The organism is Flavobacterium zepuense (assembly GCF_007097145.1).
GTDB classification, from domain to species: Bacteria; Bacteroidota; Bacteroidia; order Flavobacteriales; family Flavobacteriaceae; genus Flavobacterium; species Flavobacterium zepuense.
The window spans coordinates 1-57,671 of the sequence record NZ_VJVZ01000007.1; the positions used below are offsets into that span (position 1 = coordinate 1).

The window sequence follows — 57,671 nt, forward strand, 5'->3', positions numbered from 1 at the left end:
CGATAAAAATGGCGACCTGATAACCGCAGGGCCGCCACGTGCGGATGTGGGTGCTACAAATACAAATGCATTTATAGCAATACTCGAATCACATCAGTAGAAATTTACATAGTTGTACTCGAAATATTTTAAACTTAATAAAGTCTGAGGAGGTATTAAATACTTGTTTATGTAGTATCACTATTAGAAAGGACACATCAATTATAAAATCGATGTGTCCTTGTAAAAGCTTCTGGATTGTATTAGAATTATCACTAACAACGGATAGGTATTGCCCTTTCGGTTAAATAGCTATGGTTTCCATGATCCTGATGTCTCCCCCAATGTGGCTCCGGCAGGAATTGCAGTTTCAGAAAATCCTGTAGGTGGATTTGTAGTGGTCACACTAACTGTGCAATTGTAGTCGTCATTTTTACACGAGTAATTAGCAGGTGGAACGGTCTGTACATAATTATTACCTATGTGGTAATACGTTACTGTAACCAATTTCTTTTTGGAAATATCCTCATTGGTTTTAAAGGCACTAAATCCGATTGCAAGAACCGCAACAAGCAGTCCCAAAGCAAATTTGTAAGAATTTTTCATAAGCGTATGCTATAAATTAGTAAAGTTTTTAGCCGGAATGCTCAACCCTTTGTAATATGTATTACGGCGGCATTAGGCGGGTTATTGGTGGATAAACAGGGTATAGACAGGGTGTGATGGTCTATAGGTTACCGTTACTATCCTGGTTAGTAAGTGAATCAGTAGGAATCCCGCAGTCGGGACTTTTATAAGCAGCAGGAATGTATCTTGCCGTTTTCATCATTGTACGGCATCCTCAGATGCCCAACCGATCAGGCGAACCCCGGTACAACTCATGCACGGGCGCACCTTTAAATCTCTGCTTGCTCCATTTAGTCAGGTGGTATTCTTCACAGTAAGGGCATTGGTATACCCGCCGCTGTGCGGCCTTGCCACGCCTGTGTTTGATGCGAAGCCCTGTGACCTTATCCAATATGTGCCTCCTGAAATAAAAGATCATTTGTTTGGCTTCCCGGAGCGAAGGCAAAGAACTTTTCCCTGTTGCTTCACATAGCGGATACATACCACTGCGTTTTCGATATTAGGTTATTTATTCTAAAGGAAATAATAAGGCTGTTGGTGTTCAGGTTCAATGACTTAAACACTGTCAGTTGTCGTTTCATAAAATTAGAAACGAACTTTATCTTTTGCAAACCAGAAATGCCCAAAATGCAAAATTTTGTCTATGTGCTGCAAAACTTTGTCTATAGCATACCTAATCATGTCATAAACGTACACGATTATGTCTTTATCTAACATAAAAAGATGACTTTTAACAACGTAATTTCTTACATTAAATTTGAAAAAAAACTTGGCAGGTACTTTTGGGCTTTAAGGCGTACTTTTCTTAATGCCGACACAGGTTCTAAATATCAGCAAGGCGCTCACGAAAATCATCGGAATATTTCCTGGTTACTACAAACTCATGCGATAAAGATTCGGGAAAAGCAGCCCGATAAGCAGGTTTGATGATGGGGCTATAGCTATCGCGCTTCTCTACATTGATGTAGCCCTTAAGCATATAAAGGTTAACGAGAAAGGATTGGTTGATCTGGCATATTCCCTGTTTTTTATACTGCCGATTAAGCTGTGCAAGGGAATGATTAGTAGTGTATTCGTTACCGTTTACAGTTCGGACTTTGGTAACCCTCACATCCCTGTAGATCAAAAGCACATCCGTCTTAACATGTAGATGAAGGTGCAACCCGTTATGGTCGATGTTCAATATGTCACTGTTGCTATGATTTGAAGTCTGTTCATGCACGTGTTTTCGAGTCAGCAATCGATAGTGAATGTAGTAATAGGCATTTAGAAGTGCGAGAAGAAAAACTACCCGCAAGAGGTCACTACTTAAAAAACCCGTGTGGACAATATTTTTCCTAAGGACTAGGAAATAGGCCGTGAAAACGATAACATCAATCAGGGCAGGTATAAATATCCCCAGAAATACCTGGTATGTTATCCGTTGCCAAAAGTTCTTACGCCAGTCAAAACGACCATCAAGATAAACCGTCATTTCGTGAATAATTTTTACGATAAGCAATGCGACGCAAAAACTGACGATGAAGGCATACCAAAATAACGGTTTACTTAACGCATGGTGGAGGTCAAATGTACGGCCATAGAATAAAATGAACATGGTAGCGCCAAAAGCGGCAAGGATTCGGAAGCTCCTGTTGTGGTATGATATTGTTTCCATAGATAAACAAGGGTTAAGGTTAAACCAGTGTCTTTTCCATAGCGCTTCAAACTACAAAAAGCGTATTTATATTCTTTGCAGCGAGTGAGTTATTCGATAAAGTGTATTGATTTACCTATGAATTTCAGCAGTGTTGCTTTTTATTAGAGTAGAAGTAGCTTGTTCAATACGCAAGAAGGTTTAGGCGAGTACAAAAAAGTTCAATCGCCGTAAGCTAATTTCGATTCGTCATAATTAATAAGGTAATAGTTTGCCTCATCCTTTCTTATAATTAATTCATGTGCAAAAAGGGCAATTACTTCAAACCTTATTCTTTTCAGATCACAGTATACACACCCATCGGCAAAGTAGAATGAGACGGTCACTGAAGTTCCTACAGGTTTCATCGTCGCTTTATTCAATGGAGCCAGCCGATAGGAGATCTTCTTAATTGGTGCATCGGGTTCGGAGCCAGTATCGGACAGTGTATGGCACCAATAAAGTTCCTAATCATAGGTGCATAGCACTTTACCAGCCATGACCTGCCTTAGGAGATATTCACCCTCTTCCATCCCTGAAAATACATTAAAGTAACAGTTAATGGAAAAAACTTTTTAAAAAAGCGACTTACGCGTCCTTGTAAGTGGTGACGGTGCTATGAGTATCGCAAGGAAAGTAAATATATGGGAGTTTTTTATACCTAAACAAGACCCTAATAATTAGTCTTTGCTTTAGTTTAATCATTTGCTTTTCAGTAATTGCTCCAAGTAATTCACTTTTTCTTTTTCCGATTGGAGCAGGCGCTCGTAAAGCTCCACCACTTTATCTAATGGATTAAAGGTACAATTGTGATTGACGGTTGGCCCATTATGAATGATGGAACCATCATAGTTGTTTTGGGTATTATTAAAAACAGCTTCTTCAGAAAAATTCTTTATGGCCTCGGCGGTAACACCCAATGCATTTGCAACCTCTCTAAGTCTGTCGTCCTCTATTTTTTCACTGTTTTCAATAATAGAAACGGCCTGCTGGCTGATGCCTAATGCAGTGGCAAGCGCTTCCTGTTTCATTCCGCGCAATTCCCTGATATAGCTGATTTTACGGCCTATGTGGTTTCGGGTTGGTGTCTCCATAAGATAAGGGCTTAGGTTGTATTGCTAAATTAATTAGTAAAATACAAGCATTTTTTGGTAAAAAACAAGTGATCTCTTGTAAAATACAAGTGGCTACTTGTATTTTACAAGCAAGTATATTTTGGCATTGCTGGCAATCAGCCTTACTTGCAACTACAATTACCAGTCACATTTTAATCGAACCTATTTAACCTGAAATTTGTGGAAGCCATTTACTATAATACCGATCCCCTTGCCATTGCTGTGAGTAGTGCTTGGTGTCCTGCCCGAAGCCCACCTTTCAAATAGAAAAGACTCAATAAAACAAGATTAATTCCTGTTAACAAAAACATAAAAATACCCATTAATGGGTATATACATCTAAAAATTTGGCACTACTTTTCCTGCGATAAAATCGCCTTTTAACCTCAACCGAAATTAATTCCTTACAGTAGTGGCATGCCAGGCCACCCGGCATACTTATGCCAAGACATTACCAACTTGTCTAATTTCTAAAACACTTCAATTTTATGAGTAAACTTATTTTACTATGGATCATGCTATTCATAGTATCCTTTAAATTAAACGCTCAGGACATCCTTTGGGAAAAGTCCTATGGCGGTAAACATGCAGAATACCTGCTGGATGCTCAGCCAACGGCTGATTATGGTTTTATCCTCGCGGGAAGTTCTCTTTCCAAAAAGTCCGGTAATAAGACCGAAGACAATAACGGCGACCTGGATTACTGGGTCTGGAAAATGAATGAGGCCGGTGATGAAGACTGGCAGAAAACAATAGGCGGTTCAGGCTCAGACCTATTATACAGCATAAGAAACACGCCCGATGGCGGCTTTATTCTGGCAGGGTCATCCGATTCCCAGGCTGGTGTTCAAAAGAAAGATTCCTGTCGGGGCAAAGAAGATTTCTGGATCATTAAGCTCAATGCTAAGGGGGGCAATGAATGGGAACGAACTATAGGTGGCCCTGGCCAGGATATTGTTAAAAGCGTTATCCCGACTAAAGATGGCGGCTACATCATCGGAGGGTCTTCATCATCGGATATTAGCGAAAAAGTTTTAAAGGGATTACCTGATCCTTACGGCAAATGGGAAGAATGCCGAGGCAACCTGGACTATTGGGTTATAAAATTGGACTCTAAAGGTATTGTTAAATGGCAGAGGACTTTAGGTGGCAGGTATGCCGATGTACTGGAAAGCATCGAACAAACAAAAGATGGGGGCTATATCATTGGCGGCCATTCCAATTCGCCTTCCTCAACCGATAAGTCAGAGGAAGGTTATGGCGAGGGCGATTACTGGATTATAAAACTCAATAAAGATGGCGCTACCGAGTGGCAAAAAATCTTAGGCGGTGCTGATGATGACCATTTAAGTAGTATCATCCAAACAAAAAACGGAGGTTACATAATTGGTGGCACCTCTGCATCGGCTACTTCTGGCAATAAAAAAAGGTCAAACAAAAAGGGTATAGACTTTTGGGTGATCAAGCTGGATGAAACCGGCGAAATAATTTGGGAAGAAACTTACAACACCGGCAAGGTGGACATCCTTACTTCGCTCGTTGAAAACGCCGACGGCACGCTGCTTTTAGGGGGCTATGCGCAAAGCGAAGTTATCGGCACCACCAAGTCCGACAAAAAAGAGATTAACGACTATATCGCTATTAAAATATCCCCTGAAGATGGGGAAGAACTTTGGAAAACGGCTGTGGGCAGTAAAGGTGAAGATATCCTAAGAAAACTTATTGAAACCCGAGATGGAGGATATTTGCTTGCAGGAACATCTAAAGGGGAAGTTTCAAGGGACAAAAACACAGGTAAAGGAAGTAACGATTTTTGGGTGGTTAAGTTGAAAGACAAAGACAAGAAAAAAGAAAAGCGCGAAACCCTGCTTGAAGCTATCCCTAACCCTGCAAGGCAATTTACGAATGTCATTGTTGGCTTCGAGTTTACCAGCGGAACACTTTCCTTATTTGACCTCTCAGGAAGACAGCTTCAAAGCTTTCCCGTAAACCAGAGAACCATTCCCTTAGACATGGGCAGTTATCCCGAAGGTATCTACCTGGTAGAAGTAAAGACCGACAAAGGCACCGATTCTGTTAAAGTGATGAAATCCAAGAATTAATTTGATAGCAATGAATACTAATAAAAAATATTTTGCACTGATGCTGGCCTGTTTTTTCACGCTTGCCATTAATATGAAAGTGCGTGCGCAGAATGATGAGTATATCCAGGAGTTTGTTCAGAAAATTATCCCTCCATCCCCAACGGCATTTGAAATATCTACCAGCGGAAATTTGCCTTTAAACGGCAGTTCAGGGGCTTTTAGTTACAGCGTTCCCCTATACACGGTAAAATCAGGAGACATCGTTTTGCCGATTGCGATTAACTATTTTAGCAATGGTGTGCAGGTTGACCAACTTGCCGGGATAGTAGGCACAAACTGGTCTTTATCCTGCGGCGGGTTGATTTCAAGGGTCATGAAAGATTTTCCCGATGAAGCCGGAACAAGATATTATCCCGAGGGTATTGACCCAGGTGATCCTTATCACGAAACGATGTTAAAAAACCTTGCCCGAAGATCATCCTTTGATGGTGAACAGGATTGGTTTTCATTCAATGTGAATGGTATTTCGGGAAGTTTCTATTTTGATGAAAGCCTGACTTTACATTTACTTAGTGATGCCAATGTGAATATAACTTATGAACTTGTCACTACGCCGTATATCCGACTTAAGAAATTTACTTTGCTCGATGATAAAGGATACAAATATATTTTTGGCGATAGTGACACTTATATCGAACGTAACACCGGTCTTTCAGAGTGCTCTACAGAAAATTACACCTATGATTCTTCATGGTTACTAAAGGAAATTATTTCCCCAAAGAACAATTCGGTAACATTTACCTATTCAGATAATACCTTTACCTATAATACAAGTTATTCCAGCAGTACTACCTACAAAGGAATCTGTCCACATCCTGATACTGTGCTAGGGAACCCTCAGGTTACTACCTGTCTAAATGGGAATCAAATGCAATCTAAGGTTATATCCGCTATTAATTTCAAAAACAACAGTGTCGTCTTTGATTACAATTTACAACGACAGGATGGCGGCGGGAAGTCTTTAAAAGAAATTAAAGTATTGGCCGGTACTACATTGATTAAAGATATAGATTTCACATATACCACCCCTGGGCCTTTAACAGTTCCTGGCAATCCCTTTTTGGGAGATGGCACCATTTACTACAGGACATTCCTGAAAGATATTATAATGAAGGGAAATGCCCAGTCAAACGAACCAGAAAAGTATGCATTTGAATATTACAATGAGAGCCTTTTGCCCATCCGCTTAAGTTATTCAAAAGATAAATTTGGCTTTCATAATGGAAGCAACAATACCACTGCATACAGTTCAACCTTACTAACGTCCGAGGTAGGTCAATACCTGAACGCCAATATAGCAACAGCTAACAAAGAAGTGAATCCTAACGTTGTACATTATGGGATGATCAAAAAAATCATATACCCAACTAAGGGATATACTGAAGTTACCTATGAGGCCAATGCAGATACCCGATTAGTTTCAACCACCACTACCACGCCTGTAGTGCTCAATATTAATAAATCATGGTGCAACGGTACGGTAGTCACCCAGTCACACCAATGGGTATCAGACGGAACACCGCTTAAGATCCAGGCTGCTATCAATGCCCAGGGAACGACTTGTACTACGGGATCTTACAATATCAAAGTATTAAAAGACAACGTACAGTTTTTCAATGTTGACTCCCCTTACGGAACTGCTTACACTACAAACACAGCTTTATCATGTACTTCAGGATTTAATAACTATGCTCCGATTTGTACAACAGCCGGGAGTACCTACAAGATCATTCTAACACTTACAACAGGAGCAGCATACGGGCAGATGACCATTGATTTCAGCCAGCCGGTAACAACTACCACCGAGCAGGTATTTTATGCAGGAGGTGCAAGGGTTAAAAGTATAGTCGATATGAGTGAAGGCCAAGCATTTAACAAAAGATCATTTTACTATAACAAGCTATCCGACTACCTGACCTATAGCTCTACAGGATCTAAGAATACGGCTATGCTTCATTTCGTCGAACCTCAATTCTATAAGCCAGTAAGTACGTATACTACCACTTGCAATATAGATATGGGTGGCGGAGCCTATGTGGAAACAGCATTTAATAACGCTTTGAGATTTTCAATAAATTCTGGTCAAACGTATTCATTAACAAGGCAGCCTATTGGATATGCTGCAATAACCGAAGTATTAGAAAAAGATGGATTGAATTACGGAGCAATCGAAAAAGTGTTTATAAATAATCCAGACACGCCGGGACAAACAATTATAGGTTCGGACATTTTTGATTCGCCTGCGTCAAATTATGGGGATTACTCAAAAGATAAGTTAGCAGAGGAGACCGTGTATGATGCGCTTAATGTTATAAAAACAAAGAAAACCTACCATTATACACTGTTGTCTGACAACTTTATTATGAGCACTATAGTTAGAAAAAACTTCGCATCGCCCGGTGAACCTGACTTTGTTGGTGGCGTAGGATATCCCGTCCCTCATTTTAGCAATTTCTCTATATGGATTTACAGGAACCACTACGGTGTTATGAAACTTGACGAGATTACAGAACAAAATTATTTTAACGGCGAAGTGGTTCAAAAAACCTCATCCAAATCTTATAGCGGCCAGCCTTATTACAAGCTATTATCCGAAAGTTCAACAAACTCCGTAGGTCAATCTACGCAAACTACTTATAAATATGCGCAGGATTTAGTTGGGACCGAGCAATCACCCTACATGCAACAATTAGTTACTGCCTACAGGATATCAGAGCCGGTAATCGTCAAAACATACGTTAACGGTTCTAAAATTGCAGAAAAGCACTTCAAGTACGAAAGTTCTGCCAATACCGGAAATCTCCTGTTGCCTATAGAAGTGCATACAAACAAGGGGGTATCTGATATTGCGATAAGTAGCGCGACAGACCGAAAACTATCATTTACAAAATATGATACCAATGGCAATTTGCTGGAATACAAAATGGAAGACGGTGTGCCAGTAAGCATAATTTGGGGCTATAATGCGGAATATCCCATAGCTAAGATCGAAAACGCCTTGTATAGCCAGGCTTCTGCTTATGTTTCCGCACTTCAAACCGCTAGTAACAATGGCACCCTTGCTCCCGCGTCTTTCTCAGGACTACGTAACGCGCTGCCAAATGCAATGGTTAATACTTTTACCTATAAGCCTTTACTGGGCATGGCGAGCCAAACCGATATCAAAGGGGATACAACTACATTCCACTACGATGATAACGGTAACCTGAAATTTGTTAAAGATAAGTACAACAATCTTTTAGCTGAAAGCACCTTTCACTTTAAGCCATAAAACATTACAGATGAAAACATTTATATATTCTTATTTTCTGTTGTTGCTGCCTTTAATATGCTTCGGACAGCTGCCTACTGATCAAAACTACACAAGGTCTTTAATTTATAAGGATTCAACACAGGTTAGCGACGGTTCAAAAGCGAATATCGCAGTGGTATATTTTGATGGCTTAGGACGGGCAAAACAAAAAATTTCCGGAAAGATGAGTTCCACAGGAACTGATTTGATCACATTAATAAAATATGATTCACTGGGCAGGCCTGTTAAAGAGTATTTACCGTATGTCTCTTCGACTACAAATCAGGCATTTGACACCGATGCACTCACGAATGTGCTTGAGTTTTATAACGACCCCGCTTTTGAAGAAACACAAAATCCTTACACCGAAAAGTTTTTTGAAAATTCACCTTTAAACAGGATCAAAAAATTAGCGGCAGCGGGAAACGCATGGAAGGGCAACAATAGCAATGACATCGACCATACCGTGAAATATGCCTATTTAACCAATACGGCTACCGAGTTAAAAAAGATTACGGCTACCGCAGCGTGGAGCAGTACCTACAATTTGTATACAACAACTTTTGTAGCTAATGGCAATTATGCGAAAGGTGAACTCTACAAAACAATAAAACAGGATGAAAACAAGGCCGCTGCTGTTTACACAGGAATATCATCTTCCTCTAATATTGGTACGACGCATGAGTTTAAGGATAAAGATGGGCGGCTTATACTTAAAAGATTCTATGATATACTTGTAGTTGATGGTTCGGCTGAAACAGCAATTTATGAAACATATTACGTATATGACCAGTTTGGAAACCTAACCTATGTACTACCCCCGGCAACAGGTGGTACTTTGGTTGAAGAGTTATGCTACCAGTATAAGTATGACAGTTACAACAGGGTTGTCGAAAAGAAGGTGCCTGGTAAACAATGGGAATTCATTGTTTATGATAAAATGGACAGGATCGTTTCTACGGGTCCGGTATTTACGCCATTTGGAGGGTTAGAAACAGGTTGGTTGGAGACGCGTTATGACAAATTCGGACGTGTAGCCTACACCGGTTATCTTGCAGCAACACCCGTAAGTAGTACAACCCGCAAAGCCAAACAAGCGGTATTATATAGTTACGTTAACAAAACATCAACGCCCACAACGATTGATGGGATTGGAGTACATTATGATGCCTTCCCTACTGGCATAAAGATGCTAAGCGTAAATTATTACGACGATTATACATTTCCCAACGCACCAACATCTTTTCCTAGTATAGAGAGTCAGGCTGTTTTAAACAATAGCACTAGAAAACCTAAGGGGCTTGCAACAGGAAGCTGGGTCCGCACCCTACAAACAGGAACTACTATTGGCGAAGCCAGTTACATTTTGTACGATCTTAAAGGAAGGCCTGTAAGCAGTCGTGTCACCAATTATCTGGGAGGTTATACACAATCTGACAGCAAACTTGATTTCGACGGCACCGTAAGTTATATAATTAAAAAGCATAAACGCCTTAGTACCGATTCGAATGAAATTAAAGTAAATGAAAGATTTAGTTATACCCCACAAGACAGACTGTTAGCACATACGCACAAAATTGGCGAACTCAGTCCACAGTTGATGAGTTATAACACTTATAACGGCATAGGACAGTTAGAAACAAAGAAAACTGGAGGTAACGACTTTAGTGGTCTATCTTCTCTTCAATCGATAGACTATACCTATAACATACGCGGTTGGCTTAAAGGCATCAATAACGTGGGATCATTAGGCAACGATCTCTTTGCTTACAAATTGAACTACAATACAGTAGAAGAGAGCATCAATAACAATGTCCGACCACTCTATAACGGTAATATTTCTGAAACATTTTGGCGTACATCAAATGACAATATAACCAGGAAGTACGGTTATAGCTATGATAATATGAGTCGCCTGACCGCAGCTTACTATCAAAAACCTGGGCAAGCTGTAACCCTTAACAATTCATATAATGAAAAGGTACAGTATGACTTTAACAGCAATATTATTAGCCTTGCCAGAAATGGTGGGCAGGACAATGCTTCCTTGGTTGTAGAAATTGACAATCTTGCCTACACGTACGCTCCTGGAACCAATCAGTTAAAAAAGGTAGTAGATAGTAGCGGTAATCCAAGCGGATTTAAAGACAGTACTGATAATACGGGCGATGATTTTACCTACGATAACAATGGCAACCTGCTTACTGATAAAAATAAAGGCATCACCGGGATTATATACAATCACTTAAATCTGCCCGTACAAATCACGTTCAATAATAATGCGAGTACAAAAATTACCTACCTTTACAGTGCGACAGGCGTTAAGCTCAAAAAGGTTGTCACAAACGGAACAGATACCAGTACCGATTATTTAGGGGGCTACCAGTATAAGAGCGGTAACCTGCAATTCTTTCCAACCGCTGAAGGCTATGTAAAAGCGACCCTCTCAGGCTCGGCCTATAACTATGATTACGTTTTTAGCTTTAAGGATCATTTAGGTAATGTAAGGTTAAATTACACTGCAAACGGTAGTGGTGTAGCCATACTTGACGAGGACAATTATTATCCTTTCGGGGCTAAGCATACGGGCTACAACAGCACGATGTATACGGTAAATAGTGGTATGTTGGTTGGGATTATAAATCCGTTCAACAACTACCAGTATTACAACAAGGAGCTACAGGATGAACATGGATTCAACATGTATGACTTTGGGGCACGTAACTATGACCCTGCGTTAGGAAGGTGGATGAATATCGACCCTTTGGCATCAAAGAGTTTTTCATACAGCCCTTACCAGTATGCGTTTAATAATCCGGTCTATTTTGTTGATATCGATGGCATGGTGGTTCAGGCATCTACTAGATTTCAGGGCCCAGGGGATGACAAGAAAGAAGATCCTGTGGTTTCGGCGGGAGAGCTTAAAGAGGTTGTAATTACTATTGACCGGTCAAAACCAGCAGATGCAAAAGGCTCAATAAGGTTTGGCGACTTTATTCCAGATTTTAATTTAGCACATGCATTTTTTGGAAAGGATCTGTATAAAAGTTATGACAACGTTTTTGCTTCGGAAGATGGGAGAAAGTTCTATCAAAATCTTCATAAGAACGATGAGAAAGAGGCGAGAATATATGCAGAAATAGTAGTTGGGTTTTTAGTTCCGGGCGTTGTTCAAATAGTAGGAGAATTAGGCAGTATTGCATTAGTAGGTGAAGAAATTGCAGTTATAGGGACTGCTGCGGAGGAAGGGATTGTAGCAGCAGTTGAGGCCGAAGAAATGGCTGTAGAAGGCATATATGAATTTACTACGACTACAGGCGAAACCTACGTTGGACAATCACAAAATATAGCACAAAGACTTCAGCAGCACATTGCTAAAGGTAAGCTAGCGCCGGGAACACCTGTAAAAACGACAGAGGTCCTTGGTGGAAAAACTGCTAGAGAAATTGCAGAACAATTAAGAATTAGGGATCTTGGCGGGATAGAAAAACTTGCAAATAAGGTTAACCCTATAGGCAAAGCGCGACAATATTTATTACCAACACCATAATAGTAATATGAACAATATAGAATTTGAATCTGGAACTTATGGCACCAAAGCTGTAATTAGAACGGCTTGGGATGAATCTTTTTTTCAAGTGTTAATGGACAAAAACGTGGTTGAATTAGAGTTAAACGATGGTAAAGGCTGGCGAGGCGATAGCGTGGATTTTTTACGTTCCTTTCCACAATTAAAAGCTTTAACCCTTTTTGACTTTAAAATTAAATCAATTAGTGCGATACATCATTTAAATGAATTAATAGAAATTAAACTTTCAACTTATTCGGATGAACCGGTTGATTTTAGTTTATTTCCCAATCTGCGTGTATGTTCATTTGAATGGATAAAGGGATCTACTTCTCTATTTAATAGTACGGGACTAACAAGCCTTTTCATTAACAGTTTTAATGAAAAAAGCAGCGTTTTGTTTTCTAAACTTATTAATCTTGAACAACTAGCAGTATTGAATGCGCCAGTTGAAAATATTAATGGATTTTTTACGCTAACAAAACTTAAGTATTTGAGAATAGCAAATTTAAAGAAAATCACATCAGTTGAAGGAATTGCACATCTGCAACAGCTGGAAAAATTAGAGATTCATTCATGTAAAGGAATAAATAATGTTTCCGAAATTTTTACGCTTACCAAGCTTAAACATCTTTTCCTTCTTGACATCGGTAATATTGCCAGTATTAAAGGAATAGAACATTTAAGTGATTTGAGAGATTTTATCTTTTATGAGTCAACGAATGTATTAGATGGCGATATATCACCTGTATTAAAGTTAAAAAACCTTACAAAGATATCTTATCAAAACAGGAAGCATTACACCCATAAAAGGGAAGAATTTGGTAAAATGTATTTTCAATAATATAATAACTGGCTGTTTTACTTTCTTTACGATTGAATAGATTCAACTACACCTCGAATTTATGTTAGTTGAACTGGCTGACCCTTAAAAGTTGGCCAGTTTTTTTATGCTTCACCTTAGTGGTATCCCCCTGATCTCATTCATGCCGTTCGTACGGTGTAAATTCCTTGGTAACGGTGCTACAGGTGTATTTAGAATTATTACTCTTTATCAATATACTTCCATACAAACCCATTCCACTGCTTGTAGATTCCCTTGGCAACATCGATAATAGCTTTGTCTGATAGCCGAAGTTCCCTTGATGCCTCTTTAATACTCCTGAATTCTTTGACCAAGTTACCGTCGAGGTCATACTGTGCAACAGGCTTACTCGTCGCATAGCTTTTTTTCCAGCCGGAACGGTCAGCAGTGCTGAGGTGATGGGTCATACGGTTCCTGGCAATGACGCGTTGTTGTTTCTCTTTTTTGGATACCAGCTTCAGGTTTTCAGGACGGTTATTATAGCCGTTTGCATCAACATTAATAACATATAGCCCGGTTAATTTATAATCCAATTTAGGGTCAATAAAGGCTTGGTATATCAGCCTTCGGGTATTAAAATAATTGTATTTGTTCTCCAATAGCAGCGTAACCCTTAGATCAACCATCGGCTCGCCAGTAAGCAAGTTTTTGTTTTTAAAAACCGATTGGCTCAGTACACGCCCCTTTACAAATTGAGTTTTCAGGCGCGGGTGCGGTATTGTCCGGTCAAGCGATTTTATCCTGCCTAAATTGGAAGCCTGGTAATAACCCTCAAATCCTGGTACATCTTTCCATACTTCTCCCGGCAGATCGGCCAGGGATTTATTGCGGTACTCCGTATGTATATCAGGGTCTGACATCAGTTTTTAACCTGCAATTTACGAAATACATGAGTTCAACACCACATTCAGTAACCCTACAAATGCGAAATAGCTATTGGTTATCCTTTTGACCTGATTTGACATAGGCTTTCTCCATCAGTTTTTTTGTCTCTTTGCCGCTATGGTTATATAGATAGTTCCATGATTTGCGTAACCGGTCATTTTCAAGCTGCTTAATGATAACTTGCTTCTGATTATCACTGTGGTGAATGCTCCAATCGTATACCTTGGTGATTAATAGCATTAATGCCAGCCATAAAAGCCAGCGGCTAAAAACAACCTTATAAAACAGCTTGGCATCCTGCTCTGGGAATAGCAACACCTGGAATTTTTTGACGGTACTCTTTGGCTGCTCGCCTACCATTTCTTTTATTTTCATTAATTCTTTTAACAGGATCTGCTGTAGCGGTTTTACATCACCTGTATCCTGTACCGGCATTGGCTTGTCCAGTTCCCGCTTAAGGTCATCCACCTTACTGCCGATGGTGTTAACGGCAGTCACCAGGTCGTTCATGGTTTGGTTGGTGGCTTTCTGTTCCTGGGTGAACTCTTCCAAGACCAGCTCTAAAGTTTCTTTGTCTATCTGTTCATTTTTTCCTGTAGTGTCCATAACGATACGATTTAATATTACCTGCGTACTTTCTGTCCCGGTTTCTTTTTATGTTTTTTCTTGGCCTCCCTAATCAACTCGGGGTCAACAGTATCCGGCGCGTATTCCGGCATCAGTAATTGTGATAGCATACCGGTAAGCTGTTTTTCTATTTCTCCGATGGATTCCCCTATAAAATTATTAGCAGTTAGCGATGCATTTACGCTGGCAGGTGCCATAGACGGCCTGTTACCATCCGTTTGACTTTGCCCTTTAAACCTGTTTACGGCCAACTGCTGCTGGATGCTTAAAGCCTGCTCGATCTTCGCCAGCGAAAAACCGACCTCACTGCCCTTAACCTTTACCTTCTTATCATCAATAAAAGATATGCCCCGGCCTTTAAGTACGGTGTACCCTAAGGCCTGCATCTGCTTTTCAAAGGCAGCGAAACTGGAAACGTTTTCTAAGGACTGCCGGATGTCATCCCGTAACTTCTCCTTGCGTTTGTCGTGGCGGGGCAATGACCTGTCTTTAGGGGATAAAAAAGCACGCGGGCTTAACACCTCCTGCAAGCCGTACTGCTTCTCTAAACGACGGCAAAGATCTGCCATTCGCTTATAGCTGTTGCTATCGCTGGCTACCTTGCCATCCAGTCCTACACGGTTAGCGGCAATATGGATATGCTGCTCTTTGGTATCCTTATGCAGTACGCAGATATACTGGTTATTTGCCACACCAAATTCCCTGGCGCAAGCCTGTCCGATTTCAATAAGCTGCCCTCTGCCCAGCGTCTCGCCGGGAGCCAGCCGCAGGGACAAATGCAGTACCGGTTTTTCAATCCGGCCGCTCAGTTTCTGCACATCACTGAACTGCTCGGTGAGTTCTTTTTTATTGCCGAAACACTGATTATATTCCAGCACCTCGGCACGCCCTGTGTGCTGTAGATCATCCTGCAATGACAGCTCTTGTTTCAGCTGCTCCGACAGCTCTTTTTTATCCTCCAGTACATAACGGATCAGGTGGTAAAAAGAGGCTCCGATGGATACATGGCCGATCATTGCAAATAGCTTTTTATAGTCACCGCGATCTCTTTCACCTGCCCGGATTGCACCTTTAGTGCCGCTCGTTCCAAAGGGCTTAATTCATCATTACTGTTCCGCTTTTTGGCAAGCTGGTTCAGGTTCGCAGCCAGGTGGTTGAGCGTGGCGGTAAAGCCTAAAACCTCTTTGGGTAAAGCCTTGTTTCGCCTGTCAATCTTTCCGGTAAGCCCCATCTCGCGCAGGAACTCTGAAATGGTTAAGCCTACACTTTTTGCTTTGGCCTCGATCACTTTACGCTCGTAAAGTGTGCATTTGATCGCCATAAGCTGGTCTCTCTTAATAGCTTTTGGGGGTCTCCCCCCTTTATTCCTTTGAGTTTCATTCAATCCTTCCATCACTTTCCCTTTCATCTTTTATACTCAGTTTTTCGAATGCGCAGCATGAGAAAAATCCCTCACCGAATGCGATAGCATGAGGTGAGCCAGCGTTTTGGTTTTACCAAAACATAGCTGGCTACTCACTCAAATGTCAAAAAGACCTCCTAATCCTCTGACCTTGCTTTAATTCCGGCTGTTTGCTTTGAAGCCATTCGTTTACATCCTTGAAGCCGCTGTAAAAATCACTGCGGTCTATATACTTATCCTGCTTGCCGGTATTCCATCCTAAAGCTTTCTTCGTCGCTTTGGTGCCAGCACCATCCCTGTCGAGTATCAAATGCACACGCCTATAGCCCTCCATCAGTTCCCTGCTCTTTTCAAAAAAAGAAAGGGAGTTTAACACCAGGCAATTTGTCAGAGGGGATGCTTTGTTGCGGTTGATCGTCTGAAAAGACAGGAAGCTAAAAAAGCCCTCGAAAACAGCAAGGTCATTTGATGGTTTTGCAGCCAATAAAGTGACCGCTTTCGGTGAGCTGCTGCCCTTGAAATTTTCACTTCGGAGTTCATATCCACCGGCACCATTTTGGAAGCCGACGACGGTATGTTTTCTACCGTACAAAAGGAAGTCAACCTCCCGGCAAAAATGGCTCGCAATGTCTATCGGTATGCTCCTTTTTTGGAGGTAATCCAAGAGCTTTTTATCTGCCAATTGACGGGTTTCGACAATGACAATTTTGCTCTCGGCATTCTCTTTTTTACCATCGGCAAATGATCGTTGTGCAGCATTTCGATTGGCTGCTTTCTGTGGCTGGTGAAAAGGAAAAGAAGGGATTGCCTGACCCGCTAATTGTTGCAGAAATTCGTTAGCAGTACACTTAAAATACACCGTGCCGAAATCTATCAGATTGCCGCCTTTTCCCTCCCCGTGGTCGTACCATACATTTAGATTACGGTTAACCTTAAAAGAGGGTGTTTTTTCCTCCCGTAACGGGGAGTGATACCAATAATCGGAACCGTTTATTTTAGTCGGCAGATGTCCTAAAGAGCTTAGGTAGTCCACAAGGTCAAGTTGCTTGGCAGCAACATAAGTTAACTTTTCCATAACCCCTTTTGCCATTTGAATAATAGGAGAACCTTTTGCTTCCTATTATTGATTTCTCGCTAAATACTATCGTTCTATCAAACATGAAGACATTTGAGGTTGACTAAAATTTCCTCGATATTGTCCCAAATGAAGATATATGCAATTTACAAAAAATGTTTATATTAAAAAATAATTATATAAACATTTATCATTAAGCAATTTCTTTTTATATGAGCACATATACGTGATAATTATATGTGTAATTCACCTTCTTGCCTATTCTCAGAATACCTATTAATGGGGATGTTTTATTAAATCATTTATTTTTAAATTTCAACCCATTCCTTCTGGAAGTGGTAATTAGGTCTTGAGCGGGTAAAATAGCAAGGTTGAGTGAAAGTGATAGATGCTTATACTTTTAAGAAAACTTGCGATTAGATAATTAGGCAAGCAATAGTATTGTAGCTAAAAAGACAAATAAAAAAAAGCGATCTTCTCAGACCGCCATAAATGTTTTCACAACGGAATAATCCTTATTGTGAATTGCTTTCAAAATTGTAACACAATATTACAAAATATTATTTAATGAATTTTACGGTTTCCCTTAAAAATTATTAGTGTTTTTTTTATTATTTTATGGCTATTTAAAAGATTTACAGATGAGAAATATATTAGGCTTGGATGTGGGAACCAATAGCGTCGGCTGGGCACTGGTAAATAGTGATCTCGAAAACAGATCAGGGCGTATTAAAGGAGCCGGAAGTCGGGTCATCCCAATGAGCCAAGACGTTTTAGGTAAATTTGACAGTGGTGTATCTATTTCCCAGACAGCCGAACGAACCAAATACCGGGGAGCAAGAAGGCTTGTACAACGGTTTTTGCTACGTAGAGAACGCCTTCACAGGGTATTGAATATTTTAAATTTCCTTCCTTCGCACTACTCCGAAGCAATAGATTTTGATAAGCATTTTGGACAGTTCAAACCTGAACGGGAAGAAAAATTATCTTCTTATAAAGATATGACGGGGAAAAACCAATTCCTGTTCAAAGAAAGTTATAACGAGATGCTTACCCTATTCAGGGCACAATTTCCTGACCTGAAAAAAGTGCCTTATGATCTGACCATATACTACCTGAGGAAAAAGGCATTGACTGAAAGGATATCGGGGCAGGAACTGGTATGGATTTTATTAAACTTTAATCAGAAGAGAGGGTATTACCAGCTTCGGGGCGAAGAGGAAGAAGAAAACAAGGGTAAACTTGTAAGATTCTATTCATTGATGGTAACTAATGTCATTGATACTAATGAAAAAAATAAGGCGGGACAAACCCTGTTCAATATCGTCCTGGAAAATGGCTGGGACTTTATCAAACCAAGTAGTAGCAATGTCGAGTGGGCAGGAAAAGTTAAGGAATTTATTATTACGACTGAAGTTGAAGATGACGGGATAACACCAAAGAAAGACAAGGAAGGTAGAGAGAAAAGAAGCTTTCGTGCACCTTTGGAAAATGACTGGACCCTCATTAAAACAAAGACCGAACAGGATATCAAAAGTAGCGGCAAAACACCAGGGCATTATATTTTTGATGCCCTGCTGAAAGACCCTGCCCAAAAGATCAATGGAAAGTTGGTCAGGACAATCGAAAGGTATTATTACAAAGAAGAATTAAAGCAAATCCTGGAGACCCAAAGCTCATTTCACCAGGAACTTAGTGATGAAAAATTGTATGGGGATTGCATCAATGAATTATATAAAAGAAATGAAGCGCATAAAAACAATATCAAAAGCAGGGGCTTTGCCTATTTATTTTTAGAGGATATTATATTTTACCAACGTCCTTTAAAAAGTAAAATTTCTTTGATAAGTGATTGCAGTTTTGAACAACATCCGCTAAAAGACAAGAAAGGTAATTTAGTAAGGAATGAAAATGGCCAGCCAATTTTAAAGCCGCTGAAATGCATCGCGAGATCAAATCCTATATTCCAGGAATTCCGTTTGCTGCAATTTGTAAAAAATCTGAGCATTTATGAAAGGGAGCTGACCAATGATGGAAAAATAGAATTTGATGTAGATGTTACCGCAAAATATTTACCTACAGTTAATGATTTGGAAGAATTATTTCTTTGGTTGAACGACAAAGCTGAGATCAGTCAAAAGCAGCTGTTGTCCTATCCGAGGTTCAAACTCAAAGAAGAGAAATTTAGGTGGAATTTTCCGGAAGATAAAATCTACCCATGCAATGAAACAAGGAGCCAGTTTTTAAGAGCCGCATCAAAAATTGAAGCCCTTGACGAATCTTTTTTCAGTTCGGGCATCATGCAGGATCTTTGGCATATTTTATATTCGGTTACCGACAAAATTGAGATAGAGAAAGCTATTGGCTCTTTTGCCAAAAAGCACAATTTGCCTGAAGATTTTATACCGGCTTTCTCCAAATTAAAGCCTTACAAAAAAGAGTACGGGGCTTATTCAGAAAAAGCCACAAAAAAGCTGTTACAGCTAATGCGCTTCGGCAATCAGTGGAATGGATCAGTGATCCATCCAGGTACGCTAAAACGCATCGATAAGATTCAAACCGGAGAATTTGACGAAAAGATCGGGAATCGTGTACGTGAAAAAGCCATTCATTTAAATAAGCTATCTGACTTTCAGGGCCTGCCTTTATGGCTTGCCTCTTATATTGTTTATGACCGCCATAGCGAGGCAAGTGATCTTGCAAAATGGGAACACCCGGCAGACGTTGAGCGCTTTTTGAAGAATGATTTCAGGCAGCATGCCTTACGAAATCCTATTGTTGAACAGGTAATTCGCGAAACATTACGTGTGGTTAAAGATATCTGGCAGCATTATGGGGACGGTGCGGCGAACTTCTTCGATGAGATACATATTGAATTAGGTAGGGAGATGAAGAACCCAGCCAAGAAAAGGGAACAGATAGCTAAAAAAATCGCTGAAAATGAGAATACGAATTTGCGGATCAAGGCCATCCTAACGGAGCTGAAAAATGACGGAAATATTTCCGTACGTCCCTATTCTCCGGGGCAACAGGAGATATTAAAGCTCTATGAAGAAGGTGTATACAGCAAAGAAATCCGAAAGGATAAACTTGAAGAGTTGGATAAGATCAGGAAAAACGCAAAACCTACCCCATCAGAGATTAACAAGTATAAACTGTGGTTGGAGCAAGGCTATATCTCGCCTTATACAGGGAAAATGATCCCGTTAAGCCAGCTTTTCACAACCAAATATCAGGTTGAACACATCATACCGCAATCCAGGTTCTTCGATGATTCCCTGTCCAATAAGGTGATCTGCGAATCAGAGATCAATGACCTGAAGGGTAACGACACCGGACTGGAATTCATTATTAAAAATTCGGGCCGTATCGTAACACTATCCGGCGGGGAAAGGGTTACCATATTTACAAAAGAAGCCTATAATCAACACATAAATAGCTATTACAGTAAGCATAAGGATAAGCAAAAACGCTTGTTAAGCGAAGATATTCCAGAATCATTTATTAATCGCCAGTTGAATGATACCAAATACATCAGTAAAGTCATAAAGATGCTTTTGAGCAGGATCGTGCGTGAAGATGATGAACAGGAGTCAACATCAAAGCATGTCATCACGCTCAATGGTGCTATCACCTCACGAATGAAGCAGGATTGGGGCTTAAATGATGTTTGGAATGAGCTCATCACACCGCGTTTTGAACGATTGAACCGGATGACGGATTCTAATGATTTTGGAAGGCTGGAATTGAAAAAAGATGCATTTGGAAATACCGGCAAACAGGTTTTCCAAACCACAGTCCCTGATGAAATCGCCAGAGGATTCAATAGAAAGCGGATAGACCACCGCCACCACGCACTGGATGCTTTGGTGATCGCATGTGTAAACAGGACACATATCAACTACCTCAATAATTTAAACGCAAGGGATGAAGATGACAAAACCGTAAAATACGAACTGAGAAATAAAATTTGCTTTAAAGACAAAACGGACAACAGTGGAAACTATCAATGGAAATTCCATAAGCCCTGGGAAAGCTTTACAAGTGATACCAAAAGTGTGCTAGATAAAGCGGTGGTGAGTTTTAAACAGAATACGAGGGTGATCAATAAAACAACTAACAAGCACCTGGCATGGGTTGAAGAAGAAGGACACTTGCAAAAAGCCTCTGTTTCCCAGCATAAAGGGGACAATTGGGCAATCAGAAAACCGATGCACGCAGAAACGGTAAGCGGAAAGGTCTTTTTAAAAAGGGTGAAACAAAATCCCGTTGCCATAGCAACTGTCTTAGAAAAAATCGACCTGATCGTCGACAAAGAAATAAAAAAGAAAATAAAAGAAATTGTAACGCTTTATCCGAACAATACGGAGGGACTGAAAAAATACCTGAAGGCAAATCCTGTCAAAATAGGAGATAAGATCATTGACAGGGTACTGATTTATGAAACCATTGAGGCAACGGCCACCAGAAAAGTCCTGGATATTTCTTTCGACGAAAAAAAAATCGAAAAAATAACAGATACAGGAATTCAAAAGATTCTTTTGAATCACCTGAGACAGGAAAAATACCAAACGGTTACTAATGAAAGCGGTAAGAAAATAGCATCGCATGAAGCCGCATTTTCAGAAGATGGCCTGGATGATTTGAATAAAAATATAGTCATCCTTAATGATGGTAAAAACCATCAGCCTATTATTAAGGTTCGCGTGTTTGAAGAGGGTGGAAAATTCAGGCTTGGCAGTAACGGCGCAAAAAGGGATAAATATGTGGATACAGCAAAAGGGACGAATCTATTTTTTGCTATTTATAAAAGTGCAAATGGAAAGCGGGATTATAAAACTATTCCGCTAAATGAAGTTATAGAAAGTCAAAAGTTGGGTGCCTTAGAAAAACTAAAGCCTTCCCGATCTTCTATACCAGCAACATATACCGATAAGAACAACCTGGAATATACTTTGCTTTTTTATTTGAATCCCAATGATCTCGTGTATGTTCCTACCCCTGAAGAAATTGGAAACTCGGATCAGATCGACATTCACAACTTGACAAAAGAACAGGTAAGCAGGATATACAGGATGGAAAAAACATCAGGAAAAGAATGTTATTTCATACAAAATAATATAGCAGATCTGATCGCACCCTATGACCCTAAATTAAAGTTCGGGGAATTCGGAAGCCAAAATAAATTACAGATATCCGTTGATGGTCTTAAAATATCTGAATCCTGTTTGAAACTTGACATCACCCGATTGGGCCGAATTAAAAAAATCTATCCATGATCAAACGTACCCTTTTCTTTGGTAACCCGGCATATCTCAGCACTAAGAATGAACAGCTGGTAATTTCCTATCCAGATGACGGGTTGGATACCAAAACTGTGGCCATAGAAGATATCGGGATCGTCGTTCTGGAAAACCAGCAGATCACCATTACTAATGGACTGCTCGAAAAATTAACCAGCAATAATGTGGCGCTGATCAATTGCAATCAGCAGCACCTACCAATTGGCCTGCTGATGCCCTTAAATGGGCATACGGAGCAATCGGAGCGGTTTAAAAACCAGATCAAGGCTTCTTTGCCGTTGAAGAAAAATTTGTGGCAGCAGACCGTCACGTCAAAAATTCTCAATCAGGCAGGCTTGTTAAAAGAAAGAGGAATTCCGGTCAGGAACATGGAGCATTGGGCTAAAAATGTAACCTCTGGCGATACCCTGAACCATGAGGCAAGGGCCGCGGTTTATTATTGGCAGCAATTGGTCAAGGTCGAACATTTTAACCGCCACCAAAGTGGAATCCCGCCGAATAACTTGCTAAATTACGGCTATGCCATATTACGGGCGATCACGGCAAGAGCATTAGTAAGCTCTGGCCTTTTGCCAACTCTGGGCATTTTTCACCGGAACAAATACAATGCCTATTGCCTGGCTGACGACATTATGGAGCCATACCGCCCATACGTTGACCTGATTGTTTGCCACATTATGGATACCGAGGATTACATCGATGAACTTACAATGGATATCAAGAAACAATTGCTCAGTATCGCAACGATCGATGTGCGTATAGATGATAAAAACAGCCCATTAATGGTGGCCATGAGCCGGACAACGCATTCACTACATGAATGCTTTGAAGGAACCGCAAGGAAAATCTTATACCCGGTCTATGTATGATGATCATTACACCCGTTTAAACCAATATAGAAGTTTGTGGATATTAGTCTTTTTTGATTTGCCGACCGAAACGCGCAAGGAACGTAAAATAGCAGCTACTTTCCGCAAGAAATTGTTGGATGATGGCTTCTCTATGTTCCAATTTTCTATCTATATGCGCTTTTGTGCCAGCCGTGAAAATGCAGAAGTGCATACCAAAAGAGTAAAGAACAGCCTGCCAATGCATGGAAAAGTAGGTGTCATGCAAATTACTGATCGGCAATTCGGGATGATGGAATTATTTTATGGACAAAAGCCCGTAGAGCCCGATAAACCTTCACAACAATTGGAGCTATTCTAATCTTATAGAATCATAAAAATCTATAATGAAGCATATTGATATAGCAAAAAAAATCTGTTTTTTTATTCCTAAATTAACCTATAAATACCAGCATATCAACGCTTTACGTAAGGATAGCTGGGAATTATAAGCTAAAAGTACAATTTTGAAAGCAATTCACAACGTAAACATGTTTAAAGAAAGTTTCTCCCTTGCTGGGAATTATAAGCTAAAAGTACAATTTTGAAAGCAATTCACAACAAAAGCTCCCTTTAGTTTTAGATATACAGGCTGGGAATTATAAGCTAAAAGTACAATTTTGAAAGCAATTCACAACGAAAAAAGGATAAAACAGCCTGCCTTTAATGCTGGGAATTATAAGCTAAAAGTACAATTTTGAAAGCAATTCACAACGGCAATGCTTTGCGTTACAAGCGTAACCAAGCTGGGAATTATAAGCTAAAAGTACAATTTTGAAAGCAATTCACAACAAGCCTATTTCGATATGTATAACACCCCCTGCTGGGAATTATAAGCTAAAAGTACAATTTTGAAAGCAATTCACAACAAATCCATTGCAACGATGGAAAACGGCGCGCTGGGAATTATAAGCTAAAAGTACAATTTTGAAAGCAATTCACAACTACGCCAGGCACGGCTGTTGTAATCAAAGCGCTGGGAATTATAAGCTAAAAGTACAATTTTGAAAGCAATTCACAACCTATAGAGTACACACAGGCAATAGACGGTCGCTGGGAATTATAAGCTAAAAGTACAATTTTGAAAGCAATTCACAACTTATTTTGCACCCCTTAAAACGCCTAAAAAGCTGGGAATTATAAGCTAAAAGTACAATTTTGAAAGCAATTCACAACGTAAAGACCTTAAAGGTATTTTTGATGTACGCTGGGAATTATAAGCTAAAAGTACAATTTTGAAAGCAATTCACAACGGTTTGCGCCTTGCAAATTCTTTCCCATAAGCTGGGAATTATAAGCTAAAAGTACAATTTTGAAAGCAATTCACAACAGTAGTTCCTGATTTTCTTTGCTTAACTCTGCTGGGAATTATAAGCTAAAAGTACAATTTTGAAAGCAATTCACAACATAAACAACTTAAAAGATAGAGGCGCGCCGGCTGGGAATTATAAGCTAAAAGTACAATTTTGAAAGCAATTCACAACGCTTCTCGTGGACATTGTTGGGTCATCCAGCTGGGAATTATAAGCTAAAAGTACAATTTTGAAAGCAATTCACAACAGGTCAAATACAATAATTGGTTTGGTTAATGCTGGGAATTATAAGCTAAAAGTACAATTTTGAAAGCAATTCACAACTCAGTTACGGCAAATGATGCATTGGCTTTAGCTGGGAATTATAAGCTAAAAGTACAATTTTGAAAGCAATTCACAACCGTTAGCCTTAACATAATCCCTCGAATGAGCTGGGAATTATAAGCTAAAAGTACAATTTTGAAAGCAATTCACAACATAACGAGCAATCCATATTAAAGCTTATAGCTGGGAATTATAAGCTAAAAGTACAATTTTGAAAGCAATTCACAACTCCTTTACCTTCCATAAATTGAACTTTCAGGCTGGGAATTATAAGCTAAAAGTACAATTTTGAAAGCAATTCACAACGTTCAGTCATTATAAGACCAAACTTTGATGCTGGGAATTATAAGCTAAAAGTACAATTTTGAAAGCAATTCACAACTGTAGCCCATGCCGAAACCTCCGTAAGCAGCTGGGAATTATAAGCTAAAAGTACAATTTTGAAAGCAATTCACAACTTATACGCTTAACGGGGTGGATAAAACATAGCTGGGAATTATAAGCTAAAAGTACAATTTTGAAAGCAATTCACAACATGTTCTTCTGGAGTAGGAGGGTGGTTAGCGCTGGGAATTATAAGCTAAAAGTACAATTTTGAAAGCAATTCACAACACCGGCAGCATCGGTAATAACCATTTCGGCGCTGGGAATTATAAGCTAAAAGTACAATTTTGAAAGCAATTCACAACAAGGGTAGCGGGCGGGAGCTTTGAAAAAGCGCTGGGAATTATAAGCTAAAAGTACAATTTTGAAAGCAATTCACAACATGTAAGTGATAGCATCTTCTAACTGGCTAGCTGGGAATTATAAGCTAAAAGTACAATTTTGAAAGCAATTCACAACCAGCATCGTATAAATCTTTGAGTGCTTCGGCTGGGAATTATAAGCTAAAAGTACAATTTTGAAAGCAATTCACAACTTAATTCTATTTCACGCTTATAAACCTCTTGCTGGGAATTATAAGCTAAAAGTACAATTTTGAAAGCAATTCACAACAAAATAGATACAAACCTATTTTTAAGCGAGCTGGGAATTATAAGCTAAAAGTACAATTTTGAAAGCAATTCACAACACTCAGTGTATTCATATTATCATTTGGTTTGCTGGGAATTATAAGCTAAAAGTACAATTTTGAAAGCAATTCACAACTTGCAAGGTTTAACGTATCTATCGTGAAGGCTGGGAATTATAAGCTAAAAGTACAATTTTGAAAGCAATTCACAACATGTTTCTGCTTGCGCATTTGATATTACCTGCTGGGAATTATAAGCTAAAAGTACAATTTTGAAAGCAATTCACAACGGAATGGATAATGACATTGTATACGCTACAGCTGGGAATTATAAGCTAAAAGTACAATTTTGAAAGCAATTCACAACTTAACCCTAACAATATAAGCAGCTCCTGAAGCTGGGAATTATAAGCTAAAAGTACAATTTTGAAAGCAATTCACAACGAAAAGAGTTTCAAACATGGCTGATGGGGCGCTGGGAATTATAAGCTAAAAGTACAATTTTGAAAGCAATTCACAACTGAAAAGCTGGAAGGGTTAGTCGGCAGGGGGCTGGGAATTATAAGCTAAAAGTACAATTTTGAAAGCAATTCACAACCACCGACTTCGGACGAATCAAAAGTCATACGCTGGGAATTATAAGCTAAAAGTACAATTTTGAAAGCAATTCACAACCAAAAAGGCAAATCGTCATGATCTTCTTCTGCTGGGAATTATAAGCTAAAAGTACAATTTTGAAAGCAATTCACAACTAGCATTAACAACAACTTTACCGTCACTTTGCTGGGAATTATAAGCTAAAAGTACAATTTTGAAAGCAATTCACAACGTGTCTGTATGCCAAAAGCCATGCACATTGGCTGGGAATTATAAGCTAAAAGTACAATTTTGAAAGCAATTCACAACGATCGGCGGTATAGTATGTATTATTGCAGGGCTGGGAATTATAAGCTAAAAGTACAATTTTGAAAGCAATTCACAACCAACTAATGAATCAGCAGTAAAAACAGCAGGCTGGGAATTATAAGCTAAAAGTACAATTTTGAAAGCAATTCACAACCACGATCATCAGCAGCTTCACGTTCTTCAAGCTGGGAATTATAAGCTAAAAGTACAATTTTGAAAGCAATTCACAACTCCAGGGCTTCAAGTTCTTTGATCCTTTCAGCTGGGAATTATAAGCTAAAAGTACAATTTTGAAAGCAATTCACAACAAGATGCCTACGACAAGTATAAAACTACAGGCTGGGAATTATAAGCTAAAAGTACAATTTTGAAAGCAATTCACAACGAACTGACCTCATTAAATAGTATCGTTTATGCTGGGAATTATAAGCTAAAAGTACAATTTTGAAAGCAATTCACAACTAGTGCTTGGCTCGGCTTTTAATTCCGCTAGCTGGGAATTATAAGCTAAAAGTACAATTTTGAAAGCAATTCACAACGGTAGTGAACACTAAAGGCGGTATAGCCCTGCTGGGAATTATAAGCTAAAAGTACAATTTTGAAAGCAATTCACAACGTGAAAAACAAAAAGGATGCCGCCTCTATCGCTGGGAATTATAAGCTAAAAGTACAATTTTGAAAGCAATTCACAACAGGGTAGTCATTGTTCTTACCCCAGGCTGCGCTGGGAATTATAAGCTAAAAGTACAATTTTGAAAGCAATTCACAACCTTCCGCGCTTCACCCGACTCCCCCCCCCCGGCTGGGAATTATAAGCTAAAAGTACAATTTTGAAAGCAATTCACAACTTGGAAAACGTCTATAAAAAACATTTTCGCGCTGGGAATTATAAGCTAAAAGTACAATTTTGAAAGCAATTCACAACCCCACAGGGTTTGCATAACCGCCACCATAGGCTGGGAATTATAAGCTAAAAGTACAATTTTGAAAGCAATTAACAACGGGTACTGCCAAAATGTGGGCCAAGCATGTGCTGGGAATTATAAGCTAAAAGTACAATTTTGAAAGCAATTCACAACAGTTTGGGTATTCAGATCACTTGAAGAATTGCTGGGAATTATAAGCTAAAAGTACAATTTTGAAAGCAATTCACAACTGCCGACATGAAAGCCACCCGCCCACAACTGCTGGGAATTATAAGCTAAAAGTACAATTTTGAAAGCAATTCACAACTGGATTCCAAGTAGGCTTAAGGTGGCACTTGCTGGGAATTATAAGCTAAAAGTACAATTTTGAAAGCAATTCACAACAAAGGAGCTAAAAACCCAGCTTCAATTTATGCTGGGAATTATAAGCTAAAAGTACAATTTTGAAAGCAATTCACAACAAGGCGGCGCTCAACCATTTCTCTTTTTGAGCTGGGAATTATAAGCTAAAAGTACAATTTTGAAAGCAATTCACAACAATAGCTTCTTGTTTTGGTGTTTCCATGTCGCTGGGAATTATAAGCTAAAAATACAATTTGAAAGCAATTCACAACAAGTATTACAAGTTTTTCTACAAGGTTATCGCTGATAATTATAAGCTAAAAGTACAATTTTAAAAGCAATTCACAACAAAGCCATTGCAACGATGGAAAACGGTTCAGCTGGGAATTATAAGCTAAAAGTACAATTCTGAAAGCAATCCGCAATAGTAATAGACCTATCATTCGGGCTAAGAACTTAACGTATTAAATATTTTTTCAGTCTCTGTTTCGGAGCAGTCAAAAGCTTCATTATTGACATCCAGTTATTTAAATCAGCATATCAATAAGTACATAGATGTGCCTGAAAATTTAGGATAAAATTCATCAGGCACACAATTGGTCTATTAAAATTTTTTGTTATACATTTGCGCAACCTTAAGAATTAAGCGTTGCCAATCGTTGCAAATCTTCGATGAAAAAGTTCGAAAATTGTACAGGCAGGGCGACAAATAAAAATCATGTAAAGTGATCTAAAAGGCCACATAGCTCAGCTGGATAGAGCACCTGCCTTCTAAGCAGGCGGTCTCAGGTTCGAATCCTGATGTGGTCACAAAACAGCTTAAAACCATCCATAACCGGATGGTTTTTTTTGTTGTAATAACTCATCATAATTTATAGGTAATTTGGCATGCACAGCCATCACTATAAAGCTTTCCCTAAATACATCCCAATACCCTCATGTCATTTAAGATTTAAGTGTTAATCTAAAATCAAAACTAAGGATGTCAATCGCGTAATACTTTAAATTTGGTGCTAACATCTTTACTAAAACTAAAATCAAATGGGCTTAGATAACAAAACAATATTAGAGAAAGCTAATGCAGCTGTTACGCAAGGCAATAATGAGGAATTTCTTTCTTACTGTAACGATGACACAACATGGATATTTGTGGGTGACCAAACCTTAAAAGGCAAGGAAGCCGTAAGGCAATATATGGTAAAAGCATATATAGAGCCACCAAAATTCATGGTTGAGAACTTAATTGCCGAGGGTGACTTTGTTACTGCCATAGGCAAAATCAGCATGAAGGATGAAAGCGGCAACACAGTTGATTATTCGTATTGCGATGTATGGCGGTTTAAAGATGGAAAGATGGCCGAACTAAAAGCTTTTGTTATAGAGGATAAATCTGAATAAATCCGCGTTGTATTCATCAATGATTAATCCGCTGCCGCAGAAAAATTATATGGCTTACATAAGTTTAATGAGCCATACAGGCAAGTAAATTGAGCCATAAGCATAAGCTGCGAAAACACATAAAGCTGAACTTTGTATTGTTAATTAATAATAAATAACAATGACAACAATATCAAAAATAGCTTTAGGCAATAACGGGCCATTAGTATCTAAATTGGGGTTGGGCTGTATGCGAATGTCGCCCGTTTGGGGTGGCCCGGCAAATGATGAGAATGAAAGCATCGCTACCATTCAGGCTGCGTTAAACAGCGGTATCAACTTCCTAAATACCGGCGATTTTTACGGCAGCGGGCACAATGAACTGCTTGTAGGCAAAGCCATAAAAGGCCGCAGGGATGACGCTTTTATAAGCGTAAAGTTTGGCGCGATATTTTACAACGGCCAATGGATTGGGTTAGACCTTCGCCCCGTAGCCATTAAAAACTTTATCAATTATTCTTTAGTGCGTTTGGGCATAGATACTATAGACCTTTACCAGCCGTGCAGGCTTGATGGCAGTGTACCAATAGAAGATGTAGTAGGAACTATTGCCGATTTAATTAAAGAAGGAAAGGTACGCCATTTAGGGGTATCGGAAATTACATCAGATCAGCTTCGTACAGCTAACAGCGTGTACTCGGTAACCGCATTAGAGATAGGTTATTCTTTAGCCGACCGTCAAATTGAGAATGATCTGCTCCCTACCGCAAAAGAGTTGGGGATTGGTGTGGTGGCCTTTGCCAATACTGCCGAGGGGCTCCTTACAGGCGAAATGAAAGCGCCACTTGCAGCAAATTCTTATCATAACCACTTTTCGCGCTTCCAGGGAGAGAACCTGATAAAAAATCTGGAAAAGGTAGAGGCTTTAAAGTCCATTGCAGCAGAAAAAGGCTTTACTCCCACTCAACTTGCCATTGCCTGGGTTAACGCGCAGGGAGAGCATATAATGCCATTGGTAAGCATGAGCAAACGCTCCCGCCTGCCTGAAAATATGCAGGCTATGGAAATTACATTCACGCCTCAGGAAATGGATACGCTTAACACACACTTTGCACAGGGCGCGATACTTGGAGGTACCTACCTGCAACGATAGTTACGCAGGCTTTAGCTTGTAAATTTATATCTTTACTACATGACAAATCCTACCGAAATAATACCGGGTGTACTCTTTTACTCCTTTCTCTCTAAAATGCGAAAGGAAAAAGTAGGCTTTTTAGAGCACAGTACGCTGGTATTACAGGTTTCGGGGCTATTTACGTTAGCTACTGCTACAGAAACTATTTCGATGACCGGAGGAAACATGTTGCTGATACGAAAAAACCAGCTGGGCGAGATTACCAAGATACCCATTGATGGCGGAGATTACCAAACTATAGTCATTCTCCTTAAGGAAGACCTGCTCCGAAAGATTGCCTTAGAGGAACAAATAGAAACAGTACAAAAATATACCGGTGCACCCAATATACTTATCCCTGAGAATGATTTTTTACATGGTTTTTTCCAGTCGGTTATACCGTATGTAAAACATCCTGAAGCAAAGATTACTGATGCTTTAGGCATGCTAAAAGTAAAAGAGGTTGTAAAGATACTTTTGCACACGATGCCTCAATTGAAAGAATTTTTGTTTGACTTTTCTGAGACTCATAAGATGGATCTGGAAAAATTTATGTTGAGCAATTATCATTTTAATATGCCGGTAGAAAAATTTGCACAGCTTACCGGCAGGAGCCTTGCAGGGTTTAAGCGTGATTTTCAAAAAGCCTTTGGTATGGCGCCCCGACAGTGGCTACAGGAAAAACGACTGGCCGAAGCGCGCCATCTTATTGAAAATAAGCATAAAAAGCCATCTGCCATTTACCTCGACCTGGGATTTGAAAGCCTCTCACATTTTTCGCATTCCTTTAAAAAGAAGTTTGGCGTGGCACCTACAGAATTACCTGTTAACACATTGCTATAATTACAAAACCATCCATAACCGGATGGTTTTTTTGCTTATTTAAAGTATCATCTCATCATATTAAATTTATCTTTAACAAATATTTTAACATTTATCTAAATTTCGGGTAACAAAATCTATCAGCGGACGTCTAACCTAAAACACCAACAAACCATTCACTATGAAAAAAGTAACTTCCTTCTTCTTGCTTACGTTTTTGCTTGTTGCCCAAAACATCGTGGCACAATCTGTAACAGGTAAAGTGTTAGACGAGCAACAACAACCAATACCTTATGTTACTATTGGCATAGGCCCTACTTATAACGTTGTAAGCAATGAAGACGGAGCCTTTATTATATTACTGCCGGAGCCTGCCGAAGACAACAAAGTAACCTTTAGCAGTATTGGCTACCAAACGGTACAGGTGCCGCTTACCGATTTTAAAAACGGCACCTATGTGCTTAAAGAACAGGCAACCCAACTGGATGATGTTTACATTACCAATCAAAAACTTACACCTGCCGAAATTTTGGCACAGGTTATTGCCAATGCCCCTAAAAATTATGGCACCCAGCCTGTAAAGCAAACCTTTTTTATGAGATCTTCTCAAAACATTAAACTGCTTGATAGTAAGTTTGAGCTGCTAAAATCATCGCTCGAAACAAAATCTACGTTAAAAGACCTCAACAAGGAACTTGAAGATATAACTGCCAAAGTTGTAAACCAAAGCTCGCAGCTGTTTACCGAATCGTATGGGCATTTGTATACACAAGACGGTAAATCAAAGTTAGCTGTTGAAAAAGCTGTTGAGTTAAGAAATAAGGAGAAGGATATCTCCGGCGACCAGATTAACAGCCGATTAATGGAAGTAATTAAAAAGCACCTGGATCGCGATGCCAGCTACACTCTAAAATCAGGCCTGTTTACATTGGATAAGGATTTTAAGTTTGATTCGCCTAAAAAAGATAGCGTTCAGGATAGTAAAACCGCTAATTTAAGGGGCCGTATTACATCGTTAAGTTCATCGCTTAACAAGTTTTATACTAATGACGAACTTGATTTTTTAACTGATTTAAAACGATACACCTACACTTTAGAAGGCTTCTCTAACTACGGTGGTGAAACTGTATACATTTTAGATTTTAAACCGGCGAAAAGCTCTGCAAGCTATTTTGGTAAACTTTACGTAAACGTGAACGATTTTGCAGTTGTAAAACTGGAATATAATTTAGCCGATGGTAAAACCGCAGAGAAAATAAACCTTAAATTTTTACTGGGCATGAAAATGGTTCAGGATCGTGTAAAAGTTGCCGCTACCTACACCAAGAACGAAAAAGGAAAGTACTCTGTAAACTTTGCCAAAAAGCAAATGGTAACCTATATGTACCTTAACCGCTCTTTAAAACTTACTAAAAATAAAGTAGACAAAAAAGAAGAAACCAAAATGCTTAAACTGGACTTTCTTGCTGAATTTGATGCCCAAACTACTGAGGAGTTATTTGTAATAAATAAAGAGCCTATAAATGCCCAGGAGTTTAACAGCATATCAGAGCAGGAAAAATACGATATAAAGCACTTAGCAAAATACGATGCATCGGTATGGAAAAATTACAATGTACTTGCCCCTGTAGATGCCATTAAAAATTATAATTAAACAATAACATATTCTGTATGTACAAAGCCTTTAAGTCAGATGATTTAAAGGCTTTTTCTGTAGTTATAACTTATAACCTCTCATAAACTCAAATAAAATTACTTCACTATTTGTAAAAGTCCTATTTTTATGGGGCTAAAACCAAATTACTAAACCTTATGATCTTTAAAACTGTATTCAAAATTGTTGTGCCCTGCCTCTTTATTACAACGCTTTTTGGCTTTTCCGAAAAACCAGAATGGAAAAACCTATTGGATAAAAACCTAACCCAGTGGGAGATGTATCTTAGTTACCGCCATAAACCTGGTTACAATGGTAAAGTTCCTATAGATGCCGGTGGTAAAGAAATTAAGCCCATAGGCTACAACAAAAATGAGGCCGGTGTGTTTACGGTTATTGAAGAAAAAGGAGAACCCGTATTACGCGTAAGCGGCGAAATTTATGGTTGCGTTTTTACCAAAGCCGAATATGAAAATTACCACCTTAAAGCTAAAGTGCGCTGGGGCGAAAAGAAATGGGATCCGCGTACTGATAAGCTAAGAGATTCAGGCATCCTGTACCATTCGGTTGGAGAGTGCGGTAAAGATTATTGGCGTGCCTGGATGTTGTCGCAGGAATTTCAGCTGATGGAAGGCCATATGGGCGATTACTGGAATATTGCGAACGCCGCCATTGATGTGCGGGCTTTTATACCGGAAGGTATTATGAACCCTGTTGCTAATGAAAAGCAACCATTTTTACCTATTGCAACAGGAACGGGTATAGATGGGTTTTGCCTGCGCGGAGAAAACCATGAAAGCCCTAAAGGCCAGTGGACTGAAGTTGAGCTTGTTTGTTTTGAGGGTAAAAGCCTGCACATTGTAAATGGCCACGTAGTAATGGTACTGCAAAACTCACGTTATGTAGAGAATGGAAAATCTGTACCGTTAACTAAAGGAAAAATACAACTGCAAAGCGAAGCCGCAGAAACATTTTACAAAGATGTGATGATTAAAGAGCTTACAACCCTTCCGGCAGAATATGCTGCTTACTTCAGATAAATATCATATTATAATAAAAATGCCGCTAAGACTTTAGCGGCATTTTTATTTAAGGCCATTAATTACAGCCCTAATATCTTGTTTATTTTTTCCCGATCTACAGCGCCCCCCGCAAAATCGTCGAAGGTTTTTTGGGTGGCTTCAATAATATGACTCTTAATGAACGGTGCACCCTCACGTGCACCCTGTTCGGGACTTTTAATGCAGCATTCCCACTCCATTACAGCCCAAACATCGCAGCCGTATTGTGTAAGTTTGCTAAAGATGCCTTTAAAATCTATCTGCCCATCACCCGGTGAGCGGAAACGCCCTGCCCTGTCGGCCCAGTCGGCATAACCGCCATAAACGCCTTGCTTACCAGTAGGGTTAAACTCAGCATCCTTTACATGAAAAGCTTTTATGTAACTATGGTAGTGGTCTATAAAGGTTAAATAGTCCAGCTGCTGCAATAAAAAATGGCTGGGGTCGTACAGCATATTTACGCGTTTATGATTGCCTGTGGCGGCTAAAAATCGCTCAAATGATATGCCATCGTGCAGATCTTCGCCCGGGTGAATTTCGTAGCAAACATCTACGCCATTATCTTCAAAATGGTTAAGTATGGGCAGCCAGCGTTTTGCCAGCTCATCAAAACCTGCTTGAACCAGTCCTGGCGGCCGTTGTGGCCAGGGATACATGGTATGCCACAGCAATGCCCCTGAAAATGTTGCATGTGCTGTAAGCCCAAGCCTTCGGGAAGCTGTACCCGCTTTTTTAACGGTTTCTACAGCCCATTCAGTACGGGCTTTAGGATTGTTTTTAACAGCCAGAGGCGCAAAATTATCAAACATAACATCATACGCCAGGTTAACCGCTACAAGCTGCCCCTGCAGGTGGGTAGATAGCTCCGTAATCTCAAGTCCGAAACTATTTACCTTGCCTTTTAGTTCATCACAATAATCCTGACTTTCGGCAGCTTTATCAATATCGATAAGCCATTTATCTGATGTAGGTATCTGGATTCCCTTATAGCCCAAACCTGCCGCCCATTGGCATAAACCGTCAAGAGAATTATACGGGGCTTCGCTGCCCACAAATTGCGCCAGGAAAATACCCGGCCCTTTTATTGTTTTCATGTTATTGTAATTTTGTCCAGGCAGCGTTGTTAGCATCGCTATGCACTGCCGCGCTTATAAATTGCAACCCCCTTAGCCCATCATAAACGGTTGGATAAGCAGTCCCATCAATAGTTTTATTTTCTAAAACTGCCACTAAATGCTGTGCAAAGCCACGGTAAATAGTTGCAAAAGCCTCTAAATACCCCTCAGGGTGGCCCGATGGTATTCTTGAAACCGCAGCAGCCTCAGCATAAAGGCCTTTACCGTTAGGTGTGAATATTTTTTTAGGTGCATCAAGCCATCGTGTAATCAGTTCATTAGGGTTTTCCTGATGCCATTCTAAACTGCCCTTTTCGCCATAAACACGAATGGCAAGGTTGTTTTCTTCGCCCGTAGCAATTTGCGAGATAGACATGGTGCCTTTAGCCCCGTTTTCCATACGGAGCAGGATGTTGCCGTCATCATCAAGTACGCGGCCTTCGCCAAAACGACCCAGGTCGGCAGCAAGTTCGTTAATCTTGAGCCCCGTAATAAACTCGGTCAGGTTTTCGGCATGTGTGCCGATATCGCCCAACGCACCACCCATCCCCGATTTGGCCGGATCCTGCCTCCAGAACTCTTTACCTCCGGTTTCTTTTTCTACAGCGGTAGCCATCCAGCCCTGTAAATATTGTACTTGTACTTTACGTACAGCTCCTAAATCGCCATTGGCAACCATAGCCCTGGCCTGGCGCACCATAGGATGGCCGGTATAGTTGTGCGTGAGGGCAAAAAGCAGCCCCGTTTGTTCAACAAGGGTTATAAGCTCTTTAGCTTCTTCAACATTTAAGGTCATAGGTTTGTCGCAAACCACATGAAAACCATTTTGGAGCGCCAGCTTTGCCGGAGCAAAATGCAGGTGGTTGGGCGTGGTAATGGCAACAAAATCCATTCGCTCGCCTTCAGGCAGTTGCTTTTCCGCCAATATCATTTCTTCAAAACTGGCATAACAACGATTTTCCGGCAGGTATAGCGCCCTGCCTGTTTCTTGAGAGCGCTCTGCCGAGCTGCTAAACGCGCCGCAAACCAGTTCTATCAAACCATCAATTATGGCAGCTTTGCGGTGCACATCGCCTATAAAAGAGCCCGGGCCGCCGCCTACCATTCCCATTCGTAATTTCCTCATGAGATTATTCTTTATATTCTATTTTTTCATTTTTAAAAAAGACAGCAAACAGCACCATTACCACAAGTGCAAAGCCCGCCGGGAACAGCCATATATGCTGCCAGTTGTGTACACCTGCTGTATTGTAACTATCTGTAATTATTCCTGCCACCCAAAAACCTATAAGCATACCCACACCATAAGTTGCCAGTGTAATAAGGCCCTGTGCGGCACTTTTATGCTTTTCTCCGGCTTTAGAGTTGGTGTAAATTTGCCCGGACACAAAAAAGAAATCGTAGCAAACACCGTGTAATGCAATTCCTGTTATGAGTAAGAACGATAATTCACCTGCATTGCCGTAAGAAAATAAAATATACCTCACAGCCCAGGCCAGCATCCCTGCAAGCAGGGTGGCTTTAAAACCAAAACGCTTAAAGAAAACAGGTAGCAGGAGCATAAAGCCAACTTCGGATGCCTGACCTATTGTCATTTTGCCGGTAGGGTTTGCCATGCCAATTTCTGAAAAGAACGGGTTGGCATTTTGGTAGTAAAAGGCCAATGGAATGCATATTAGTACCGATGCGATAAAAAACATAAAAAAGTTGCGGTTGCCTAAAAGCTTAAGCGCATCAAGCCCAAGTATCTCTGTAACCGATGCTTTTTCGCCCGATGCCGCTTTGGGAGGTGTTGCAGGTAATGTAAAACTAAACAGCCCCAGTATTGCCGAGGCTATAGCCGTCATTAAAAATGTTTTTTGCAGTAAGCCTTCTTTTATCCCTTCGGCAGAATCCCAATGAAACAGGAAGCTAATGGCCAAGCCTGCGGCTATCCAGCCAATGGTGCCCCAAACCCTGATGGATGAAAAGTCTTTAGCAGGATCTTTCATTTGGTTAAAAGAAACCGAATTTACCAACGCCAGTGTAGGCATGTATGCTATCATATACCCAAAAACATACGGATAAAAAACATCAAAGCTTGTTGTGCTGTACAATTGGTACATTAGCAAAGCGCCTATAAGGTGCAGTACCCCTAATATTTTCTCGGCATTAAAATACTTGTCGGCAACGAGGCCTATCACAAAGGGCGCTATAATTGCTCCCCAGGACTGTGTACCAAAAACCATGGCGCTTTGTGCACCTGTAGCGTTTAGGTTGTTAGCTAAATAAGTACCCAATGTTACAAACCAACCGCCCCAGATAAAAAATTCGAGGAACATCATTAACGAGAGGCGTAATCGTATAGTTATTTTCATTGGTTGATTTAAGGGATAAATTTAAAGGTAAGGCTCAATTTTAGAAATTGGATCGTATTTAAATATCTTGAAAGCAATTACTACCGCGCAGGCAAAAATAATGTGCCCGAAAAAGAGTTGTATATAATACGACCTGCGGGATACATCTTCATGTATTGAAGTAAGATAGATGGCCCTCCAGCACATTATGCCTATCAATCCTGTGATAACACCCATAATGATACCGGACACAAATCCAAATTTCACCGATGTATACCTCCAGACAGCCTCGTAGGATATTACTATAGCGAAGCCTATTATATAATGTGCAATCCACCCGCCTATTTTGTTCCATCTGCCTTTTAAACGTATGCCAATGCCTTCCAACACAAAGTTCATCATAACCGGCTCTTTAAACAACCTTTTATAGGTGGCTGAGAGCAGGTAGCTAAACGTTGTCATGATATTAGTTGCAGAAAAAGCTGCTATAAATATTTTTAGTAAATTCATTATTTTAAGAAGCGTTGCACGCTGTTATAGTTTTGCAACAGCTTTAAGCAGGAGCGCTTTTGTAGCTTTAATGCCATCTTCTTCACTAAGGCGGCTGCCTTCATATTCTACACCTATCCTGCCTTTGTAGCCTGCCTCTTTTACAACTTTCAGCATTTTAAAATAGTCTATAGTGGTTTCGTTACCGTTAGCATCAAAATCAAACGATTTTGCACTAACACCGTGCGCAAACGGCATCATTTCCAGCACGCCTTTATATTTGTCATACTCATCTATGCACGGAGTCCCCCAACGCTCGCCGCCTTCTCTTTTCATACAAAAGTTTCCAAAATCGGGTAATGTGCCGCAGTTTTTAAGGTTGATGGCTTTAATTACCTGCATTAGCTTACCAGCGTCTGACGACAAACCACCGTGATTTTCTACAAGTACATTTATGTTACTTTTAGCTGCATATTGGGCAAGAGTCCCCAAACCATCTATTGATGTTTTTTTCCATACATCAAAATCCTTCTCTGCCCCTTCGCCAAATAAATTTACCCTGATGGATTTACAGCCCAACTCTGCAGCGGCATCTACCCATCTTGAGTGCTTGCCTATAGCTTCGTTACGGCTGGCTTTACTTAATGCAGCGAGTTCGCCCTCGCCATCAATCATTATAAGTACGTTTTGTACGCCGTTATCAGTACTGCGTTTTTTAAGCTCTCTGACTAAATTGTGTATTGAGGCCGTAGCATTAGCCTGGTCTATACTGTACAGCTGATTTACATATTCTACAGCATCAAAACCAAGCTGTTTTGCTTTCTTGGCAAAGTCTAACGGATCTAATGTTTTGGTTTCGAGAATGGCTTTATGAAGCGACCATTGCGCCAAAGATAATCTGATGGACGGAGCATTACTATCATCTGCCATTGCATCATCATGTAATAAATCGAACGGAGAAAGGTACTGCGCAAGGCTTAACGCCATGCCTAATTTACCTGTATTTTTAAGAAAAGATCGTCTGTGCATAAGTTTGTTTTTAGAAAAGGAACTGCCTGCTGCAATTAATTTCTAAAAATAAAAATTAAATCGATATAGTCAACCCTACTCCCAGAATTATAACTAATTTAATTAAAACAGATAAATTATTTTGCAACTAAAAGTGCATGCTTTTGTACCACCATATCTACAATTTTCTGGGTGTTATCAGGATAATTAACGGGTATTACCTGCCCGTTAAGCAGCCAGTCATTTATTACCGGTTCGTATTTAGATTTCAGGCTTTTAATAACCGGCACACCCATTGCTTTTAGTGCGGCGGCATTAAGTTGCTGCTCATACTGGTTTTTCATGGGGATAACCAACAGTTTTTTACCAAGATGCAACGCTTCGGCAGGGGTCTCGAAACCGGCACCACACAACACCCCTGCCGATGATGCCATACTCTCTGTAAACAATATATTATTTACAGGGCGGATGGTTATATTTTTATACACCATCTTTTTAGAGTTGTGCTTAGAGAACACATCCCAGGTAACATCTTTATATTTACTAAGCCTTTTTATAAGGGCTTTATCATCATATGATGGCAGGTAAACCGTGTAGTGGCCCTCGTTTGTAATGCGCTGTTTGCGCAGCTGCTGACGTATTACGGGCGTAAAAATAGTTTCGCCATTGCCTGCAAAGTGAAAACCGTATTTTGTCGTGGCAGGTGCATAATTTTTTAAGATAAGGCGGCCCATTTTATCGTTGTTATCAGGTAATGGAAAGCTTTCATCCAGCACCGCAGCCTGGTGGCTTAATGCTATGCACGGCTTGCCTTTAAGATGGCATGCCCATGCCGAAACCGGTTCAAAATCGTTAATAACCAAATCGTACTCATCTATAGGTAGCTGATGGATGCTTTTAACCAGTTTGCGCAAATTGGCTTTGGTAAAGGTTTTCCAAAGGGCTACCCCGCCCTTTTTGCCGAAAATAAAGCTCAAACCCTTTACCTTATACTTTACCGGGAATGGTAACGGCAAATCGCCCTGCGTGCCGCTTACTAAAATATCTACTTCGCCATGCTGCTGCAGGCAGGGTATAACATCAATTGCGCGGCTTAAATGCCCGTTCCCGGTGCCCTGTACGGCATAAAGTATTTTCATATTGCTTTATTTATTGTCTGATAAAAATTCACTAATCCAGCGCCCCGACTGTTTTACGGTGCGCTGCTGGGTATCAAAATCTACATGTACTAAGCCGAAACGGGCATGATAGCCCTCCGCCCATTCAAAATTATCGGTAAGGCTCCACACAAAGTAACCCTGCACGTTAACGCCTTCTGCTTTAGCCTTAAGCAACTGTTCTAAATGGTCTTGTATATATTGGGTACGCTGTGCATCGTTAACCTCGCCATTAGCCACCACATCCGGAAAGGCAGCGCCGTTTTCGGTTATAATAATTTTTTTAATGTTTTTATATTCCCCGAATTTTTTAAGAAGATGGTACATAGTGGGCGGATATACCTCCCACCCCATATCGGTAGTAGGTACTTTTCTGTTGCTTGCCTTAACAAGGGCGGCACCTATGTAGGGTGTGAACATCGATGCCCGCACTACCTCTCTTGTATAGCATTGCAGGCCAATAAAATCGAAATCAAAAGCCATATTATCGTTGTCCTCCGGGAGCATGTAGCGTTGCAACTTTTTAAGCACCGGGAAATCAGCCTCAGGATAGCCCATACCCAGTATCGGTTCTATAAAAGTGCGGTTAAGCAGGGTATCTACGCGCTGTGCGGCGGCAAGATCGCGCCTGCTTTGCGTGGCAGGCTCTATATGGGTGCAGGAAAAGGTAGTGCCTATAGTAGCATCAGGCATTCCAGCACGCAGTGCTTTAGCGCCCGCCGTAGTAGCCAGCGTAACATGATGAATAGCCTTTAAATAATTGGTAAACCCGCGCCTGCCGGGTGCGTGTATGCCTAAAAAATACCCGGCTCCGGTAAAAACCGAAGGCTCATTAATAACCATCCAGTGCTTTACCCTGTTGCCAAAATGTTGGGCACAAACAGCGGCAAAATCGGCAAACCAGGTAACACAGTCACGGTTGGTCCACCCGCCTTTAAGTTCCAGCGCATGAGGCAAATCCCAATGGTATACGGTAACCCAGGGTTCAATGCCATGCTCTGTAAGGCAGTCTAAAACGCGGTTGTAATAATCGATACCCGCCTGGTTGATCTCGCCCGTACCATTAGGCATTATCCTGGACCAGCTTACAGAAAAGCGAAAATTAGGAATATTCAACTCCTTTAAAAGTTGGATATCGGTTGTATACGAAGTATAAAAATCGCAGGCGGTAAGGGCATGGTGCCCGCCTTTAATTCGGCCTTTTTTTGAAGCAAAAACATCCCAGATGGAAAGGCCTTTTCCATCGGCATCATGAGAACCCTCAATCTGGAAGGCAGCCGTAGAGACGCCCCATAAAAAATCTTCCCCAAACTGAGATTTGCGTAAATCTAATTTATCCATCCGGCAATACCCCCAACTATTATTTTATTAATGAAGGAAGGTTGATTGCATGGCCCTTAAAAAAAGCCACTCCTTAAAGGATATAAGATATTTTAAGCTTAAAAATTTCATGTTCCGTGTTTTATACAAATTACCACTACCAATATTATTTAATAGTAATGCCGGTATTAATAAATTATTAAATACCAGTTAATTGCAAATAAAACAAAAAAAAAAATCAGGCTGCATATTTGGGTGCAGCCTGTATAAATCTATTTAAGCCGATTCTTTTTCTAAAAGTGCATTGGTGCGCCTTATGGCCTCCGCATCCTTGTAATCCAGCCATGCCTGGCCTTTGCGTTTGCGCATCCAGTTATCGTAATAACGGTTAAACGCCACGTTTGCAAAGCCCTTTAACAGGTTGGCAGGCCTGCCCGCCAATGAGCGCAGGCTAAGCGAAAACCCTGGCGTTAGGTACTTCATGTAATGCCACCAGCCCTCCGGCATGTAAAGCATCTCACCATGCTTAAGCGTGGTTATATACGGCTTTACGTTTTTAAGCGCAGGGAATTTCTCAAAATCAGGGTTATCAAAATCAATATCTTCATTACAAATCCAGGAGTATGGCAGGCGGTACATGTACTTGGTTTCCTTAGGGTCTACCAAAAAGCATTGCTTTTTACCCTCAAAATGAAAATGGAAGATGTTAGGGAAATCAATATCATAATGCATAAAAACTTTAGCATTCTGCCCGCCAAAAAACACCAATGGAAGGCTCTTTAACAACCTCAGCCCCAGTTGCGGCCATTTCATATCGTCTTTCATAGAAGGTACATCCTTCATTAAATTGTATAAAAAGATGCGCAGGTGGGTTGGGCCTTTTTGCAGTATATCAATATACTCGGCCATGGTCATTATAAAATCGGGCTCGTTTACTTTTTTGGTATGGTCGGTTTTACGGTTATCATATAACGGAACTTTTTTATCTCCCGCAACCTCCCGCAAAAACGTAAAGTTCCATTTTGTAAAGGCGGGCCAGTCTTCAATCTGGTTTGTAATTACCACCGGCTTTTGCGGCTTGTAGTAATTTTCTATAAACTCTTTTTTAGTAAGTTTTTCAACCCTCTCTATCTCTATATATTCAAAGGCCATATATTATCTTATTATTAAAAAACGGCGTACAATCAGTTAAAACAATTTTGTTGCCCATAGCTATAAACAAAGGGAATACGGCATATTTAGAGGCCCAAAATCGTTATACCAAAGTACAATAAATTTTAATAGCTAAGACAAATAATTACAGTACTGGCACACAACTTGCATGCATTAAAATACATCGCAAAATTTTTTGAAATTATTTATAAAGATTTCCCCTATAAAATCACTTTTTTAAAAAGTTAACAACAAAAATGAAGGGTTTTTGAAATAAATTCCATTCTTTAGCGTTTTATTAACATATTTTACCTACACCAAAACAATCAATTAATTTTTAGGCCAGGCGGTATCACTACACTAAGCCCTACATCTTAAGCATTGCTACCTCTGGCCGTAACAACTTAAATTACAACTTATGAAATCGTATTCAGCATCCGAAATCAGTACCCTGCTTAAAGGCAATATGGTGGGCGATACCTCGCATACTGTTTCTTCTCCGGAACAAATAGAACTTGCAGGCAACGACCAGATTACCTTTATTGGTAACAAAAAATACGAAAAGCTTTGGGCTGGCTCTAAGGCCTCTGTAGCTGTTGTTAACCACGATATTTCTATTGAACCCGGACTAAACAGGGCGTTTATAAAGGTTAATAATGCCGACCTTGCCATGTCTCAGATATTGGAATTGTTTGCGCCATTGCACCCACAGTTTGATACTGATATTCACCCTAATGCATCGGTTCACCCTACTGCAATTATTGGCGCAGGAGCCCGTATAGGAGCCGGTTGCTACATAGGCCCTAATGTAGAGTTAGGCGAAAATGTAACCATATACCCTAACGTTACTATATTAGATAACAGTACCGTGGGTAAAAATAGCACCGTTTGGAGCGGCGCCGTAATACGCGAAAATTGCCACATTGGTAACCACTGCATACTGCACCCTAATGCCACTATTGGCGCCGATGGTTTTGGCTTTAGGCCATGCCCTGAGCGCGGACTGGCTAAAATTCCGCAAATTGGCAATGTAATTATTGGCAACTGGGTAGAGATCGGGGCTAACTCGTGTGTAGACCGTGGTAAATTTAGCTCTACCATTATTGGTGATGGCTGTAAGATAGATAACCTTGTACAGATAGGCCACAATAGCGTAATGGGCAAGTTTTGCATTATGGCCGGCAACAGCGGCCTTGCAGGATCTGTTACGTTAGGAAATGGCGTTATCATTGGCGGAAGTGCCTCTATTAAAGATCATGCCACCCTGGGCGACGGTGTTACCGTAGGTGCAGGAAGCGGCGTTGTGGGCGATATTCCGGCGGGTAAAACCTATCTGGGCTACCCTGCTGCCGAAGCGCGTACTACCCTTAAACAGTGGGCCACTTTAAAAAGGCTTGCTGCTAACAGTTAATACTTTTTGTTTTATATACTTCTTAACCCTGCCCTTTGGTGGGGTTTGTTGTTTTTGGGCATTGCCAATACCTTCAATCTTGCTATATTCGTGGCATGCGTAAAAAATTACCATCAACAAGGAAAATACTAAGGCGTTTTATAAAAATGCTTGCCGTTATTTTTTTACTGATGAATGTAATAGCCCTATTCCACGCCTATAAATTCACGCATTTTAGCAGCGAGACCAGTACGCAAATTCGCAAACCGGTTGATCTAACCACTGCCCAAAAACTTAAAATGCTGTTGTTCGGTATTAATAATCCGCAGCCGGTAAATAAAGAAAAGCCCACACAGCCCTACCAGACCCTTATTCTGCAAAGCAATAAAAAAATAGAATGCTGGAGCATTAAATCGCCCAATGCAAAAGGTACCGTTGTTATTTTTCATGGGTATGGCGGCAACAAAAGCGGCATGATAGATAGATCGGACGAATTTATTAAAATGGGCTACAACACGCTTTTGGTTGATTTTATGGGCTCCGGCAACTCTGAAGGTAACCAGACTACAATAGGCTTTTATGAAGCGGAGCAGGTTAAAACCTGTTTTGAATACCTGCAACAGCAGGGCGAAAAGAATATTGTTCTTTTTGGCACTTCTATGGGGGCAGTGGCAGTACTCAAAGCTATAGATGATTATGGTATTAAACCAAACAGTATCATTTTAGAATGTCCTTTTGGCACCATGTACCAAACGGTTTGCGCACGTTTTAATGCCGTGGGCGCACCGGCTTTCCCTATGGCGGGGCTGCTGATGTTTTGGGGCGGAACAGAGAACGGTTTCTGGGCATTTAGCCATAATCCTGTCGACTATGCTAAAACCGTGCACTGCCCTGCCCTGTTGCTTTATGGCGAAAAAGACGGCAGGGTAAGCCGTAGCGAAATCGATGCTATCTTCACTAATTTTCAAGGGCCTAAACAGCTTACAACCTACCCACTGGCAGGGCATGAAAATTACCTGATTAAATACCATGACGCCTGGGTTAACGATGTTTCAGGATTTCTATCCAAATAAACTCAGCCTTTCAAAGCACTTACCGACTTGATAAAATACGGAGAATCGTTCCATCGTATCTTTTTGTAGCCTTTGTTTTGTTTAATGGCATCGGGCAGGCAGTTCCATATTGCTTCGTTCATTTTTTCGAGCAGCAGCTTACGCGAAAAATGGTCGGATACCACAAGGCTAATTTCCCTTACCGGCTTAGGCTCCTTAAATTGCTTGTACAGGCTTCCAGAGTTTTCGTTAAGCACCGATAGCTGCGGCACAATGGCAAACCCCAGCCCCGCCCTTACCAGGTTTTTAAGCGTTTCTATAGAGCTTATGTCATAACTAAACTGTTCCCACCGGGTGCCGGGTTCCTGTATGCTGCAAATATCCAACAACTGGGCATTGTAGCAGTATTCGTGTTGCAGGAGCAGCAGTTCCGGCCTGTCGTGCGGGTTCATTTCATACAGCTCCATGCCTGCCATAGGGTGCGATTCATGCAAATAAGCCACAAACGGCTCCTGAAAAACCACGTGCTCTTTAAGGTTAGCGTTGCCTGTTGGGGTAGCCATCAGGGCAATATCTATAGCGCCGGTTTCTACATCATTCATCAGCTGGCCGGTATTCATTTCTTTTATGGTAAAATGCATTTTGGGCGCAGCATCCTTCATAGCTTTAATAAACAGCGGCATAAGGTAAGGCGACAATGTAGAGATAACCCCAAGCGTTACCTCGCCCTCCAGGTCGTTTTTTTTATCAACCACAAAATCACGTATGGCGTCGGCTTCCCTCAGCACCTTTTTGGCGCGCTCTATAATCTCCTCCCCGGCGGCAGTAGGCTTAAGGGGAACTTTGGTGCGGTCGAATATTTTAATGCCTATCTCTTCCTCTAAATTTTTTAGCTGTATGGTAAGCCCCGGCTGGGTTACCACACATTCCTCGGCGGCGCGGGCAAAATGGCGGTGATGGTCTAAGGCTACTATATATCGTAATTGCTGTATGGTCATGGTTATAAAATTATTTTATAAAGGTAAAAAATTATTAATTTGATTGACACGAATACCTGCCATAAATTTGTCTTATCAAAATCAGCATAACAACACTGATCCAAAATAAGAAAAACAAATCAACAACATTTAAAATTATTTATCATGAAAAATTTAATCCTATCAGCAGCAGCCTTACTAAGTGTAGGCTTTGCATCAGCCCAGATAGATCCTGCCCTTTCAGGAAACTACAGCGTAGAAAAAGATACCCGCGAATTTTTAAAAGCAGTACATGGCGACGGTTCCGGCAAACAACTTTACGAACTTTCTATAGATGATGCCCGTAAGGTTTTAGTCAACGCCCAAACCGGCGATTATAAACTACTACCGGTAGATATTGATGAGAGGACAATAACACAGGATGGCCGTAAAGTATCCATCCGCATTGTAAAACCAAAAGGCAGTAAAGAAAAATTACCCGCAGTAGTTTATTTTCACGGCGGCGGATGGATATTAGGCAACGCCTTTACCCACGATAGACTGGTACGCGAACTGGCAGTGGGCGCTAACGTAGCTGTAGTGTTTGTAAACTACACCCCAACCCCGGAGGCCCGCTACCCACAAGCTAACGAAGAAGCCTATGCCGCTACCAAATGGATAAAAGAAAACGGCGCATCTATAGGTCTTAACACTACTAAACTTGCTGTAGGCGGCGATAGTGTAGGCGGTAACATGGCCATTGCTGTAACGCTTATGGCAAAAGAGCGCAAGGGTCCGCAGATTGACTTTCAGCTGCTTTTTTACCCTGTAACCGATGCCAGTTTTGATACCGCATCTTACCAGCAATTTGCCAACGGGCACTTTTTAACCCTTAATGCCATGGTGTGGTTTTGGAACCAGTATGCCCCTAATGTGGCCGACCGCAACCAGATTACCGCCTCACCCCTACGAGCCAGTATAGAGCAGTTTAAAGGCCTTCCTGAAGCGCTTGTTATTACAGGAGAGAACGACGTACTACGCGACGAAGGCGAAGCATATGCCAAAAAACTAAATGCTGCCGGTGTAAAAGTTACTGCCACCCGCTACATAGGCACCATACACGATTTTGTAATGCTAAACCCTATTACAAACACCCCTGCACCCCGCGCCGCCATTAAACAGGCTACCGCAGCCCTTGCAGAAAAACTAAAATAATTATCCTATAGCGGGAAAAAGGCTACACAATATAACTTTTAATTAACTCCCGCATTTTAAAAATCAATAACTTTACAGGACAACAGCCGCAAAGGCCCGCATCCAAACAACAATAATTATAAACTTTAAAAACACATTATCATGAAATTTACAAGAACCGCAAACGCAAACTGGAAAGGTACAGGAATGGAAGGAGCAGGAACTATTTCTACTCAAAGCACCACTCTAAATAAAGCACAATTATCATTTAAAACCCGTTTTGCCGATGGCGTTGGTACTAACCCGGAAGAGCTTATTGCAGCTGCACACTCAGGATGTTTTACCATGCAGCTAAGCTTTTTACTAAGCGAACTGGGCTTTACGCCGGAAGACCTTAACACAGAGGCTCAGGTTACGTTTGAAGACGGCACCATTACCAAGATACACCTTAAGTTAGAAGCCAGCGTACCCGGAATATCAGAACAGGATTTTCAGGACACAGCAGCAAAAGCAAAAGAAATCTGCCCGGTATCTAAACTGCTTAAAGCAGCAGAGATTACGCTATCTGCTACTTTAGTATAATTACTGAAGTTACTATAAATAAGAACCCCGCTCGCAATGAGTGGGGTTCTTATTTAAATAGCGATAACGATTTGTGTACCGCAACTGGAAAATAACTGATTTTTTATCATTTCTCAACAAACAAAGTTTATACCATACTTTTTTTACACATATTATTTTTATCTGTATAAAAAATCATTAAATTCGCAACATAAACAATATATAAAGAAATTATTGGCCATGAATAAAAAAGTAGTAATCGTATCGGCGGTACGCACCCCTATTGGCAGTTTTATGGGAGCGCTTTCTACCGTTACGGCACCACAGCTTGGAGCAGCCGCTATTAAAGGGGCTTTAGAAAAAATAAACCTTAAGCCGGAACTGGTAAACGAGGTCTTAATGGGCAACGTTATACAGGCCGGTGTGGGCCAGGCACCTGCAAGACAGGCTGCCCGACTTGCCGGACTACCCGAAAATGTTATTGCAACTACCGTTAATAAAGTGTGTGCCAGCGGTATGAAAGCCGTTATGCAGGCTGCACAGGCTATACAGTGCGGCGATGCCGAAATTGTTATAGCAGGTGGGATGGAAAATATGAGCCTTGCACCACACCTTGTACAAATGAGGGTGGGCACTAAATTTGGCGGTACTAATTTAGCCGACAGCATGCAAAAAGATGGCCTAAGCGATGCTTATGATAACAATGCTATGGGTGTTTTTGCCGATGCCTGTGCTACCGAATATAATGTGAGCCGCGAAGACCAGGATGCGTTTGCCATACAGTCTTACGAGCGTTCTGCCACTGCGTGGAACGCCGGTAAGTTTGATAACGAGGTTGTACCTGTTGCGGTACCACAGCGTAAAGGTGACCCAATAATGGTGACCAAAGATGAAGAATACACTAACGTTAAGATAGACAAGATACCTGCACTTAACCCTGCCTTTACTAAAGACGGTACGGTTACGGCTGCCAATGCATCTACCATTAACGATGGTGCTGCGGCACTTGTATTAATGAGCGAGGAAAAAGCGAATGAGCTTGGCCTTAAACCACTTGCCTACATTAAAGGTTATGCAGATGCCGAGCAGGAGCCTAAACGCTTTACCACTACCCCATCTATCGCGTTGCCTAAAGCGCTTGATAAGGCAGGGATCAGCAAAGAGGATGTCGACTTTTTTGAGTTTAACGAGGCGTTCTCTGTAGTAGGTATTGCCAATACCCAAATATTGGGCCTTAACCCGGAAAAAGTTAACGTTAATGGCGGTGCGGTATCGCTTGGCCACCCACTGGGTTGCAGCGGTGCCCGTATTATTGTTACGCTTATTAACGTGCTTGAGCAAAACAATGCCAAAATTGGTGCAGCGGCTATTTGTAATGGCGGTGGCGGTGCTTCGGCTATTGTTTTAGAGAGGGCATAAATTTTTTAATTCATATTTTCCTGAGGGTTAATAAACTCCGCGGAAAACACTTTTTACATATAACGCTTCTTCAGAATTAACTGCTATATTTGTGGTGTACTGAAGGAGCGTTACTTTTTTACGCATGCCTTAAATAGAAAATAATCAATTAAAATATTCAATTAAAGGATGTTTGGTATTTGTAATCTTGCTATTGTCCCACTACGTGGCGAAGCCAGCGACCGCAGCGAAATGACATCGCAGGTTTTGTTTGGGGAGCATTTTAAGATTTTAGAAGAAACGCCAAAATGGTCGCGTATAGAAATGGGGTTTGACGGCTATAACGGCTGGATAGACAATAAACAGTTTCGAACCATAAGCGAAAGCGACTACAACAAACTCCAGGCAGCAGCGCCTGTGCTTAACGCCGATTTAATTGAATATGTTACAGGTAACGATAACCAGTTGCTGCCCATACCTATCGGGTCGGCCATTACGTTTTTAGGCGACCCTGCCCTTAATACCGAAAATTTCGCTTTTGAAGGCCTTAAAGCTTCGGGTGTAACAAGTAAGCAACAGCTTATAGATACTGCCTTTATGTACCTTAATTCGCCGTATTTATGGGGTGGTAAAACGCCCTTCGGGCTGGATTGCTCCGGTTTTGTACAAATGGTATACAAGCTTAACGGTTACGCCATGCTACGCGATGCATCGCAGCAGGCTACACAGGGCGAAGCGCTTAGCTTTATTGAAGAGAGCGAACCCGGCGACCTTGCATTTTTTGATAATGAGGAAGGCCGCATCATTCACGTAGGTATTATTATGGAGGATAACTACATCATCCATGCACACGGTAAAGTGCGTATAGACCGTTTGGACCACCTTGGTATTTACAATGTAGATACCAAACGCCACAGCCATAAACTACGGGTAATTAAGAAGATAATATAATAAATGCAGGTTAAAGCCTGCATTTATTATATATAAATTGCCTATTTTGCGTTACAATAAGTCATTCCTACTACAATTCTACTACTATGAAAAAGCCCCTGATATTTTTATTGTTTTTAAGTTTTTTAGCTTCATGCTCATCCGATGATAGTAACGATACCGTTGAGCCAAGATACGACAGCAACGTAGCCCTGTCGCTTACTGATGTGAGTTATGGATCTGACCCTGAACAAACGTTAGATATTTACCTTCCCGCAGGCCGTGATAACGATACAAAGGTTTTAGTAATGATACACGGCGGCGCGTGGATAGAAGGCGATAAAGACGATTTTACTGATGCCGTTGCTATCGTTAGGGCACAGTTCCCTGACTTTGGTATTGTCAACATTAACTACAGGCTTGCAACCGAAACAAGCGCTGCTTATCCTAAACAGATTGACGATATAAAACTGGTTTTAGACCATTTAGAGAATGGCGGCTACGTAATCTCAGATGATTATGCCTTTTTAGGAGCCAGCGCCGGCGCCCATCTGGCCATGCTGTACAGCTATAAATATGATACCGACCACGATGTAAAAGCTATTGTAGACATTGTAGGCCCCGCTGATTTTACCGATCCCGAATACCTATCGCACCCATTATACAGCTTTGCTTCGCAGGCACTGGTGGGTACGCAAACACCTACCATTGCACAAATTGCCGAGGTAAGCCCCGCAGAGTACATTAACAGCAATTCAGCGCCTACACTTTCGTTTTACGGCGGGGTTGACCCATTAGTCCCGGCATCCCAGGGTCCGCGCTTAAAAGCCAGGCTGGATGCCGCGGGTGTGTATAACGAATTCAACTTTTATGCCGATGGCGGCCACGCCGATTGGGATACCGCCACATATGTAGAAGTTTACGCTAAGATTGAGGCATTCCTGCAAAATCACTTCTAAAATTTATTATATTTGGCTTATGCCCGGCAAAGTACAATTATCCATTCCCACGCCCTGCCATGAAAACTGGGAGGCCATGTCGCCTACCGATAAGGGTCGGTTTTGTGCATCCTGCCAAAAGAATGTAGTTGATTTCACTAAGGCATCGGACAGGCAGATAGCAGTAGCAATCCGCGAGAGCGATACCCTATGCGGGCGGTTTAGTCTGTCGCAACTGGAGCGCGACCTTGTTATCCCAAAAGAGAAAAATAAATTATGGGTCGCGGCAAGCGCTGCTGTAGTCACTTTACTTACGGTAGGTAACCATACTTTATCCGCGCAAACGGTTGCTGTCACTGAACAAACTGATAACAAAACTGATGACCTAAAACTATCTTTACCCGAATTAAGAAGTATAAAAGGCACCGTTGTAGATGAGTATGAGTTACCTGTACCGGGTGTCACGGTTACGGATAAGATTTCTAAAAAGAGTACTCAAACAGATTTTGATGGAGTCTTTAGTTTAGTAGCAAAAACAGGCGATACATTAGTATTTGAACAATTAATTTTGAAGACACACGAAACTGTTGTAACCGATAGTAATAAATACAAAATAATCATGTATGACAATTCTGGTTATGACTTTTCAAATTCGTATTTTGGAGGTTTAACAGTAAAACGCACATTCTTCGGGCGTATATTCCATTCCATTGATAATATATTCCGGTAAAAGTATCATACATTTCTTATCTTTAGCGCAAATTTTCCATAACATCCATAAAATTTGCATTACAAATGAGAAACAATTTAAAATTACTGCTGTTTTTTGCAGTTACTTCTTTTTTTACTTCATGTAAAACCTACAACTCCTCCGCCGGTAACAATAAAGCAGTGGTAGTAAAAACAAAAGGCTCACAAATTATTGAGCCTAATGGTAATCCCATCACTCTTAAAGGTACTAACCTGGGCAATTGGCTGGTGCCCGAAGGCTACATGTTTAAAACCGGTAAGGTTAGCTCTCCTACCAAAATTGATGAGCTGTTACATGAAATGATAGGCCCGGACAGCCTCGCCGCATTTTGGAATCGTTATCTTAACAGCTATGTTACGCATGATGACATTAAGTACCTAAAACGTATTGGCTCTAACCACCTTCGCCTGCCGTTTCATTACAAAATGTTTACTAATGATGTGTATATGGGCAAACGCAACTCCGGCTTCGAGTATTTTGACAGGGTAATCGACTGGTGCCGGCAGGAAAATGTGTACGTATTGTTAGACATGCACTGCGCACCCGGAGGCCAAACGGGCGATAATATAGATGACAGCATGGGTTACCCGTGGCTATACTTTAGCAAAACGAGTCAGGATCAGTTAAGTGAGATTTGGATGAAAATTGCTGAACGCTATAAGAACGAACCGATAGTAATAGGCTATGACGTGGTTAACGAGCCTTTCGCGCATTATTTTACTAATGATATTAAAGACTACAACCACCGCCTATTTATGGTTTATGAGCGTGTTGTAGCGGATATAAGGAAGGTTGACAAGAAGCATTCGATATATCTGAACGGATCGGTTTGGGCGGGTGATTTTGGGGTGTTTGAAAAAATCCTGGACGATAATATTGTGTATGAATTCCACAAATACTGGTTTGATATTAACCAGGAAGCGATACAAAAGTATGTTGACTTTAGGGATAAGCATAATGTGCCTATTTACATTGGCGAAACCGGCGAAAATACCGATGAGTGGATTAAAGAATTTACCATCCTGCTGGATAAGAACCAGATTAACTGGGCATATTGGCCATACAAAAAAATGGACAACCTGCGCGGTATCATGAACTTTAAACAACCGGAAGATTACCCGCTGATTACCAAGTATGCCGATAGCGACCGCAGTTCTTTTGAGAACGTTCGTAAAAATATGCCGGACAGGGTTAAGGTTCAAAAAGCACTTAACCAGTTTTTAGAAAATAGTTTATACAAGAACTGTTTCCAGAATAAGGGATATATAGATGGATTAGGACTAAAGGTTGAGTAGATTTTTCTTTTGTTTTAAAAAACAAAATGCCCTGCAATGCAGGGCATTTTCTATAAATAAAAACTCTATTTAGTTTTTAACAATCTTTTGTGTAGATGTACCTTTATCTGACGCTACAGTCATCATATAAACACCATTTGCAAGATCGGCTACGTTAACCTGTACGTTGGCAAGACCACTAAAATTAGCAGTTTTAACCACTCGCCCATTAATATCAGCTACCTGTACGCTGTTTATAAGGGCGCTATCACTGTTTGCAATGGTAACAACATCTTTAGCCGGGTTAGGATATACCGATAAAGATGACATAAGCGATGTTTTAACACCTAATGTACCGTTATAAGCCACGTTATCTATAAAATAAGATGAATCCCAATCATCTATGGTATAAACCAAAAGGTTAGCTGTAGTGCCATTTGCGGCCTCTATAGTAGTTGCAAGCTCGCCGTTAATGTAATACGCAATAGTACCGGATTCGTTAAAACGGGTAGTGATGGTATAGGTTTCATTATCTGTAAAAGAGCCAATTTCAACCGATTCAGAATTTGCATAATCATAGGTGTATATTACACCATCATAATTAAAATATACAACAGATACTATAGTATAAGTTGCTGCATCTGCATCATAATAATAGGAATACATATACATGTTAGAGCCTGTTGAAGCATCAAGTAGATCGGTGCTTACATCCTGGGATATCTCATAAGACGAAGCTGTAATTACAGAAGATAATAATGGGCTAACGATACCATATTCTGTACCGTCTTCAAAATAGTTTTGTGAAGTTTGAAGCTTAAGCGACTGGTTGCCTGCAGAAGCCCACTCAGTAGAAACTAATACATTTTCTTCCGGGGTATCGCCATAAAGGCTCCAGCTGTTTTGCCCGCTAATTGTTCCTGTTGTAAAGTCCTCATCTTCCTCAAAAGAGAAAGGGTTTGTGCCGGCGAAGTAAAAAATGCACCAAGTAGTAATGCACCTAAAAACAGTTGTTTTTTCATGATAAAAATTTTGATAATTTCAAAAATACCATGAACGGCACTACTTCAAAAGCTCAAAAAAGTGCGTTTACCGACATAAAAACAATGTTTACCGCTACATTTTGCTATTATACCTTAAATGTCTTCTTAAAAGGTTAAATCTTACAAGATGTAATTACTATAGACAACAAAAACGCCCCACAATTGTGGGGCGTTCTCTATTATCTAAAATCTATTATCTGTAAGTCTAACAGATTATTTAACTTCTTCAAAATCTACATCCTGTACGTTGTCGCCTTCAGGTTGTGCATTTTCAGGTTGTCCCTGTGGTGCGCCTTGTGCGTCTCCGCCTTGTTTGTACATTTCTTCAGATGCATTTTTCCAGGCCTCGTTTATTTTAGCAAGCGCAGGCTCTATAGTAGCAACATCTTTAGATTCATAAGCCATTTTAAGCTCAGTTAATGCCATGCCAATGGTGTTTTTATTACCGTCTGACAATTTATCACCAAACTCTGCCAATTGCTTCTCAGTTTGGAAGATCATGGCATCAGCTTCGTTTAATTTCTCAACACGCTCACGGGTAGCTTTATCAGCATCAGCATTAGCCTCAGCTTCTTTACGCATCCTGTCGATCTCTTCCTGCGTTAAGCCTGAAGAAGCCTCGATACGGATATCGTGTGATTTACCTGTGCCTTTATCTGTAGCCGATACTTTAATGATACCGTTAGCATCAATATCAAAAGTAACCTCGATTTGAGGGATACCTCTTTGTGCAGGTGGGATACCATCTAAGTGGAAACGGCCGATACTTTTGTTATCTGTAGCCATTGGCCTCTCACCTTGTATAACGTGTATTTCTACTGATGGCTGGTTATCTGAAGCCGTAGAGAATACCTGAGATTTTTTAGTTGGTATAGTTGTGTTAGACTCGATTAATTTAGTCATAACGCCACCCATAGTTTCGATACCAAGAGAAAGCGGAGTAACGTCTAATAACAATACGTCTTTAACTTCCCCTGTAAGAACACCACCTTGTATAGCAGCACCAATTGCAACAACCTCATCCGGGTTAACACCTTTAGATGGTTTTTTGCCAAAAAATTTCTCTACTTCTTCCTGTATTCTTGGTATACGTGTAGAACCACCTACAAGTATAACCTCATCAATATCTGATATAGAAAGGCCTGCATCTTTTAATGCTTTAGCTACCGGCTGCATAGAACGTTTTACAAGTTCATCTGCCAATTGCTCAAATTTAGCCCTTGTAAGTGTTTTAACTAAGTGCTTTGGTCCGCTTGCAGTAGCAGTAACGTAAGGAAGGTTAATCTCAGTCTGGGTAGAAGAAGATAACTCAACTTTAGCTTTCTCTGCAGCTTCTTTTAAACGCTGTAAAGCCATTGGGTCTTTACGAAGGTCTAAACCTTCTTCGCTGTTAAACTCGTTAGCTAACCAGTCAATAATAACCTGGTCAAAGTCATCACCACCAAGGTGTGTATCACCGTTAGTAGAAAGTACTTCGAAGACGCCATCGCCAAGTTCAAGGATAGAGATATCAAAAGTACCACCACCTAAATCGTAAACAGCAATTTTTTGGTCTTTACCGGCTTTATCCAAACCGTAAGCAAGAGCAGCAGCAGTAGGCTCGTTAATGATCCTTCTAACTTTAAGGCCAGCAATTTCTCCGGCTTCTTTAGTAGCCTGGCGCTGTGCATCGTTAAAGTAAGCCGGTACAGTAATAACCGCTTCTGTAACTGCGTAACCAAGATAATCCTCGGCAGTTTTTTTCATTTTTTGCAATGTCATTGCAGATAACTCCTGTGGAGTGTAAAGGCGGCCATCAATATCTACACGTGGTGTATCGTTGTCTCCCTTTACTACACTGTAAGGCACATTGCCTGCTTCTTTAGCACTTTCGGTAAACTTGTTACCCATAAAACGCTTAATAGAAGCGATGGTTTTTGTAGGATTGGTCACTGCCTGTCTTTTAGCCGGGTCACCAACTTTGATTTCTCCGCCGTCAACAAAGGCAATTACTGACGGAGTAGTTCTTTTTCCTTCAGCATTAGGGATAACTACCGGTTCGTTACCTTCCATTACGGCAACACAAGAGTTAGTTGTACCTAAGTCAATTCCGATTATTTTACTCATCTTGTTATAAATTTGTTTATATTTTTAATTACAATTCTTAACCTTGTCAGGTAGTAGTCAACTATTGTGCCAATAAATGGCAGCATAAAAAATGGCATATAAATATGACAACATGACATTTTATTTAGTTGAACAAATAGTTTGAAGGGTTGTAAATTATCTTAATTTTAATTTGAATATTAAATAAATAATTATTTTATAAATATATTATAAAGAATGACAATAAATACCACACATATATGGCAATTTATAATTGATTTTGAGATTTTTTAATATTTTTGTCAAAAAACACAAACATTTCTACACGGTAGTATATGTCTAATCAAATAAATGGGGTATTTGACGATGAAGAGTATACACTTAACATACAAAAGATTTGTAATTTATACAAGTTCTTTTGCAACACTTATAGGATTATCAGCAATAGTTGGATGGATAGTTAAATTCAATATTTTAAAGAGCTTACTACCAGGGTACATGCCTATGAAATTTAATACGGCGATATGTATTATTTTTTTAGGGACAGCCTTATTATTAAAGCCAAAAAATAATCACTCACGCAGGCATGTAATTAAAGCATTATCCTTACTGGTTGTTGCCTTTGCAACACTTACTTTATTGCAGGATGTTTTTAACTTTAACTTTGGTACAGATGAGCTATTTGTTCCGGAAACACCTGCTGAAAATATATCCGGCAGAATAAATCCTATTACTGCATTATTTTTGATAATTACAGGCTTGGCAATCTTTTTTAATTGTACTAAAAAAAACCGTTGTAAGCACACTTTGCAGTATTTATTACATTTAGTTACTATAATTTGTGGTATAATATCAATTGGATATTTATTTAATGTACCTCATTTTTTTAACTTCACGTTTATAACAACCATGCCCCTTAGTACTGCTTTAGCATTAATTGCGCTATCTGCAGCAACTACAATTTTAAATCCGGGGTTTGGTGTGGTAAAGCTTTTTACAGGGAAGATGATTGGGAACGATATGGCCCGGAAACTTACAATAAAAATGTTTTTGGGTATATTGCTTTTAGGATACCTCCACAATCTTGACCACAGGTATAACTGGGTTAGCCCACAGCTTGGCAGCGTTTTGCTCACTGTTAGCTTTATGGCTATAACCCTTATATTT

At 40.4% G+C, this 57,671-nt stretch carries 42 protein-coding genes, 1 tRNA gene and 1 CRISPR repeat array (1 of these 44 running past the window's edge); of the genes, 23 read left to right on the forward strand and 20 right to left on the reverse strand.

The genetic code is table 11. From position 1 onward, the window contains the following. Positions 1–291: 291 nt before the first annotated feature. The 3 genes from FMM05_RS11550 to FMM05_RS11560 form a co-directional block, all read right to left on the reverse strand. Complete coding sequence (locus tag FMM05_RS11550; RefSeq protein ID WP_143373542.1) at positions 292–585, reverse strand: DUF6520 family protein; 294 nt, start codon at positions 583–585, stop codon at positions 292–294. Positions 586–1,429: 844 nt separating this feature from the next. Then, positions 1,430–2,263 carry a LytTR family DNA-binding domain-containing protein gene (locus tag FMM05_RS11555; RefSeq protein ID WP_143373543.1) on the reverse strand — a complete coding sequence of 278 codons (834 nt, stop codon included), beginning with the start codon at positions 2,261–2,263 and terminating at the stop codon, positions 1,430–1,432. Between the two features lie 719 nt (positions 2,264–2,982). Further along, the gene (locus tag FMM05_RS11560) at positions 2,983–3,375 is read right to left on the reverse strand and encodes a helix-turn-helix domain-containing protein (protein WP_143373544.1); all 393 of its coding nucleotides are present in this window, start codon (positions 3,373–3,375) and stop codon (positions 2,983–2,985) included. A 509-nt stretch (positions 3,376–3,884) separates the two neighbouring features. Between FMM05_RS11560 and FMM05_RS11565 the strand changes: the two genes are divergently transcribed. From FMM05_RS11565 to FMM05_RS11580, 4 genes are read left to right on the forward strand one after another with little or no spacing between them, the layout of a single operon-like run. Next, positions 3,885–5,498 (forward strand): T9SS type A sorting domain-containing protein, encoded by a 1,614-nt coding sequence (locus FMM05_RS11565; protein WP_143373545.1) that lies wholly within the window; start codon positions 3,885–3,887, stop codon positions 5,496–5,498. A 10-nt stretch (positions 5,499–5,508) separates the two neighbouring features. Beyond that, positions 5,509–8,811, forward strand: a complete 3,303-nt coding sequence (locus tag FMM05_RS11570) for a hypothetical protein (protein ID WP_185965572.1) — start codon at positions 5,509–5,511, stop codon at positions 8,809–8,811. Between the two features lie 10 nt (positions 8,812–8,821). Continuing rightward, positions 8,822–12,382 (forward strand): DUF6443 domain-containing protein, encoded by a 3,561-nt coding sequence (locus FMM05_RS11575; RefSeq protein WP_143373546.1) that lies wholly within the window; start codon positions 8,822–8,824, stop codon positions 12,380–12,382. A gap of 7 nt (positions 12,383–12,389) precedes the next feature. Continuing rightward, entirely contained in the window at positions 12,390–13,244 is an 855-nt protein-coding gene (locus FMM05_RS11580; RefSeq protein WP_143373547.1) for a leucine-rich repeat domain-containing protein, read from the forward strand. Between the two features lie 200 nt (positions 13,245–13,444). Here the strand turns inward: FMM05_RS11580 and FMM05_RS11585 are convergent, their stop codons facing one another. From FMM05_RS11585 to FMM05_RS11605, 5 genes are all read right to left on the reverse strand, one after another. After that, positions 13,445–14,125 (reverse strand): NUMOD4 domain-containing protein, encoded by a 681-nt coding sequence (locus tag FMM05_RS11585; protein WP_143373548.1) that lies wholly within the window; start codon positions 14,123–14,125, stop codon positions 13,445–13,447. A 73-nt stretch (positions 14,126–14,198) separates the two neighbouring features. Further along, entirely contained in the window at positions 14,199–14,756 is a 558-nt protein-coding gene (locus FMM05_RS11590; protein WP_143373549.1) for a hypothetical protein, read from the reverse strand. Positions 14,757–14,773: 17 nt separating this feature from the next. Next, positions 14,774–15,793 carry a relaxase/mobilization nuclease domain-containing protein gene (locus FMM05_RS11595; RefSeq protein WP_143373550.1) on the reverse strand — a complete coding sequence of 340 codons (1,020 nt, stop codon included), beginning with the start codon at positions 15,791–15,793 and terminating at the stop codon, positions 14,774–14,776. Continuing rightward, entirely contained in the window at positions 15,790–16,185 is a 396-nt protein-coding gene (locus FMM05_RS11600) for a plasmid mobilization protein (protein ID WP_394345151.1), read from the reverse strand. The genes FMM05_RS11595 and FMM05_RS11600 overlap by 4 nt, the downstream gene beginning before the upstream one ends. A gap of 118 nt (positions 16,186–16,303) precedes the next feature. After that, entirely contained in the window at positions 16,304–17,254 is a 951-nt protein-coding gene (locus FMM05_RS11605) for a toprim domain-containing protein (RefSeq protein WP_143373551.1), read from the reverse strand. 641 nt (positions 17,255–17,895) lie between these two features. On the opposite strand from FMM05_RS11605, the gene cas9 reads away from it, so the two are divergent. From cas9 to FMM05_RS11650, 9 genes are all read left to right on the forward strand, one after another. Beyond that, the gene (gene cas9, locus FMM05_RS11610; RefSeq protein ID WP_143373552.1) at positions 17,896–22,533 is read left to right on the forward strand and encodes a type II CRISPR RNA-guided endonuclease Cas9; all 4,638 of its coding nucleotides are present in this window, start codon (positions 17,896–17,898) and stop codon (positions 22,531–22,533) included. After that, positions 22,530–23,426, forward strand: coding sequence for a type II CRISPR-associated endonuclease Cas1 (gene cas1 / locus FMM05_RS11615; RefSeq protein ID WP_143373553.1), 897 nt, complete (start codon positions 22,530–22,532; stop codon positions 23,424–23,426). The genes cas9 and cas1 overlap by 4 nt, the downstream gene beginning before the upstream one ends. After that, entirely contained in the window at positions 23,419–23,766 is a 348-nt protein-coding gene (gene cas2 / locus FMM05_RS11620; RefSeq protein ID WP_143373554.1) for a CRISPR-associated endonuclease Cas2, read from the forward strand. Before cas1 ends, cas2 begins: the two co-directional genes overlap by 8 nt. Before the next feature lie 116 nt (positions 23,767–23,882). Continuing rightward, positions 23,883–28,693: direct repeats of the CRISPR family, unit length 47 nt; unit sequence GCTGGGAATTATAAGCTAAAAGTACAATTTTGAAAGCAATTCACAAC. A 310-nt stretch (positions 28,694–29,003) separates the two neighbouring features. Beyond that, positions 29,004–29,077 (forward strand) — tRNA-Arg (locus tag FMM05_RS11625). Positions 29,078–29,308: 231 nt separating this feature from the next. Then, on the forward strand, positions 29,309–29,665 hold the full coding sequence (locus FMM05_RS11630) for a nuclear transport factor 2 family protein (RefSeq protein ID WP_143373555.1): 357 nt from the start codon (positions 29,309–29,311) through the stop codon (positions 29,663–29,665). A 160-nt stretch (positions 29,666–29,825) separates the two neighbouring features. Continuing rightward, positions 29,826–30,797: an aldo/keto reductase gene (locus FMM05_RS11635; protein WP_143373556.1), complete on the forward strand. Its 972-nt coding sequence runs from the start codon at positions 29,826–29,828 to the stop codon at positions 30,795–30,797. A gap of 39 nt (positions 30,798–30,836) precedes the next feature. Continuing rightward, positions 30,837–31,661, forward strand: a complete 825-nt coding sequence (locus FMM05_RS11640) for a helix-turn-helix domain-containing protein (protein ID WP_143373557.1) — start codon at positions 30,837–30,839, stop codon at positions 31,659–31,661. Positions 31,662–31,821: 160 nt separating this feature from the next. Next, positions 31,822–33,294 carry a carboxypeptidase-like regulatory domain-containing protein gene (locus FMM05_RS11645; protein WP_143373558.1) on the forward strand — a complete coding sequence of 491 codons (1,473 nt, stop codon included), beginning with the start codon at positions 31,822–31,824 and terminating at the stop codon, positions 33,292–33,294. 158 nt (positions 33,295–33,452) lie between these two features. Further along, entirely contained in the window at positions 33,453–34,334 is an 882-nt protein-coding gene (locus FMM05_RS11650; protein ID WP_143373559.1) for a 3-keto-disaccharide hydrolase, read from the forward strand. A gap of 62 nt (positions 34,335–34,396) precedes the next feature. On the opposite strand, the gene FMM05_RS11655 is transcribed toward FMM05_RS11650, so the two are convergent. From FMM05_RS11655 to FMM05_RS11690, 8 genes are all read right to left on the reverse strand, one after another. Further along, positions 34,397–35,449: a sugar phosphate isomerase/epimerase family protein gene (locus FMM05_RS11655; RefSeq protein ID WP_143373560.1), complete on the reverse strand. Its 1,053-nt coding sequence runs from the start codon at positions 35,447–35,449 to the stop codon at positions 34,397–34,399. 1 nt (position 35,450) lies between these two features. Then, positions 35,451–36,596, reverse strand: a complete 1,146-nt coding sequence (locus tag FMM05_RS11660) for a Gfo/Idh/MocA family protein (protein WP_185965573.1) — start codon at positions 36,594–36,596, stop codon at positions 35,451–35,453. Positions 36,597–36,600: 4 nt separating this feature from the next. Beyond that, a complete protein-coding gene (locus FMM05_RS11665; protein ID WP_143373561.1) occupies positions 36,601–37,827 on the reverse strand; it encodes a nucleoside permease in 1,227 nt (408 codons plus the stop codon). Between the two features lie 21 nt (positions 37,828–37,848). Then, a complete protein-coding gene (locus tag FMM05_RS11670; RefSeq protein WP_143373562.1) occupies positions 37,849–38,316 on the reverse strand; it encodes a hypothetical protein in 468 nt (155 codons plus the stop codon). Between the two features lie 24 nt (positions 38,317–38,340). Continuing rightward, on the reverse strand, positions 38,341–39,324 hold the full coding sequence (locus FMM05_RS11675; RefSeq protein WP_143373563.1) for a sugar phosphate isomerase/epimerase family protein: 984 nt from the start codon (positions 39,322–39,324) through the stop codon (positions 38,341–38,343). A gap of 116 nt (positions 39,325–39,440) precedes the next feature. Beyond that, complete coding sequence (locus tag FMM05_RS11680; protein ID WP_143373564.1) at positions 39,441–40,442, reverse strand: glycosyltransferase family protein; 1,002 nt, start codon at positions 40,440–40,442, stop codon at positions 39,441–39,443. A 6-nt stretch (positions 40,443–40,448) separates the two neighbouring features. Then, a complete protein-coding gene (locus tag FMM05_RS11685; RefSeq protein WP_143373565.1) occupies positions 40,449–41,801 on the reverse strand; it encodes a GH1 family beta-glucosidase in 1,353 nt (450 codons plus the stop codon). Positions 41,802–42,056: 255 nt separating this feature from the next. Further along, positions 42,057–42,932: a cupin-like domain-containing protein gene (locus FMM05_RS11690; protein WP_143373566.1), complete on the reverse strand. Its 876-nt coding sequence runs from the start codon at positions 42,930–42,932 to the stop codon at positions 42,057–42,059. 418 nt (positions 42,933–43,350) lie between these two features. Between FMM05_RS11690 and lpxD the strand changes: the two genes are divergently transcribed. Then, positions 43,351–44,343 carry a UDP-3-O-(3-hydroxymyristoyl)glucosamine N-acyltransferase gene (gene lpxD, locus FMM05_RS11695; RefSeq protein WP_143373567.1) on the forward strand — a complete coding sequence of 331 codons (993 nt, stop codon included), beginning with the start codon at positions 43,351–43,353 and terminating at the stop codon, positions 44,341–44,343. A gap of 95 nt (positions 44,344–44,438) precedes the next feature. Beyond that, positions 44,439–45,395, forward strand: a complete 957-nt coding sequence (locus FMM05_RS11700; RefSeq protein WP_235894402.1) for an alpha/beta hydrolase — start codon at positions 44,439–44,441, stop codon at positions 45,393–45,395. Between the two features lie 2 nt (positions 45,396–45,397). Here FMM05_RS11700 and FMM05_RS11705 read toward each other — a convergent pair whose 3' ends face one another. Further along, complete coding sequence (locus FMM05_RS11705) at positions 45,398–46,372, reverse strand: hydrogen peroxide-inducible genes activator (protein ID WP_143373568.1); 975 nt, start codon at positions 46,370–46,372, stop codon at positions 45,398–45,400. A gap of 144 nt (positions 46,373–46,516) precedes the next feature. Between FMM05_RS11705 and FMM05_RS11710 the strand changes: the two genes are divergently transcribed. The 7 genes from FMM05_RS11710 (at position 46,517) to FMM05_RS11740 (ending at position 53,397) form a co-directional block, all read left to right on the forward strand. Then, positions 46,517–47,545 carry an alpha/beta hydrolase gene (locus FMM05_RS11710; RefSeq protein ID WP_143373569.1) on the forward strand — a complete coding sequence of 343 codons (1,029 nt, stop codon included), beginning with the start codon at positions 46,517–46,519 and terminating at the stop codon, positions 47,543–47,545. 141 nt (positions 47,546–47,686) lie between these two features. Further along, positions 47,687–48,106, forward strand: a complete 420-nt coding sequence (locus tag FMM05_RS11715; RefSeq protein ID WP_143373570.1) for an OsmC family protein — start codon at positions 47,687–47,689, stop codon at positions 48,104–48,106. 219 nt (positions 48,107–48,325) lie between these two features. Then, the gene (locus FMM05_RS11720) at positions 48,326–49,504 is read left to right on the forward strand and encodes an acetyl-CoA C-acyltransferase (RefSeq protein WP_143373571.1); all 1,179 of its coding nucleotides are present in this window, start codon (positions 48,326–48,328) and stop codon (positions 49,502–49,504) included. Between the two features lie 168 nt (positions 49,505–49,672). Continuing rightward, positions 49,673–50,434 carry a C40 family peptidase gene (locus tag FMM05_RS11725; protein ID WP_143373572.1) on the forward strand — a complete coding sequence of 254 codons (762 nt, stop codon included), beginning with the start codon at positions 49,673–49,675 and terminating at the stop codon, positions 50,432–50,434. Positions 50,435–50,520: 86 nt separating this feature from the next. Continuing rightward, the gene (locus FMM05_RS11730) at positions 50,521–51,372 is read left to right on the forward strand and encodes an alpha/beta hydrolase (RefSeq protein WP_143373573.1); all 852 of its coding nucleotides are present in this window, start codon (positions 50,521–50,523) and stop codon (positions 51,370–51,372) included. A 19-nt stretch (positions 51,373–51,391) separates the two neighbouring features. Continuing rightward, positions 51,392–52,081: a carboxypeptidase-like regulatory domain-containing protein gene (locus FMM05_RS11735; RefSeq protein WP_143373574.1), complete on the forward strand. Its 690-nt coding sequence runs from the start codon at positions 51,392–51,394 to the stop codon at positions 52,079–52,081. 65 nt (positions 52,082–52,146) lie between these two features. Next, on the forward strand, positions 52,147–53,397 hold the full coding sequence (locus tag FMM05_RS11740; RefSeq protein ID WP_143373575.1) for a glycoside hydrolase family 5 protein: 1,251 nt from the start codon (positions 52,147–52,149) through the stop codon (positions 53,395–53,397). 69 nt (positions 53,398–53,466) lie between these two features. Here the strand turns inward: FMM05_RS11740 and FMM05_RS11745 are convergent, their stop codons facing one another. The 3 genes from FMM05_RS11745 to dnaK all read right to left on the reverse strand — a co-directional run bounded on the left by FMM05_RS11745 (position 53,467) and on the right by dnaK (position 56,525). After that, complete coding sequence (locus FMM05_RS11745; protein WP_185965574.1) at positions 53,467–54,042, reverse strand: T9SS type A sorting domain-containing protein; 576 nt, start codon at positions 54,040–54,042, stop codon at positions 53,467–53,469. A 191-nt stretch (positions 54,043–54,233) separates the two neighbouring features. After that, positions 54,234–54,398, reverse strand: coding sequence for a hypothetical protein (locus FMM05_RS20995; RefSeq protein ID WP_185965575.1), 165 nt, complete (start codon positions 54,396–54,398; stop codon positions 54,234–54,236). Positions 54,399–54,632: 234 nt separating this feature from the next. Further along, positions 54,633–56,525, reverse strand: coding sequence for a molecular chaperone DnaK (gene dnaK, locus FMM05_RS11750; protein ID WP_143373577.1), 1,893 nt, complete (start codon positions 56,523–56,525; stop codon positions 54,633–54,635). 888 nt (positions 56,526–57,413) lie between these two features. Between dnaK and FMM05_RS11755 the strand changes: the two genes are divergently transcribed. Beyond that, positions 57,414–57,671: the 5' portion of a sensor histidine kinase gene (locus FMM05_RS11755; protein WP_185965576.1), read on the forward strand. The gene runs 1,137 nt beyond the window's last position; the window shows 258 of its 1,395 coding nt (coding positions 1–258); its start codon is at positions 57,414–57,416; its stop codon lies beyond the right edge, outside the window.

What these genes read in the sequence shown, in the direction of transcription:
- FMM05_RS11585 (WP_143373548.1), bottom strand. Translation starts at nt 14,125, where the DNA reads ATGTCAGACCCTGATATACATACGGAGTACCGCAATAAATCCCTGGCC.
- FMM05_RS11640 (WP_143373557.1), top strand. Translation starts at nt 30,837, where the DNA reads ATGACAAATCCTACCGAAATAATACCGGGTGTACTCTTTTACTCCTTT.
- FMM05_RS11600 (WP_394345151.1), bottom strand. Translation starts at nt 16,185, where the DNA reads ATGAAAGGGAAAGTGATGGAAGGATTGAATGAAACTCAAAGGAATAAA.
- FMM05_RS11745 (WP_185965574.1), bottom strand. Translation starts at nt 54,042, where the DNA reads ATGTATTCCTATTATTATGATGCAGATGCAGCAACTTATACTATAGTA.
- FMM05_RS11580 (WP_143373547.1), top strand. Translation starts at nt 12,390, where the DNA reads ATGAACAATATAGAATTTGAATCTGGAACTTATGGCACCAAAGCTGTA.
- FMM05_RS11725 (WP_143373572.1), top strand. Translation starts at nt 49,673, where the DNA reads ATGTTTGGTATTTGTAATCTTGCTATTGTCCCACTACGTGGCGAAGCC.
- FMM05_RS11670 (WP_143373562.1), bottom strand. Translation starts at nt 38,316, where the DNA reads ATGAATTTACTAAAAATATTTATAGCAGCTTTTTCTGCAACTAATATC.
- cas9 (WP_143373552.1), top strand. Translation starts at nt 17,896, where the DNA reads ATGAGAAATATATTAGGCTTGGATGTGGGAACCAATAGCGTCGGCTGG.
- FMM05_RS11645 (WP_143373558.1), top strand. Translation starts at nt 31,822, where the DNA reads ATGAAAAAAGTAACTTCCTTCTTCTTGCTTACGTTTTTGCTTGTTGCC.
- FMM05_RS11675 (WP_143373563.1), bottom strand. Translation starts at nt 39,324, where the DNA reads ATGCACAGACGATCTTTTCTTAAAAATACAGGTAAATTAGGCATGGCG.
- FMM05_RS11575 (WP_143373546.1), top strand. Translation starts at nt 8,822, where the DNA reads ATGAAAACATTTATATATTCTTATTTTCTGTTGTTGCTGCCTTTAATA.
- FMM05_RS11595 (WP_143373550.1), bottom strand. Translation starts at nt 15,793, where the DNA reads ATGATCGGCCATGTATCCATCGGAGCCTCTTTTTACCACCTGATCCGT.
- FMM05_RS11660 (WP_185965573.1), bottom strand. Translation starts at nt 36,596, where the DNA reads ATGAGGAAATTACGAATGGGAATGGTAGGCGGCGGCCCGGGCTCTTTT.
- FMM05_RS11740 (WP_143373575.1), top strand. Translation starts at nt 52,147, where the DNA reads ATGAGAAACAATTTAAAATTACTGCTGTTTTTTGCAGTTACTTCTTTT.
- FMM05_RS11705 (WP_143373568.1), bottom strand. Translation starts at nt 46,372, where the DNA reads ATGACCATACAGCAATTACGATATATAGTAGCCTTAGACCATCACCGC.
- cas1 (WP_143373553.1), top strand. Translation starts at nt 22,530, where the DNA reads ATGATCAAACGTACCCTTTTCTTTGGTAACCCGGCATATCTCAGCACT.
- FMM05_RS11700 (WP_235894402.1), top strand. Translation starts at nt 44,439, where the DNA reads ATGCGTAAAAAATTACCATCAACAAGGAAAATACTAAGGCGTTTTATA.
- lpxD (WP_143373567.1), top strand. Translation starts at nt 43,351, where the DNA reads ATGAAATCGTATTCAGCATCCGAAATCAGTACCCTGCTTAAAGGCAAT.
- FMM05_RS11550 (WP_143373542.1), bottom strand. Translation starts at nt 585, where the DNA reads ATGAAAAATTCTTACAAATTTGCTTTGGGACTGCTTGTTGCGGTTCTT.
- FMM05_RS20995 (WP_185965575.1), bottom strand. Translation starts at nt 54,398, where the DNA reads ATGAAAAAACAACTGTTTTTAGGTGCATTACTACTTGGTGCATTTTTT.
- FMM05_RS11565 (WP_143373545.1), top strand. Translation starts at nt 3,885, where the DNA reads ATGAGTAAACTTATTTTACTATGGATCATGCTATTCATAGTATCCTTT.
- FMM05_RS11720 (WP_143373571.1), top strand. Translation starts at nt 48,326, where the DNA reads ATGAATAAAAAAGTAGTAATCGTATCGGCGGTACGCACCCCTATTGGC.
- FMM05_RS11570 (WP_185965572.1), top strand. Translation starts at nt 5,509, where the DNA reads ATGAATACTAATAAAAAATATTTTGCACTGATGCTGGCCTGTTTTTTC.
- FMM05_RS11560 (WP_143373544.1), bottom strand. Translation starts at nt 3,375, where the DNA reads ATGGAGACACCAACCCGAAACCACATAGGCCGTAAAATCAGCTATATC.
- FMM05_RS11590 (WP_143373549.1), bottom strand. Translation starts at nt 14,756, where the DNA reads ATGGACACTACAGGAAAAAATGAACAGATAGACAAAGAAACTTTAGAG.
- cas2 (WP_143373554.1), top strand. Translation starts at nt 23,419, where the DNA reads ATGTATGATGATCATTACACCCGTTTAAACCAATATAGAAGTTTGTGG.
- FMM05_RS11690 (WP_143373566.1), bottom strand. Translation starts at nt 42,932, where the DNA reads ATGGCCTTTGAATATATAGAGATAGAGAGGGTTGAAAAACTTACTAAA.
- FMM05_RS11710 (WP_143373569.1), top strand. Translation starts at nt 46,517, where the DNA reads ATGAAAAATTTAATCCTATCAGCAGCAGCCTTACTAAGTGTAGGCTTT.
- FMM05_RS11655 (WP_143373560.1), bottom strand. Translation starts at nt 35,449, where the DNA reads ATGAAAACAATAAAAGGGCCGGGTATTTTCCTGGCGCAATTTGTGGGC.
- FMM05_RS11630 (WP_143373555.1), top strand. Translation starts at nt 29,309, where the DNA reads ATGGGCTTAGATAACAAAACAATATTAGAGAAAGCTAATGCAGCTGTT.
- FMM05_RS11605 (WP_143373551.1), bottom strand. Translation starts at nt 17,254, where the DNA reads ATGGAAAAGTTAACTTATGTTGCTGCCAAGCAACTTGACCTTGTGGAC.
- dnaK (WP_143373577.1), bottom strand. Translation starts at nt 56,525, where the DNA reads ATGAGTAAAATAATCGGAATTGACTTAGGTACAACTAACTCTTGTGTT.
- FMM05_RS11665 (WP_143373561.1), bottom strand. Translation starts at nt 37,827, where the DNA reads ATGAAAATAACTATACGATTACGCCTCTCGTTAATGATGTTCCTCGAA.
- FMM05_RS11685 (WP_143373565.1), bottom strand. Translation starts at nt 41,801, where the DNA reads ATGGATAAATTAGATTTACGCAAATCTCAGTTTGGGGAAGATTTTTTA.
- FMM05_RS11650 (WP_143373559.1), top strand. Translation starts at nt 33,453, where the DNA reads ATGATCTTTAAAACTGTATTCAAAATTGTTGTGCCCTGCCTCTTTATT.
- FMM05_RS11635 (WP_143373556.1), top strand. Translation starts at nt 29,826, where the DNA reads ATGACAACAATATCAAAAATAGCTTTAGGCAATAACGGGCCATTAGTA.
- FMM05_RS11735 (WP_143373574.1), top strand. Translation starts at nt 51,392, where the DNA reads ATGCCCGGCAAAGTACAATTATCCATTCCCACGCCCTGCCATGAAAAC.
- FMM05_RS11730 (WP_143373573.1), top strand. Translation starts at nt 50,521, where the DNA reads ATGAAAAAGCCCCTGATATTTTTATTGTTTTTAAGTTTTTTAGCTTCA.
- FMM05_RS11680 (WP_143373564.1), bottom strand. Translation starts at nt 40,442, where the DNA reads ATGAAAATACTTTATGCCGTACAGGGCACCGGGAACGGGCATTTAAGC.
- FMM05_RS11715 (WP_143373570.1), top strand. Translation starts at nt 47,687, where the DNA reads ATGAAATTTACAAGAACCGCAAACGCAAACTGGAAAGGTACAGGAATG.
- FMM05_RS11555 (WP_143373543.1), bottom strand. Translation starts at nt 2,263, where the DNA reads ATGGAAACAATATCATACCACAACAGGAGCTTCCGAATCCTTGCCGCT.